Origin of the sequence: Kibdelosporangium persicum (assembly GCF_013280595.1) — a bacterium.
Lineage (GTDB): Bacteria > Actinomycetota > Actinomycetes > Mycobacteriales > Pseudonocardiaceae > Kibdelosporangium > Kibdelosporangium persicum.
Map to the genome: position 1 here is coordinate 228483 of NZ_JAAATY010000005.1, position 56786 is coordinate 285268.

The 56786-nt window shown below is 68.3% G+C and carries 53 protein-coding genes (2 of these 53 cut by a window edge); 22 read left to right on the plus strand and 31 right to left on the minus strand.

The window, feature by feature from the left end:
- Together GC106_RS11980 and GC106_RS11985 are read right to left on the minus strand one after the other, a co-directional pair.
- Nucleotides 1-210, minus strand: the 5' portion of a protein-coding gene (locus GC106_RS11980) for a hypothetical protein (protein ID WP_173128383.1). Its footprint begins 2031 nt before the window's first position; the window shows 210 of its 2241 coding nt (coding positions 1-210); the start codon lies at nucleotides 208-210; its stop codon lies off the left edge, out of view.
- A gap of 194 nt (nucleotides 211-404) precedes the next feature.
- Nucleotides 405-1199, minus strand: a complete 795-nt coding sequence (locus tag GC106_RS11985; RefSeq protein WP_173128387.1) for an inositol monophosphatase family protein — start codon at nucleotides 1197-1199, stop codon at nucleotides 405-407.
- Between the two features lie 538 nt (nucleotides 1200-1737).
- Between GC106_RS11985 and GC106_RS11990 the strand changes: the two genes are divergently transcribed.
- On the plus strand, nucleotides 1738-2151 hold the full coding sequence (locus GC106_RS11990; RefSeq protein WP_173128390.1) for a DUF6210 family protein: 414 nt from the start codon (nucleotides 1738-1740) through the stop codon (nucleotides 2149-2151).
- A gap of 160 nt (nucleotides 2152-2311) precedes the next feature.
- Here the strand turns inward: GC106_RS11990 and GC106_RS11995 are convergent, their stop codons facing one another.
- A complete protein-coding gene (locus GC106_RS11995) occupies nucleotides 2312-2806 on the minus strand; it encodes an NUDIX domain-containing protein (protein ID WP_312872602.1) in 495 nt (164 codons plus the stop codon).
- A gap of 118 nt (nucleotides 2807-2924) precedes the next feature.
- Nucleotides 2925-3626, minus strand: a complete 702-nt coding sequence (locus GC106_RS12000; protein WP_173128393.1) for a DedA family protein — start codon at nucleotides 3624-3626, stop codon at nucleotides 2925-2927.
- Nucleotides 3627-4036: 410 nt separating this feature from the next.
- Between GC106_RS12000 and GC106_RS12005 the strand changes: the two genes are divergently transcribed.
- Nucleotides 4037-4921, plus strand: a complete 885-nt coding sequence (locus GC106_RS12005; protein WP_312872603.1) for an aminoglycoside phosphotransferase family protein — start codon at nucleotides 4037-4039, stop codon at nucleotides 4919-4921.
- A gap of 65 nt (nucleotides 4922-4986) precedes the next feature.
- Nucleotides 4987-5832 carry an NAD-dependent epimerase/dehydratase family protein gene (locus GC106_RS12010; RefSeq protein ID WP_173128395.1) on the plus strand — a complete coding sequence of 282 codons (846 nt, stop codon included), beginning with the start codon at nucleotides 4987-4989 and terminating at the stop codon, nucleotides 5830-5832.
- Between the two features lie 183 nt (nucleotides 5833-6015).
- Here GC106_RS12010 and GC106_RS12015 read toward each other — a convergent pair whose 3' ends face one another.
- From GC106_RS12015 to GC106_RS12030, 4 genes are all read right to left on the minus strand, one after another.
- Nucleotides 6016-6468: an SRPBCC family protein gene (locus tag GC106_RS12015; RefSeq protein ID WP_173128398.1), complete on the minus strand. Its 453-nt coding sequence runs from the start codon at nucleotides 6466-6468 to the stop codon at nucleotides 6016-6018.
- Nucleotides 6469-6526: 58 nt separating this feature from the next.
- Nucleotides 6527-6865 (minus strand): ArsR/SmtB family transcription factor, encoded by a 339-nt coding sequence (locus GC106_RS12020; protein WP_173128401.1) that lies wholly within the window; start codon nucleotides 6863-6865, stop codon nucleotides 6527-6529.
- The gene (locus tag GC106_RS12025) at nucleotides 6862-7311 is read right to left on the minus strand and encodes an SRPBCC domain-containing protein (protein WP_173128404.1); all 450 of its coding nucleotides are present in this window, start codon (nucleotides 7309-7311) and stop codon (nucleotides 6862-6864) included. The genes GC106_RS12020 and GC106_RS12025 overlap by 4 nt, the downstream gene beginning before the upstream one ends.
- Before the next feature lie 251 nt (nucleotides 7312-7562).
- Entirely contained in the window at nucleotides 7563-8828 is a 1266-nt protein-coding gene (locus GC106_RS12030) for an alpha/beta hydrolase family protein (protein ID WP_173128406.1), read from the minus strand.
- Between the two features lie 136 nt (nucleotides 8829-8964).
- On the opposite strand from GC106_RS12030, the gene GC106_RS12035 reads away from it, so the two are divergent.
- Complete coding sequence (locus GC106_RS12035) at nucleotides 8965-9819, plus strand: extracellular catalytic domain type 1 short-chain-length polyhydroxyalkanoate depolymerase (protein WP_312872604.1); 855 nt, start codon at nucleotides 8965-8967, stop codon at nucleotides 9817-9819.
- Nucleotides 9820-9933: 114 nt separating this feature from the next.
- Here GC106_RS12035 and GC106_RS12040 read toward each other — a convergent pair whose 3' ends face one another.
- On the minus strand, nucleotides 9934-10227 hold the full coding sequence (locus GC106_RS12040) for a DUF1905 domain-containing protein (protein ID WP_173128409.1): 294 nt from the start codon (nucleotides 10225-10227) through the stop codon (nucleotides 9934-9936).
- Between the two features lie 454 nt (nucleotides 10228-10681).
- Here GC106_RS12040 and GC106_RS12045 point away from each other — a divergent pair, with 454 nt between their 5' ends.
- The 5 genes from GC106_RS12045 to GC106_RS12065 are packed head-to-tail and all read left to right on the plus strand — an operon-like array spanning nucleotide 10682 to nucleotide 17504.
- Nucleotides 10682-11728 carry an inosamine-phosphate amidinotransferase 1 gene (locus tag GC106_RS12045; RefSeq protein ID WP_173128412.1) on the plus strand — a complete coding sequence of 349 codons (1047 nt, stop codon included), beginning with the start codon at nucleotides 10682-10684 and terminating at the stop codon, nucleotides 11726-11728.
- Nucleotides 11728-13926 carry a class I tRNA ligase family protein gene (locus GC106_RS12050; RefSeq protein ID WP_173128415.1) on the plus strand — a complete coding sequence of 733 codons (2199 nt, stop codon included), beginning with the start codon at nucleotides 11728-11730 and terminating at the stop codon, nucleotides 13924-13926. Before GC106_RS12045 ends, GC106_RS12050 begins: the two co-directional genes overlap by 1 nt.
- A 17-nt stretch (nucleotides 13927-13943) precedes the next feature.
- Nucleotides 13944-15242 (plus strand): SidA/IucD/PvdA family monooxygenase, encoded by a 1299-nt coding sequence (locus GC106_RS12055; protein WP_312872605.1) that lies wholly within the window; start codon nucleotides 13944-13946, stop codon nucleotides 15240-15242.
- Nucleotides 15239-16651, plus strand: a complete 1413-nt coding sequence (locus tag GC106_RS12060) for a diaminobutyrate--2-oxoglutarate transaminase family protein (protein WP_312872606.1) — start codon at nucleotides 15239-15241, stop codon at nucleotides 16649-16651. The genes GC106_RS12055 and GC106_RS12060 overlap by 4 nt, the downstream gene beginning before the upstream one ends.
- A 10-nt stretch (nucleotides 16652-16661) precedes the next feature.
- The gene (locus GC106_RS12065; RefSeq protein ID WP_217280393.1) at nucleotides 16662-17504 is read left to right on the plus strand and encodes an EamA family transporter; all 843 of its coding nucleotides are present in this window, start codon (nucleotides 16662-16664) and stop codon (nucleotides 17502-17504) included.
- Here the strand turns inward: GC106_RS12065 and GC106_RS12070 are convergent.
- The 3 genes from GC106_RS12070 to GC106_RS12080 are packed head-to-tail and all read right to left on the minus strand — an operon-like array spanning nucleotide 17479 to nucleotide 20401.
- Nucleotides 17479-17868, minus strand: a complete 390-nt coding sequence (locus tag GC106_RS12070; protein WP_312872607.1) for a VOC family protein — start codon at nucleotides 17866-17868, stop codon at nucleotides 17479-17481. The genes GC106_RS12065 and GC106_RS12070 overlap by 26 nt on opposite strands.
- 46 nt (nucleotides 17869-17914) lie before the next feature.
- Nucleotides 17915-20071: an esterase-like activity of phytase family protein gene (locus GC106_RS12075; protein ID WP_173128423.1), complete on the minus strand. Its 2157-nt coding sequence runs from the start codon at nucleotides 20069-20071 to the stop codon at nucleotides 17915-17917.
- Between the two features lie 51 nt (nucleotides 20072-20122).
- A complete protein-coding gene (locus GC106_RS12080; protein ID WP_173128426.1) occupies nucleotides 20123-20401 on the minus strand; it encodes a hypothetical protein in 279 nt (92 codons plus the stop codon).
- A 29-nt stretch (nucleotides 20402-20430) separates the two neighbouring features.
- On the opposite strand from GC106_RS12080, the gene GC106_RS12085 reads away from it, so the two are divergent.
- Nucleotides 20431-22023, plus strand: coding sequence for an NAD(P)/FAD-dependent oxidoreductase (locus tag GC106_RS12085; RefSeq protein ID WP_173128429.1), 1593 nt, complete (start codon nucleotides 20431-20433; stop codon nucleotides 22021-22023).
- Here GC106_RS12085 and GC106_RS12090 read toward each other — a convergent pair.
- Nucleotides 21984-23051 carry a hypothetical protein gene (locus tag GC106_RS12090; RefSeq protein ID WP_173128431.1) on the minus strand — a complete coding sequence of 356 codons (1068 nt, stop codon included), beginning with the start codon at nucleotides 23049-23051 and terminating at the stop codon, nucleotides 21984-21986. The genes GC106_RS12085 and GC106_RS12090 overlap by 40 nt on opposite strands.
- 125 nt (nucleotides 23052-23176) lie before the next feature.
- On the opposite strand from GC106_RS12090, the gene GC106_RS12095 reads away from it, so the two are divergent.
- Nucleotides 23177-24439, plus strand: a complete 1263-nt coding sequence (locus GC106_RS12095; protein ID WP_173128435.1) for an aspartate aminotransferase type Ic — start codon at nucleotides 23177-23179, stop codon at nucleotides 24437-24439.
- Here GC106_RS12095 and dnaE read toward each other — a convergent pair whose 3' ends face one another.
- Nucleotides 24440-27913 carry a DNA polymerase III subunit alpha gene (gene dnaE, locus GC106_RS12100; protein ID WP_217280434.1) on the minus strand — a complete coding sequence of 1158 codons (3474 nt, stop codon included), beginning with the start codon at nucleotides 27911-27913 and terminating at the stop codon, nucleotides 24440-24442. It lies immediately after the preceding gene.
- A 130-nt stretch (nucleotides 27914-28043) separates the two neighbouring features.
- On the opposite strand from dnaE, the gene GC106_RS12105 reads away from it, so the two are divergent.
- Complete coding sequence (locus GC106_RS12105) at nucleotides 28044-29003, plus strand: LysR family transcriptional regulator (RefSeq protein ID WP_173128438.1); 960 nt, start codon at nucleotides 28044-28046, stop codon at nucleotides 29001-29003.
- On the opposite strand, the gene GC106_RS12110 is transcribed toward GC106_RS12105, so the two are convergent.
- A complete protein-coding gene (locus GC106_RS12110; RefSeq protein ID WP_173128441.1) occupies nucleotides 28990-30234 on the minus strand; it encodes an FAD-binding oxidoreductase in 1245 nt (414 codons plus the stop codon). The genes GC106_RS12105 and GC106_RS12110 overlap by 14 nt on opposite strands.
- A 123-nt stretch (nucleotides 30235-30357) precedes the next feature.
- On the opposite strand from GC106_RS12110, the gene GC106_RS12115 reads away from it, so the two are divergent.
- A complete protein-coding gene (locus tag GC106_RS12115) occupies nucleotides 30358-31524 on the plus strand; it encodes a GAF domain-containing sensor histidine kinase (protein WP_173128443.1) in 1167 nt (388 codons plus the stop codon).
- A gap of 48 nt (nucleotides 31525-31572) precedes the next feature.
- Here the strand turns inward: GC106_RS12115 and GC106_RS12120 are convergent, their stop codons facing one another.
- The 4 genes from GC106_RS12120 to GC106_RS12135 form a co-directional block, all read right to left on the minus strand.
- A complete protein-coding gene (locus tag GC106_RS12120; RefSeq protein WP_173128445.1) occupies nucleotides 31573-32736 on the minus strand; it encodes a serpin family protein in 1164 nt (387 codons plus the stop codon).
- 123 nt (nucleotides 32737-32859) lie between these two features.
- Entirely contained in the window at nucleotides 32860-33642 is a 783-nt protein-coding gene (locus GC106_RS49275) for a peptidylprolyl isomerase (RefSeq protein ID WP_173128448.1), read from the minus strand.
- A 122-nt stretch (nucleotides 33643-33764) separates the two neighbouring features.
- The gene (locus tag GC106_RS49280; RefSeq protein WP_217280394.1) at nucleotides 33765-35597 is read right to left on the minus strand and encodes a bifunctional metallophosphatase/5'-nucleotidase; all 1833 of its coding nucleotides are present in this window, start codon (nucleotides 35595-35597) and stop codon (nucleotides 33765-33767) included.
- A 228-nt stretch (nucleotides 35598-35825) separates the two neighbouring features.
- Complete coding sequence (locus GC106_RS12135) at nucleotides 35826-36689, minus strand: S1 family peptidase (RefSeq protein ID WP_246365500.1); 864 nt, start codon at nucleotides 36687-36689, stop codon at nucleotides 35826-35828.
- A 175-nt stretch (nucleotides 36690-36864) separates the two neighbouring features.
- Here GC106_RS12135 and GC106_RS12140 point away from each other — a divergent pair, with 175 nt between their 5' ends.
- Complete coding sequence (locus GC106_RS12140; protein ID WP_173128451.1) at nucleotides 36865-37311, plus strand: MarR family winged helix-turn-helix transcriptional regulator; 447 nt, start codon at nucleotides 36865-36867, stop codon at nucleotides 37309-37311.
- 3 nt (nucleotides 37312-37314) lie between these two features.
- Here the strand turns inward: GC106_RS12140 and GC106_RS12145 are convergent, their stop codons facing one another.
- Nucleotides 37315-38025 carry a class I SAM-dependent methyltransferase gene (locus GC106_RS12145; protein ID WP_312872608.1) on the minus strand — a complete coding sequence of 237 codons (711 nt, stop codon included), beginning with the start codon at nucleotides 38023-38025 and terminating at the stop codon, nucleotides 37315-37317.
- Between the two features lie 40 nt (nucleotides 38026-38065).
- On the opposite strand from GC106_RS12145, the gene GC106_RS12150 reads away from it, so the two are divergent.
- Nucleotides 38066-38959, plus strand: a complete 894-nt coding sequence (locus tag GC106_RS12150; protein ID WP_173128457.1) for an arginase family protein — start codon at nucleotides 38066-38068, stop codon at nucleotides 38957-38959.
- Here the strand turns inward: GC106_RS12150 and GC106_RS12155 are convergent.
- The 3 genes from GC106_RS12155 to GC106_RS12165 are packed head-to-tail and all read right to left on the minus strand — an operon-like array spanning nucleotide 38943 to nucleotide 40392.
- Nucleotides 38943-39686 (minus strand): alanyl-tRNA editing protein, encoded by a 744-nt coding sequence (locus GC106_RS12155; protein WP_173128460.1) that lies wholly within the window; start codon nucleotides 39684-39686, stop codon nucleotides 38943-38945. The genes GC106_RS12150 and GC106_RS12155 overlap by 17 nt on opposite strands.
- A 14-nt stretch (nucleotides 39687-39700) precedes the next feature.
- Nucleotides 39701-40156, minus strand: coding sequence for a DUF2017 family protein (locus tag GC106_RS12160; RefSeq protein ID WP_173128463.1), 456 nt, complete (start codon nucleotides 40154-40156; stop codon nucleotides 39701-39703).
- Entirely contained in the window at nucleotides 40153-40392 is a 240-nt protein-coding gene (locus tag GC106_RS12165; RefSeq protein ID WP_173128465.1) for an ATP-dependent Clp protease adaptor ClpS, read from the minus strand. The genes GC106_RS12160 and GC106_RS12165 overlap by 4 nt, the downstream gene beginning before the upstream one ends.
- Before the next feature lie 99 nt (nucleotides 40393-40491).
- On the opposite strand from GC106_RS12165, the gene GC106_RS12170 reads away from it, so the two are divergent.
- Nucleotides 40492-41343 carry an SGNH/GDSL hydrolase family protein gene (locus tag GC106_RS12170; protein WP_173128468.1) on the plus strand — a complete coding sequence of 284 codons (852 nt, stop codon included), beginning with the start codon at nucleotides 40492-40494 and terminating at the stop codon, nucleotides 41341-41343.
- A 53-nt stretch (nucleotides 41344-41396) separates the two neighbouring features.
- Here GC106_RS12170 and GC106_RS12175 read toward each other — a convergent pair whose 3' ends face one another.
- On the minus strand, nucleotides 41397-42146 hold the full coding sequence (locus tag GC106_RS12175) for an SDR family NAD(P)-dependent oxidoreductase (protein WP_173128471.1): 750 nt from the start codon (nucleotides 42144-42146) through the stop codon (nucleotides 41397-41399).
- Nucleotides 42147-42247: 101 nt separating this feature from the next.
- Nucleotides 42248-44983 carry a helix-turn-helix transcriptional regulator gene (locus tag GC106_RS12180; RefSeq protein ID WP_173128475.1) on the minus strand — a complete coding sequence of 912 codons (2736 nt, stop codon included), beginning with the start codon at nucleotides 44981-44983 and terminating at the stop codon, nucleotides 42248-42250.
- 129 nt (nucleotides 44984-45112) lie between these two features.
- On the opposite strand from GC106_RS12180, the gene GC106_RS12185 reads away from it, so the two are divergent.
- From GC106_RS12185 to GC106_RS12195, 3 genes are read left to right on the plus strand one after another with little or no spacing between them, the layout of a single operon-like run.
- Nucleotides 45113-45445, plus strand: coding sequence for an ArsR/SmtB family transcription factor (locus GC106_RS12185; protein ID WP_173128478.1), 333 nt, complete (start codon nucleotides 45113-45115; stop codon nucleotides 45443-45445).
- Nucleotides 45442-45912, plus strand: coding sequence for an SRPBCC family protein (locus tag GC106_RS12190; protein WP_173128481.1), 471 nt, complete (start codon nucleotides 45442-45444; stop codon nucleotides 45910-45912). The genes GC106_RS12185 and GC106_RS12190 overlap by 4 nt, the downstream gene beginning before the upstream one ends.
- Before the next feature lies 1 nt (nucleotide 45913).
- Nucleotides 45914-46387 carry an SRPBCC family protein gene (locus GC106_RS12195; protein ID WP_173128484.1) on the plus strand — a complete coding sequence of 158 codons (474 nt, stop codon included), beginning with the start codon at nucleotides 45914-45916 and terminating at the stop codon, nucleotides 46385-46387.
- Nucleotides 46388-46435: 48 nt separating this feature from the next.
- Here the strand turns inward: GC106_RS12195 and GC106_RS12200 are convergent, their stop codons facing one another.
- The 5 genes from GC106_RS12200 to GC106_RS12220 form a co-directional block, all read right to left on the minus strand.
- Complete coding sequence (locus GC106_RS12200) at nucleotides 46436-46843, minus strand: hypothetical protein (protein WP_173128487.1); 408 nt, start codon at nucleotides 46841-46843, stop codon at nucleotides 46436-46438.
- Nucleotides 46843-48333, minus strand: a complete 1491-nt coding sequence (locus GC106_RS12205) for an Nramp family divalent metal transporter (protein WP_173128490.1) — start codon at nucleotides 48331-48333, stop codon at nucleotides 46843-46845. Before GC106_RS12205 ends, GC106_RS12200 begins: the two co-directional genes overlap by 1 nt.
- A gap of 495 nt (nucleotides 48334-48828) precedes the next feature.
- Entirely contained in the window at nucleotides 48829-50514 is a 1686-nt protein-coding gene (gene glpD / locus GC106_RS12210; RefSeq protein ID WP_173128493.1) for a glycerol-3-phosphate dehydrogenase, read from the minus strand.
- 10 nt (nucleotides 50515-50524) lie between these two features.
- Nucleotides 50525-52036, minus strand: coding sequence for a glycerol kinase GlpK (gene glpK, locus GC106_RS12215; RefSeq protein WP_173128496.1), 1512 nt, complete (start codon nucleotides 52034-52036; stop codon nucleotides 50525-50527).
- Nucleotides 52037-52056: 20 nt separating this feature from the next.
- Nucleotides 52057-52884: an MIP/aquaporin family protein gene (locus GC106_RS12220; protein ID WP_173128499.1), complete on the minus strand. Its 828-nt coding sequence runs from the start codon at nucleotides 52882-52884 to the stop codon at nucleotides 52057-52059.
- Nucleotides 52885-53039: 155 nt separating this feature from the next.
- Here GC106_RS12220 and GC106_RS12225 point away from each other — a divergent pair, with 155 nt between their 5' ends.
- Complete coding sequence (locus GC106_RS12225; protein ID WP_173128502.1) at nucleotides 53040-53807, plus strand: IclR family transcriptional regulator; 768 nt, start codon at nucleotides 53040-53042, stop codon at nucleotides 53805-53807.
- Nucleotides 53808-53814: 7 nt separating this feature from the next.
- Nucleotides 53815-55650: a glycerol kinase GlpK gene (glpK, locus tag GC106_RS12230; RefSeq protein ID WP_173128504.1), complete on the plus strand. Its 1836-nt coding sequence runs from the start codon at nucleotides 53815-53817 to the stop codon at nucleotides 55648-55650.
- Here glpK (GC106_RS12230) and GC106_RS12235 read toward each other — a convergent pair.
- Nucleotides 55645-56556 carry a LysR family transcriptional regulator gene (locus GC106_RS12235; RefSeq protein WP_173128508.1) on the minus strand — a complete coding sequence of 304 codons (912 nt, stop codon included), beginning with the start codon at nucleotides 56554-56556 and terminating at the stop codon, nucleotides 55645-55647. The two genes, glpK (GC106_RS12230) and GC106_RS12235, sit on opposite strands and share 6 nt — an antisense overlap.
- A 70-nt stretch (nucleotides 56557-56626) precedes the next feature.
- On the opposite strand from GC106_RS12235, the gene GC106_RS12240 reads away from it, so the two are divergent.
- On the plus strand, nucleotides 56627-56786 hold the beginning of the coding sequence (locus GC106_RS12240; protein ID WP_312872609.1) for a nitroreductase family protein. It continues 551 nt past the right edge of the window; the window shows 160 of its 711 coding nt (coding positions 1-160); its start codon is at nucleotides 56627-56629; the stop codon falls past the right edge of the window.

The following is a 56786-nucleotide window of genomic DNA, read 5'->3' on the forward strand; positions in this document are numbered from 1 at the left end:
GTCGAACCGCAGGCCGAGCCACCGCACCTCGTCCTGCTCCATCCGGATGCGCGCCAGGACCGTGTGGTCGTCCAGGATGGCCTGGCCGGCTTCCCTGTCGGTGATGTCCGAGCCTGCCAGCGCCGTGCGGATCTCCGGTTCCGACAGGGCTTCGTAGAGCAGCGCGGACAAGGCCTCCCGTGCCGTGTCCCACTCGCTCTCGTGTTCCATCAGCGGCCCCCTCGTCGACACCCAGGCCGATTTTAGAGGGCACTTTCCTGCTCGTGAGTGGTTATCAGGGTTAGAACCCGGACAAACACTCACGAGGGTCTTTCAGGGCCGCCAGTCCGCTGAGGATGTCCACAAGGGACACAGGGACGTCATCGCGATGGTGCCGCCGAGGCCGAGGACGACCACTCGGCCTGTCATAGCCGGGCTTCGGCCAACCTCTTCATGAGCACATCGTAGAGTCCGGGCGCGACGGCGATCGTGTTGGTCGATTCGGACGTGTGCGGCGTGCCGTCGTAGTCGACGACCATGCCGCCCGCCTCCCGCACCAGGAGCGCGCCCGCCATCGTGTCCCAAGGCATGTTGGACAGGTTGATGGTGGCGTCCAGCTTGCCTTGGGCGACCCAGGCCAGGTCGATCGCCGCGGTGCCGATCATCCTGATCCGCTGGACACGCGCGCCCAGGTCGGTGAGCAACGCGAGCCGGATACGGTTCTTCTCGGTCGAGCCTTCGCCCACCGAGAAGTCCCCGATCGAGATCATGGCGGCGGACTCCTGCACGACCGCGGAGCACCGCATCGGCTCGCCGTTGACGTACGCGCCGTTCTCCGCCCGTGCGGTGTACCAGGTGTCCAGGAACGGCAGGTCGACGGCGGCCAGCCTGGCCTCCGTGCCGTCGACCAGCGCGAGGGACACCGCGCACAACGGGATGCCACGGGCGAAGTTGGCGGTTCCGTCGATCGGGTCGAGGACCCAGTTCAGCAGGCCGCCGCCCGCCCCGGTCTGCCCGTGTTCCTCTCCGAGCATCCCGATCTCGGGCGTCTCCCTGGCGAGGAACTCCCGGACGGCGTCCTCCACCGCGAGGTCGACGTCGGTCACCATGTCCCGGTCGCCCTTCGGGGACACAGTGGACGGTGTCCGCTCCTGGACGATCCGTCGGGCCAACGCGACGGCTCTGGTGGCGACGGGCATGAGTTCGGCGTGATCGGCCATGGATGTTCACCTTCGTCTGGTCGGGTCACGTGGACGACTACTGGCGTGGGTACTGACAGTTCCGTCGAGCACCACGTCGAACGCCCACCGGGCGCGTGCGGTGCCGGGTCCGCGTCTACGCGAGTTCGCGCCGCTGCCGCGAGCACCGTGCCGGCCATGGCGTCGTGTTCCTCTGCCGCACAGGCATCCCCTTCCTCGTCCCGACCTCGACCGTGGTCGCCCGTGGTCACCAACAATAGGGCGTCCACGGCCCACGTGGCCCTGCCGCGAGGCACGCCTTGGTCGCCCGGCGGCGCCGGAATCGTCCCGGCACAGGCGTTTGCGCCGGTCAGCCGGGCCGGAAGCCGTTGTGCAACTCAGATCCACTTCGTCAAGTAACACGTCCGGGATCTCGTGTGGCCCGTCGCTCATCGTAACCGGTCAAGCACAGACGAAGCACTCGCCGTCCGCACCGGATCACGACAACGTCTACAGTGGACTCCGCAGTGGTTCACGGGAGATCGTCGCGGCACCGGGCGAACCCATTACGCTCTGGTCCATGCAGGTACGCGTTGATTTCAACCCGCATGACGCCGTCCCGGAAGTGCTGTGCCTGATCGTGCCGGCACCGACCGGGGTGGTGTACGAGAACCAGTGCGGTGGTCACGCGTGCCTGCGGAAGTCACTGGAGGGCTTCCTCGTCGTGGTCGGCCGGGCGACACCGTTCACCGAATTCTTCGCCAGGTTCGACGGGCGTCCACCGGTCTCCTGGACCGTCGAGGACCTCGACCGGCTCCAGCGCCTGGTCCGGGAGAAGGTCGCCTACTTCGTGCCCGACGGCGACTCCGGCGACTCCGACGTACGCGTCCTGCTGAGTCTCGATTTCGACCGGCTCGACGACCTCACCGAGGCCTGGCTCCCGGTTCGCGCGGGCGACGAGGCCGCTGTGCTCGTGTTCGCCAACTCCGACTAGGCCGTGTTTCAAATGCCCGATCGCGATAGCCGGGCCGGATGCGGCCCCTGACGCCACCGCGGGACCGCCCAAAGACAACCAGTATTCGCGGCGATCCCGCGGCGACGCCAGGAACCGCCCCGATCCCGACTCTCATCGACCGGGACATTCGAAACACGACCTAGGTGATCGGCCGCCCGTGTTCGCAGAGGACCGTCGTACCGAGCTTGACGGCCTCCAGCGCGGCTTCGACCCGGCCCGCGAGCCGCGGGATGAGGCGTTCCCGGGCCGCCGGCAGATCGTAGAAACCCGCTGAGAGGATCTCCCCGTCGGCGAACACCATCGCGTCCACATCGGACTGTGTGAGGACGCCGCCGTCGAACACGAACATGACAGCCTCCGGCCAGTCCCCGTCGGCGTGGATGTAGTCGACGACCAGCAACCTGCCCACCGGCCGCCGCATGCCGAGTTCCTCGGTCAGCTCACGGGACACCGTCGCCCACGGAGACTCGTTCTCGTCGACCGCGCCACCCGGGATCTCCCACTGCTGCTTGTACGACGGCTCCACCAGGAGCACGCGGCCGGTGTCGTCCCGGAACAGCACCCCCGACGCCATCCGCTTCCGGCTCAACCCGGCGACGAACTTCTCCACCGAGAAGGGCTCAGTCTCCGCCACATCGCCAACCCTATACGGCAGGGCGTTTCGTGCGCGGGACGCCGGTGACGGCCAGGCTGTCCGTCCCCGCACGAGAAAGGACGGCGGTCGCCGGCGACCGCCGTCCCTGCCCGGCAGGTCACCTGTCGTGCGGGATCCGCGGCAGCACCTGGGTGGCGTCCGCGTCCTCAGCTTTTCCCTTGTTGCGGTTGCGCAGCCGCATCACGACGAACAGCACGACGGCCAGGACCACCGCGCCGATCACGATCTTCTGGAACACCCCGGCGTACTCGTCGACCAGGTACCAGTTCTCCCCCAGCTGGTAGCCCGCGACGACGAAGATGGTGTTCCAGATCAGGCTGCCCGCCGTGGTCAGCAGCAGGAACTTCACGAAGTTCATCTTCTCGACGCCCGCGGGCAGCGAGATGAAACTGCGGAACAGCGGGATCATCCGGCCGAAGAACACCGCCTTCGTGCCGTGCTTGGCGAACCACTGCTCGGTCTTGTCGAAGTCGGTCACCTTGACCAGCGGGATCTTGCCGACCAGGGCCCTCGTGCGGTCCCGGCCGAGCAACGCGCCCACCAGGTACACGATGATCGCGCCGACGACGGACCCCAACGTGGTCCAGAACAGGGCGCCCGCCAGCGTGAACACGCCCTTGCTCGCGGAGAACCCGGCCAGCGGCAACACCAGTTCGCTGGGGATGGGCGGGAAAAGGTTGTCCAAGCCGACGACGAGTGCCGCACCCACACCGCCGAGGGTGTCCATCAGGTTGACGGCCCAGCCGGCCAATCCGCCGACAGGCTCGTGTGCGCTCTCGGCTAGCAGGTAAACAGACATCAACGCTCTCTTCCGGGAACCTTCTTACACCCACAAGCTTAGGAATGCGCAGACGGCGGCAGAAGGAGGTGTGCCTCCCACTTCACGGCGTCAAACCTCACCGCACCTACTGTGGAAAACCACAATGCAGCCCGTCGACGTCGGCGTACCCGATGCAAGATCCCATGCCAGGGTACCGTGCGCCCGCCCGGGGCCGGTACCGCGGCCCAGAGTGGCCCGGAAGGTAAAATCCGCAGGTCAAGGGCTTGCAAACCGCGTGTCGCGATCAAGGGACACCGCTGGCCACGGATGCGGGTGGCGGTCGGCGGACCGGACGTCGCGGTGCGGTACCGGTGGATCTGTCACACCGTTTCGTGTGGTCCGTTTAATCGTGTGCGACCGAACGGGCGCCCTGGTTATCGTCCGTCGCGATGACGATGCACGCCGATGAAATCCCCACGTCCGTCGCCCTTGTCCGGCGACTGCTGGCCGCACAATTCCCGCAGTGGGCCGATCTGCCGATCTCCCGGGTGACGTCCTCGGGAACGGTGAACGCCCTGTACCGGCTCGGTGAGGACCTGGTGGTGCGCCTGCCGTTGGTCGAACGGGCGGCCGCGGACATCCGGCGCGAGCAGACCTGGTTGCCGCGGTTGGCTCCGTTGCCGGTGGCGACTCCCGTTCCGGTCGGTCAAGGCGTGCCCGGTGCGGGTTATCCGTGTGACTGGTCGGTGCTTCGCTGGATCGAGGGCGAGAACCCGGTCGTCGGTGACATTCCGGGCGTGGCCGAGGACCTCGCGGAGTTCGTCGTGGCCTTGCGGCGGATCGACCCGGGTCCGGGTCCGGCATCCGACCGGGGCGGTCCGCTGTCCCACCGGGATCACGCGACTCGTCAGGCGATCAGCGAGCTGCACGGGATCATCGACACCGATGCGGCCACCGCCGCTTGGGAAGAGGCGTCACGGGCACCGGAATGGTCGTCGCGGCCGGTGTGGACGCACGGCGATCTGGGGCCGGGCAACGTGCTCACCGCGGACGGCGGGCTCCGCGCCGTGATCGACTTCGGCGTGGTCGGCGTCGGCGATCCCGCGGTCGACCTCATTCCGGCATGGAACCTGTTCACCGGCCAGGCCAGGGAGACCTTCCGGTCTGGTGTGGACGTCGACGACGCGACCTGGGCGCGTGGCCGCGGCTGGGCGTTGTCGATCTCACTGATCCAGCTGCCGTACTACCGGGAGACCAATCCGGTGATCGCGGCCAATTCCGTGCACGTGATCGACGAGATCCTCGCGGAGCACCGGTCGCGGTCGACGCCGTAGCGGCCCACGAAATCGAGCCGCGACTGGACCACGGACCGCGCCCGCACGGACCTATGGTCAAGGACATGCGGATCTTCTTGGCCGGTGCATCAGGGGTAATCGGACGGCGGGTGACGGAGTCGCTGGTCGCCCATGGCCATCAGGTCGTCGGGCTCACCCGGCGCCCGTCCCCCGTCCTGGAGAAGCTCGGCGCCCAGGTGGCGATCGCCGACGTCTACGACCGCGCCGCGCTGGCCGACGCGGTCCGCGCGGCCGAGCCGGACGTGGTCATGCACCAGCTGACCGACCTCAGCGCCGGCGACCGGACCGCCAACGCCAAAATCCGGGAGCAGGGCACCCGCAATCTGGCCGACGCGGCTCTCGACGCGGGCGTCCAGCGGATCATCGCCCAGAGCATCTGCTGGGTCTACGAACCAGGGGACAAACCGGCCGCCGAGGACGTGCCCCTCGACCTCGATTCGGACGCTGACCGGCAGAACACCGTGCGCGCCGTGGCCACGCTGGAAACGACCGTACGAGAAGCACCGGAATGGGTCGTCCTGCGCTACGGAATGTTCTACGGTCCCGACACCTGGTACACACCTGGCGGATTCATGGCGCGACTCGCCCACGACGGGCGTTTGCAGGCGACAGCGGACGTGACCAGCTTCGTGCACGTCGACGACGCGGCTTCAGCGGCCGTATCGGCGCTGCACTGGCCGACGGGTGTCGTCAACGTCTGTGACGACGAGCCCGCGACCGGCTACGACTGGACGCCCGTGTTCTGTCAGGCGGTCGGCGCACCTGAACCAGCCCGATCGGACGCTCCGCGGACGGGATGGGCACGTGGCGCCGACAACCGGCGAGCACGTGACTTGGGCTGGACGCCGCAGTGGCCTTCGTGGCGGGACGGTCTTAGCGCTACAAAGTAACCATACGTATTACGGCGGTAATTGGAACGGGTGTGGCCCACCCGCCACAAGGGACTTTCCTGGCGGAAAGAACCCCTTGTGGCGGGAAGGTCCGACCTGGCACCGAAACCCGTGGCGGGCAACGTGATCGCCGTTCACTCGGACGGCCGGTTCCGGCGACGCTTTGCCACCAGGCCATGTCCCTCAGTGCCAGTTGCTGATCCTGACGTCGTCCGGCGCGGGTTCGCCCGCGCCGGTCTCGACCAGCTTCTTCAGGCTCATCAGGAACGTCGCCCACTTGGTGCCGCAGTGGTGCATGAACTCGTTCGGCGCGGCCCAGCCCTCGTGCGCGAACAGCACGATCGTGTACTCGTCCTCCTGCTTCAGGTCGAAGCGGATCCGCGTACCGACCCATTCCCCGGGACCTTCCACGACCTCCCACAGCACGCGCTCGGCCGGTTCAGCCGCCAGGACCTTCATGTCGAAGCCGCTGGGCGGGGGCGCGGCCTCGAAGCGGAACCGGATCACTCCGCCGACTTCGCCGTCGCCCGTCGTGTCACGCGTCCACCAGCCCGCCAGGCCGTCAATCGTGGTCAGTGCGTCGTAGACCTCCTTGGGAGACGCCGTGATCCCGACCCTGTGCAAGATGTCCACCATTTCGATACCCCTCTGTTCATCGCGCCGCCGCGGATACGGCTGCGTCCATCGCGACGGTTCAGCTTTTCCGGGTGCGCTGGATCGTCTCGGCGATGCGCTGGATGCGCCGCAGCCGGGCGTCCCAGGCCGTTCCGACCGACGACAGTTGCGCGACCGCGCGGGCGAGTTGGGCCTCGTCCACCTCGTAGCGGCGTTCACGGCCCGAAGGCGTGGAACGAACCAGACCGGCCCGGTCGAGCACGCCGAGATGTTTGGCGACTGCCTGACGAGTGACCGGCAGTTGCTCACTCAGCCTCGTCGCCGTGCTGCCACCGTCAACCAGCAGCAGGTCGAGCATCCGACGGCGGATGGGGTCACCCACCGCCGACCAGAGCTCGTCGTCGACGGCGGCGTTCATCGCGCCGACGCCAGCCGGCCCACATACGTGACGAGCCTGGGCAGGAAGTGGTCCCAGCCGGCGGTGTGGTCACGGTACGCCTCCTCGAGCACCGCCACCTCCCAGCCCTTCTCCCGGAACCCCTCTTCGGTGAAGCGCAGCAGCGTGCCCGCACCCGACGGGACCAGGTCGAACGTCACCAGCAGCGAGTTACCCGGCGCCGCGGCCGCGCCCTCGTCGGCCACCCACCGGAAGGAGAACCGGCGGGGCGGGACGGCCTCAACCACCGTGAGCGGTTCGACCTTGTCGGCGCCGAACGAGACGGTCCCGGTGGCACCGGGCACCGGCTCGATGTCCGCCTCGTCGGGCCACCATTCCCGCAGGTGTTCCGGCGTGCTGATGACCTGGTAGACCACTTCGGGCGTGGCGTCGACGTGGATCTCCCGCTCGATGCTGCCGTACTCCATCACGTTCTCCTCATCTCGCAACCTTTGGTTGCACATGACTGTAGGGCAGTCGCCCGCCACGCGCAACCATCGGTTGCGATTGAGGTGGTGGCGCGCCTTCACCCGCCGAAGGCGCGGGACGCGGGCCCGTCGATCCGCAGACGAGGCAATCCGCGCCGATTCGGGTAGTTCCGCGCGTTACGTCAGCACTGCGCACAATCGGCATGGCCGAGCGGACCGCTGCTGACAGTTCCGGTGCGGCACCACAGGTCCTAGCCGAGCGAACACTCCGTGGCGAGGTTCGCACCGGCCCGCTTGACAGTCGCCGACGGTGGCGGCTGAACGCCGTTCAACCACCCGTCCAAAGCCGTGAACGCCGTGCGGAAGCATGGACCGATGGGCCGCAACAGGTCCGGGTATGTGTCGTACAGCCCGTCGACGTGGTTGCCGCCCTCGATCCGGTAGTACCGCTGAAGATGCGCACGTCCCTGCCGGGTGATCATCCCTTGGTAGACATCGGAATCACGGCTGATCGGCAACAACGCGTCCACAGTCCCGTGCAGGGTCAGCAAGGGTTTGCCGATACGGCCGGTCAACGAGATGCGGGCGACCGCCCTGTGCACCGCCGCGGGACGCGTCGCGTAATCGTACGAAGCGTCGTCGCCGGTGAACTCCGGGTCCAGTTCGGTACGGTAGATCCGTTGTGTCAGGTCCCAATACACCTGCTTGTGGTACGGCCACAGGAATTCCGATTCGGGCGCGAATCCCGCCGCGCCGATCGTCTCCCGGGAACCGCTTTGGTAGCCGCGGATCGCCGGAGGCAGGAACGTCAGCAGGTTGTCACCTTCGGCGCGCCACAGCGTCCCTTCCCAGTCGACGCCGCCGGCGTACAGCCACGGCACGTTCTCCAACTGCCAGCGTACGAGGTAGCCACCGTTCGACAGGCCGGCGGCGACCGTCCGGGACGGGAGTCGTCCATAGTGGAGTTTGGCGGTCAGCTTCGCCGCGACCGTGAGCTGGGTGACGCGGGTGTTCCACTCCACCAGCGCGTCGCCAGGGCGATGGCCGTCGGTGAAGAAGTCCGCCCCGGTGTTTCCCTTGTCCGTCGCCGCGAAGGCGTAACCGGCGGCCAGCACCTGGTCGGCTATCGCGCGGTCGTTGGCGTACTGGCGTCGCACGCCCGGTGAACCGGACACGACGAGGCCGCCGTTCCACCTCTTCGGCAGGCGGATCACGAACTGGGAGTCGTGGTTCCAGCCGTGGGTCGTGTTGGTCTTCGAGGTGTCCGGGAAGTAGCCGTCGACCTGGACACCGGGCACGGCACCCACGGTGGGCAACCCGGCCGACGTCAGGCCTGCCCAGTCGGCCTGCACGGTGTGGCCGGTGCGCAGGGTGCCGGTCGTGGTCAGATCGTCCAAACAGGACCGCACGACGTGGGCGGCGCCGGGAACGACGACCGGCGCGCAGGTACTCGCGTGCGCGGACGGTGTGGCGAGGGTGGCGAGCAGGACTCCGGTGAGGACCAAGGCTGACCGCATGGCCGGACGGTAGGTCACCTGGTGACGCGGGGGTATCCCGTGCGGCCACACAAATCCCGCCCTGATTGTGGTGGTCCGCACCGTGGGCACGGTCAGTCAGGGGACATACCGTCAGAGTGATGACGGTCACAAGGAGGTGGTCGTGAAAATCCTCATCAGTGCCCTGCTGGCCATGACGTTCCTGGCCACACCGGCGTCGGCGGCGACCGTCCGCCAGATCACCGGATTCGGCAGCAACCCCGGCGCGTTGCGGATGTACGAGTACATCCCCGACGGCCTGGCGCCCGGCCGGCCGGTCGTGGTCGCCCTGCACGGCTGCACCCAGGACGCGACGTACGGCCAGAACGCGGGATGGATCGACCTGGCGGACCGCCTGCGGTTCACCGTGGTCCTGCCCCAGCAAGTCACCGCCAACAACTTCTCCCAGTGCTTCAACTGGTTCCAGTCCCTCGACATCAGACGCGGTTCCGGCGAGGCCGAGTCCATCGCCCAGATGGCACGCCGAGGTGTCGCGGACGCCGGCGCCGACCCACGCCGCGTGTACGTGACCGGCCTGTCCGCAGGCGGCGCGATGACGTCGGTCATACTGGCTGCTTATCCGGACCTGTTCGCGGGCGGCGGCGTTGTCGCCGGGTTGCCTTACGGTTGCGCCGCAACGGTTATCGAGGCGTATACGTGCATGAACCCCGGTAAGGATCTCACCCCGCGTCAATGGGGCGACAAAGTTCGCGCCGCGAGCACGTTCAGCGGGGCACGACCTGGCGTCAACGTCTGGCACGGTGGCGCGGACTACACCGTCGCCTCAGCGAACATGCGTGAACTGTCGGAGCAGTGGACCGACGTCGGAGCGCCGGTGCAGACCCGGTTGATCACGGGCATGGGACACGGTCAGCCCGTCGCCCCGGGCCAAGGTTGTGGCCGCGCCGGCGCGTACATGCTGGATGTCGGCGTGTGCGCCGCAGCCGAGCTGAGCCGGGCCTGGGGGCTTTGACCTCGTGACCCGGCCATGGCCGCCGTCGTGATGTCCGATCGGTGCCGCTGTCCGAGACAGCGGCACCGATCAGCGTGTGCGGGCAGAACCGCGGGCGCGTTGTGATCTCCGCGGTCACAGGACGTCGAGATCCACCGTGGCCTTGTCCCCCACGTCGAGCCCTTCGGACTTGCGGACGGCCCGCTTGACCGGCAGCACGTAGTGCCCCTCCTTGCTCGGGAAGATCGACGTCTGCCACGTGCTGCCGCCGACCGTGACCCGCACTCTGACCGACCCGAACCCCCGCCTCGGCCCGGTGGACATGTCCCGGATCTCCTCGGAGACGTCGACCGGCAGGCTGACGAACGTCCAGCTGTCGCCCCGCCTGGCGTCCCACATCCACAGCTCGGCATCGAACAGGAAACCCATGCCCGGCAGCATCGCACAGGGGTCCGACAATCCCGCCTCCCCGTGACCGGCGCACGCCTTGGACCTCCGTGGCCTTCGAGGCCGTGCACCGCGCTCCGGCGTGCCGCTCGCGCGCTCACCCGGCCAATTGTCACATTACTTGTTTGCCGATCTGCGAATTGATCAGCGTCGGCGTTATCGCTCCATTTTGGATGATCCACAGAATTGACAGGACATTGCCGAGCTCGCAACACGGGTGTAATGTTGCCTTAGTCACAGCATCTGTTGGACTGGGGGGAAGCCGAGCGAAACTTTCGACGTTGAACCGCCGGCGACATCCGGGTGCGGGATTCCCACATTTCCCGACAGCCATCTGAACATGCCCACGAGCAGCCCAGTCGGGCTGTCGCTCAGCGCTGTTCTTCTCGCGTGCGCCGCCGTCATCACTCCGATTGCAGGAAAGCGTGCCGTGCAAATGTCACTTGTGAATGTCCACACCGAGTGGGATCCGCTCGAGGAGATGATCGTCGGGATCGCCGACGGGGCCAGGGTGCCCTCGCCGGACCCCGGACTGTTCGCGATCGGCTACGCCGACAACGTCGCCGAAATGGCCGACATCCCGACCGGACCGTACGACGCCAGGATCATCGAGGAGGCCAACGAGGACCTCGAAGGCCTGGTCGAACTGCTGCGCGGGGAAGGCGTCACGGTCAGGCGGCCGGATGTCACCGATCACGCGCGCGGGTTCGGCACCCCGGACTGGGAGTCCGACGGCGAGTACAACTACTGCCCGCGCGACGTCCTGCTCGCGGTCGGGCAGACGATCATCGAGACGCCGATGGTGCTGCGGTCACGGTACTTCGAGCCGCACGCCTACAAGTCCATTCTGGTCGAATACCTGCGCAGCGGTGCCAACTGGATTTCCGCGCCGAAACCGCGGCTGCTCGACGACACGTACAACATCAGGCCGCGGAGCGGGTCGATCCTCAACGATCACGAGCCGCTCTTCGACGCGGCGAACATCCTGCGCGTCGGCCGCGATCTGCTCTACCTGGTTTCGTGCAGCGGAAACGAACTCGGGCTGCAATGGCTGCAACGCGTGCTCGGCGACACCTATCGGGTGCATCCGGTCCGAGGCGTCTACGACGGCACGCACATCGACACGACAATCACCCTCGTGCGCCCCGGCCTTGTCGTGCTCAATCCGGAGCGGATCAGGGAGGACCAGGTCCCGTCGATTTTCAAGAATTGGGAAATCATCTGGTGCCCCGACAACGTGGACACCGGATACGCGTGGTCGTACCCGCGCGCGTCGCTCTGGCAGGGCGGCCTGAACTTCATCATGGTCAACCCGGACCTCGCGGTCGTCAACGACCTGCAGATCCCGCTGATCAAGGAACTGGAGAGCAAAGGCGTGACCGTCGCCCCGCTGCCGATGCGGCACGCGCGCACGCTCAGCGGCGGCTTCCACTGCGCCACGCTCGACGTCCGCCGGACCGGCACGCTTGAGGACTACACCTGATGCTGGTGAGAACACTGACCGAAGACGGTGTGAGCGCCGCGGACATCCCGGGCTTCCCCGTCGTTCTGCGCAGGCACCACCTGAAAGCCGGGGCGCACCAGGACATCGGCGGTACCGGGCCGGTGATCCTGTTCGTGCTCACCGGTTCGGCCACGTTGTCCGGGGACAGGACGGCCGGTGACGCGGTTCTCGTGCCCGGCGGCGGCACCCGGCCGCTCGTGGCGACCAGCGATCTCGACTACGTGACGCTTTCGTGGAAAGGCAAGGCGGACAAGGAACTGAGCCGTTCCTTCGACCGTGACCAGATGGTGTGGTCCTACGAGATGCACCTGCAGGACCTGTTCGACGCCACGGCCGTGCCGGGTCTGCCGTTCGGTTCGGTGTACGGATCGGTGCCGCCGGGCGTCACGTCGAAACTGCACTGCCACCAGGACGGGGAGCTCTTCCTCGTGCTGGGTGGCACGGCCGAGGTCCTGGTGGAGGACAAGACGGCCGAGGTGCGCACCGGCGACGTGATCCACCTGCCCGCCTTCCACACCCACGGAATCCGCAACACGTCGGCCGAGCCGTTCGACATCGTCTCGGTCTACTGGGAGGACATCGACCTCGCCGTCCGGAACCTGGCGGAGCTCGGCCAGCCCGGCCGGACGCTGTTGTTCTGCCCGCCGGTCACCCCGAACGGCGGGTTGCACCTCGGCCACCTGAGCGGCCCGTACCTGCGTGCTGACCTGTTCGCCCGCGCCCTGCGCGGCACCGGTCGCGACGCCTTGGTGATCACGGGAACCGACGACCACCAGAGTTTCGTGGCCACCGCGGCGCATCGGCTCGGCAGGACGCCGGAGGCCGTCGCCGCGGAGGCCGGCGAGTCGATCAAGGCGACGCTCGGCGCGGCCGGTGTCGATCTGGCGCACTTCTACCGGCCGACACCGGACCAGGAGCTCGTCGCCCACGTCCACAAGCTGTTCGAGGCACTGCTGGAGTCGCCGGCCGTGTCCCACCACGTCGCCGAGACGCCGTGGTGCGAGGCGTGCGAACAGTCGCTGTACCAGGCGTTCGCCAAAGGTGTCTGCCCGAACTGCCGGATGTCGTGCGAAGGCGAGATCTGTGAGGCCTGCGGTGTGCCCACGCCGGCCCGTGACATCCACGAGCTGAAGTGCGCGCAATGCGGGGCCACGCCGGTCATGCGCCCGGAACCGGGGTACGAGCTGGACCTGGACGCGTTTCAGGACACTCTTGCCGCGTACTACGCACAGGCCCAGGGCGGCGGTCAGCCCCGGCGACTGGCCGACTCGCTGCTGGGCCGCGGGCTCGGCCGTTTCCGGATCACCCGCCGTTCCCGCTGGGGCCTGCCGGTGGGTGACGAGCTGGTGATCGATCCGTGGGTGGAACTGGTGCTCACGCAGCTGATCAACACCGAGCGGTTCACCGCCGGGCGGACGTCGAACGTGACCGTGCTCGGGTTCGACAACACGTTCTTCTACCTCGTCCTGCTCCCGGCGATCTACCTGGCACTGGGCAAGGACGGCCTGTTGCCCAAGGGTTTCGTGGCCAACCGGTTCCTGATGCTCGACGGCAGCAAGTTCTCCACGAGCAGGCGCCACGTGGTCTGGGCGGACGACGTGCTCGCGACCGTGCCCGCGGACATCGTGCGGGTGGCGTTGCTCCGCCGCTCCCCCGAGGAGGACGAGCGATCGCTCGGTTCGGACGAGATCGCCGACCTCGCCGCGGACCCGGTGGTGACACGGCTCGATTCCTGGCTGGCGTCGGTGCCCGAAGTGGTGCCCGGGACGGGTGCCTGGACCACGCACCACCGCGCGTTCTACCGCACCCTGCTCTCCTTCGGCGACCAGTTCGACCAGGTGCTGACGGTCGACTCGTACAGCAGCGCCGGATACGTCGAGAAGCTCGACGCCTTGCTGGCCGAGATCGCGCGGTTCCGGTCCTTCGAACAGGCCCGGCGCACGATCAGCAAGGCGCAGGAGGAATCGCGCACCAGCGTCGCGCTGGAATTCCTGGCGCTGAAGGTGTTCGCGGCGTTCGTCCACCCCGTGATGCCCGACCTCGGCGCGGCCCTGTGGCACGGCCTCGGGCTGACCGGCGCCCCGCTGCGGGAACGGAACTGGTCGTTCGTCCCCGGCGGCACCCGCGGCGGCCTCGCCGGCCGGACCGTGCTCGACCTGCTCGCGAAAGGCCGGTAATGCAAGAGTGTCACGACGTGCTGGGTGTCGGCTTCGGCCCGGCCAACATCGCGTTGGCCATCGCGATCGAGGAAGCACGGCAGGACGGCATGATGCCGCCGTGCGACGTGCGTTTCCTCGAAGGACAGACGGATCCCGAATGGCAGGGCGGGATGCTGCTGACCGGATCGGACATCCAGCACAACCCCGCTCGCGACCTGGCGACCCTGCGCAATCCACGCAGCCACTACACGTTCATCAACTACCTGCACCTGTCCGGCAGGTTGCTCGACCACCTGAACGTGCCCGGCGAATTCCCGTTGCGCCGTGACTACGCGGGGTACATCCGTTGGGCGCGTGGGCATTTCGACCACCTCGTGGACTACGGGCAGAAGGTCGCCACGGTCGCGGTCACCGAGCACGAAGGGGAACGCGTCTACGAGGTCAACACGGTCTCCGGTGCGCGGTACCTGACTCGGTGCCTGGTCGCCGGTCCCGGCCGCACCCCGTACGTGCCCGAACCGTTCGCCTCGGTGGACGACGACCGGATCTTCCACTTCACCGAGTACCTCTACCGCGTCGAGGCGCTGCCCGAGCCGCCCGGCACGGTCGTGGTGATCGGCGGCAGCCAGAGCTCGGTGGAGATCCTGCTCGACCTGTCCCGGCGGTTCCCGGACAGCCGCGTGCTCAACTACGTGCGGTCGTTCGGCCTGCGGCTCAAGGACACCAGCCCGTTCAGCGAGGAGGGGTTCTTCCCCGCCTTCACCGAGTACTACTTCGCGGCGTCCCGGCCGAGCAAGGCCGTGCTCGACGCGTACATGCGGCCGACGAACTACTCGTCAGCCGACGGTGACGTGCTGCGTGAGCTGTACCTGGACATCTACGAGCAGAAACTCAAGGGCCGCCAGCACGTCTTCGTGTCCGGCAACCGGCTGGTCCGGTCGGTCGACGTGCGGCCGGACGCCGTCACGCTGACCGTCGCCGAGGTCAACACGGGGCTGGTGGACCAGGTGGACGCGGACCTCGTGGTCCTCGCGACCGGGTTCCGCGATCTCGGTCCCGGCGTGCGTCAGGAGCCGCTGCCCGGCTTTCTCACCGGGATCGCCGAGCACGTCGTGTTCGACGGCGGCTATCCGAGCATCACCGCGGACTACCAGGTCGAGACGCCGTCCGCGCCGCCGCTGTTCCTCAATGGACTGTGCGAGACCACGCACGGCATCGGCGACTCGGGCTCGTTCAGCCTGCTTTCCCTCCGCACCGCCGCCATCCAGCGCAGGCTCGCCACGTTCGCGAGGGCGGCACCCCGACAACTCGATCGACTGGGGGAACGACCGTGACCGCTCAGCAGACCTTGGCACCGCCTTTGGTCTGGCGTGAACCACCGGTCCGCACGACCGTGCCGGGACCGAACAGTCAGGCCTTCCTGGACCGCCAGGAGGTCCGCGAGTCCAACGCCCGCACCTATCCCCGCAGGCTGCCGATCGCCGTCCGGCGGGCCGCGGGCACCTTGATCGAGGACGTCGACGGCAACGTCTATCTCGACTTCCTCAGCGGCGCGGGCGTGCTGTCGCTGGGCCACAACCACCCGGACGTCGTCGCCGCGGTGACCGACCAGCTTTCGGTGTTCACGCACGGCCTCGACCTGCCGACGCCGATCAAGGACCGGTTCACCGAGCTGCAACTGGGCATGCTGCCCGCCGCGATGCGGGACCGGATGAAGGTCCACTTCTGCGGGCCGACCGGCGCGAACGGGATCGAGGCCGCGATCAAGCTGTGCAAGATCGCGACCGGCGGCGGCGACATCATCGCCTTCCAGGGCGGTTTCCACGGCAGCACCACCGGGGCGATGAGCGTGACCGCCAACCAGGAACCCCGGGCGCGCATCCGCAACGGCATGCCGGGCGTGCACTTCTTCCCGTACTCGTACTGCCGCCGCTGCCCGGTCGGCCTGAGCCCGGACACCTGCACCACGAACTGCGTGACCTTCCTGGAGCGGACCCTGTCCGATCCGTACGGCGGCCTCGGTACTCCCGCCGCGGTGATCCTCGAACTGGTCCAGGGCGAAGGCGGTGGCGTCGCCGCGACCGTCGACTTCGTCCGGCGGGTCCGGGAAGCCACGCGACAAGCGGGTATCCCGCTCGTGGTCGACGAGGTGCAGACCGGCTGCGGCCGGACGGGCACGTGGTTCGCGTTCGAGCGGTACGGCATCGAGCCGGACGTGATCGTCGCGTCGAAAGCGTTGTCCGGCATCGGTTTGCCGGTGTCGATCCTGCTGTACGACCGCGCGCTGGACAGTTGGTCTCCCGGCGCGCACATCGGGACGTTCCGGGGCAACCAGCTGGCGTTCGCCGCCGGTGTCGCCGCGCTGGAGGTGATCCGCCGCGATGACGTGCTGGGCAACGTCCGCGCGCGCAGCGCCCAGCTCACCGAAGGGCTCACCCGGATCGCGAGCGGTAACCGCTGGATCGCCGACGTCCGGGCGACCGGCCTGCTGCTCGCGGTGGAGATCGTCGATCCGGATTCCGGACAGGACGTGCCCGACTTCGCCCGTGCGGTCCAACTGGCCGCGCTGCGCCGTGGCCTGATCCTCGAAGCGGGCGGCCGCAACGACAGCACGCTGCGGCTGCTGCCGCCGTTGACGCTGACGGCGCAGGAGGCGGACAAGGCACTCGAAGTGCTCGAACTGGCGTTCGCCGACGCCAACTCACCGGTCCGGCGGATCATCCGGGGCTTGGGGCAGGATTGACCCTGTGCTGATGATCCTGTTGTCGGTGGCGGGCGCGTGCGCCTACGGAGTCGCCGACTTCCTCGGTGGTCTGGCCAGCCGCAAGGCGCACGTGCTGCGGGTCGTGGTGATCAGCGCGCCGGCCAGCCTGGCGATCGAGCTGGTCCTGCTGCCGATCCTCGGTGCCTCCTGGACCGCGGGATCCATCGGCTGGGGCGCGTTGTCCGGTGTGGCGTCGGCGTTCGCGTTCTCGTTGCTGTACCTGGCGTTGTCCATCGGCCCGATGAGCGTGATGGCGCCGATCACCGCGATCGTCTCGGCCTTGCTGCCCGCGGTCGTCGGGCTGCTCGACGGTGAACGGCTCCCGGTTGCCGGGGTGGCCGGGATTCCGGTCGCCCTGTGCGCCATCGTCCTGGTCACCATGAACCGCCAGACGGCGGCCGAGAAGATCCCGATGCGGGCGATCGCCGTCGCCGTGCTCGCCGGTGCGGCGATCGCCACGCAGCTCATCACGTTGGACGCCGCGCCGCACGACAGCGGCGTCGCGCCGCTGATCGTCGGCCGGACGGTGAGCAGCCTGCTGGTGCTGTCGGTCGTGCTGTTCGTCCGGACCAGCCACAAGGGCAAGGTCCCTGTGGTGATCGCCGCGGCCGCGGGCTGCCTCGACTCGTTGGCGAACCTGTTCTTCCTGCTCGCGGCGCGAGAAGGAATGCTCAGCGTGAGCGCGGTGATCGTCGCGCTCTACCCGGCCGCGACCGTGCTGCTGGCCGCGGTGGTGCTGAAGGAACGGATCCGGCGCAACCAGTGGCTGGGCCTCGCGGCCGCGGCCGCAGGCGTCGTGCTGCTGTCTACGGCAAGTTCAGCTGCCAGCTGACCCCGAAGCGGTCGTTGACCCAGCCGAATTTGGTGCTGAAGCCGTAGTTGCCCAACGGCATCAGCTCCACGTCCACCAGTGCCTTGTACAACCGGTCGAGCTCGGCCTCGTCGGCGCAGGTGACGTACAGCGAGATCGACGGCGTGAACTTGAAGGCGTGCTTCTCGTACGAGTCGATGGCCATGTACTCCTGCCCGGCGAGCCGGAAGGTCGCGTGCACCACCGACCCTTCCGGCCCGGGCCCGTCCGGACCGTAGCGGGTGATCGACAGGATCTCGCCGTCCTCGAACAGCGAGGTGTAGAACGTGATCGCCTCCTCGGCCTGTCCCTCGAACATCAGAAAGGTGTGGATCTGCTGAGCCACGCCGCCTCCTAAACCTGAGCTTATATAAGCCAGGACTGTACCATGGTCAGATCCGGCCGAGCCGGAGGAACACGGTCTCGCCTGGTGCTTCGTCGACGCCGTCGTTGTCGACGACCCCCACCAGCCGCCGGAACGGGCCGAACCCGACCACGGCCAGGCCTTCCGGCTTGTCGTGGGTCGCGGCGCCGCCGGCGGTGAGCGCCGGGATCAGGTCCCGGGCCGGTGCCTTCGACACGACCGGCTTCTCGCTGCCCGCGGGCACCGGCGTGACCTTGCTGATGTCGACGCGGTGGACCTTCTTGACCTTGGCCGCGTCACCGCGTTGGTTGTCGCGCTCCAGGACCAGCAACGTGTGGTCGTTCAACGCGGTCACCTCGGACAGCCCGATCCAGGCACCGGCAGGGGCCGCGTCCAGCGGATACGCGACGAACGCCCACTCCCCGGTCGCCGGGGTGAAACGGGCCAGCGTCGCCTGGCCGGGCTTGTCGGCCTTCCACTCCCGTTGCACGGCGAGCCACACCTGTTCACGCCGGCCGCCGCCGATCACGGTCACGCCTTCAAAACCGTTGCTGGTAGCCGTTTGCGCCACGGCCGCGGGCAACGGGATCTCCCGCTGGACCGCGCCCGTGGACGACACCTCCACCAGCAGGTTCGGCGACTGCTTGCCGTCGCCTTCCACCGCGATCCAGTAGCCGCCGCCCTGGCGCGCGGCGATGCCCTCGCCGTCGTAACCGACAGGCTGACCGTTCTTGGTCAACGTCAGCTCTTTGCGGACACGCGCCGGCACGGAGGCCGTGTCGATGGTCAGGACACGAGTGGGGCTGTAGGCCGCGTCCGTCACCGAGACGACGTCACGGAAGTTACCCGGGATGTGGGAAAGGCCGGACAGCGCACCGAATCCGATGCCGTCGGACACTATGGACGGTGTCGTGACTTGCTTGTGCGTCAGCCGGTAGGCGCTGAGCGACGACCGCACGTTGTCCGAGGCGGAGTCCTCCTCCGCGGAGACGACAAGCTTGCCGGTCGCGGGAATGGGCAACAAGCCCTCCGGGCCGACACCGGTCGGCACTGCTTGCAGGAACCGTGGCCGGCGCGGGTCGTTCACGTCGTACACCGCGACGAGGTTCGCCCGTTCCATGCCGACGAACGCGTATCGGTCACGTCCGAACGTGGCCACGGCCAAGCCTTCGGGCTCGACGCCCTTGTTGTCCGACCTGCCGTCGGGGTACTGGCCCTGCCGGATCGCGATCTGGTCGAGCTCGTTGCCCGAGGAGCGGACGACCTCGCCGGACTCCGCGTCGAAGATCGTCCAGGTCCGCGTGCCGCCCACGTAGTCGCCTTCGTCGGCCGTGGCGAGCGTGTGATCGTCAAGCCACGCCACGGCATCCGGCTCACGCGCGGCGGTGATGGTTCCGGTGGCCGCGATCTTCCCGTCGTCCTCGGTGTCCACGCCGCCGACCGTGGCCGTGCCCGCCGGGAAGTGCTTCACGAGCTTGCCGGAAGACAGGTCCACGACCGCGATGTGGTTGTTCTCCTGCAACGTCACGGCGACCTGGTCACGGCCGTTGATGCTGACGTACTCGGGCTCGGGGTCCGTCGGCGCGACCTGGGCGATGCCGGTGAGGTCCACTTTGCGCAGTGGCCACCCGGCCGGCGCGCCGGCAAGGTCGACAACGGCCAGGAAACCCGCAGGCGGCTGCGGGATCTCGCCGTCGTTGACGTCCTCGTCCCGTTCGTTCTCGATCGCGATCGCGGCGTACCGGCCGTCCCGGGAGATGTCGATCGAGTCCGGCTGGCCGCCCAGCTCGCGCGTGGCCACGACCGAGCGCTTGGCCAGGTCGACGACCACGAGCACGCCCGACGGGTCAGCGTGCGACTCCGACGTGTTCACCGCGACCAGGGCCAGGCCGCCGAGGATGTCGACCGACGTCGGCTCGCCCGGCATGGCCAGCACACCGTCGGGCGTGAGCCGCTGGCCCGCCTTGACGAACCCGATCCTGCGCGCGGGCGAGTCGGTGTAGACGATCAGCTTGCCGTCCGCCGTGGCGGCGGCGATCTCCGCCGCGGTGTGCTCGGCGGCAGAACTGTTGCGGTACACCGACATCGTGTCGAACCGCTGGAACCGCTCGGGGGCGGCCGCCGTCGCCGGGACCGCCGGAAGGATCAATCCGCAGGTCACCAGACCCGCACATAACCGGAACATCGGCGCAGTGTGGCCGACCGAAGCGACCTGCGGATGAACGGCAGGAGGCGATCAGCCGAGACCGATCTGCTGGAAGAACGCCTGGTTGTCCCAGAACAGGAACTCCTCGTCCATCGAGCCGTGCCGGTTCCACAGGCCGATGGTGGCCATGTTGATGGCGTACCTCTTGCCGGTCGGCTGGATGAAGCCGCCCCTGCCGTCCGGCATCGGCCGGGTGAACGTGCCCTTCATGACACCCGCGACGGCGGTCAGCCCGCCGTTGGCCACGCGGAGGTAGTGCGACTCGATGCCCCACCAGGGCAGCCGGAATGGCGACCTGCCACGTAGCATTCCCAGGAGAGCGAGCGAAGGCAGAACCGGTGCGCATCCTGCTTATTCACCCGTCCGCGGGGACGTCGGACCCGGCGACAGTGATCCACCGGCCGGATCTGGTCACGGCCAGTGACGAGGTGGTTGCCGAAGCGATCGAGGAACTCAGGCCCGACGCGGTCGTACGGCCTGAAGGCGACGTGGACGCCGCCCTGGCCGCGGCGGAACGGGACTTCGCGGACCGGATGCCGATTCCGGCAGGCACCCAGGGAAACAGCGTCGCGATGGTCGGCGCGGGAATCGTGAACCTGGTGTCCGCCTTGACCTTGGTCCGCGCGGGTTACCAGGTCGACGTGTACGAGCGGTCGCCGGACCCGAGGGCGGATGCCGACTGGACCGTCTACGGCTGCACGCGAGGCGGCGGCGACGGCCGGATGTTCACCCTCACCGAGGCCGACAGCTACAACAGCCGATCGTGGCCCGGCAACGACCTGCTCACGCGACCGGTCACCGACCATGGCTGGCTGGTGGCGAAACCGGGTGCGCTGTCCGCCAGGGAACTGGCCTGGGCCAACGACTTCCACCGCATCCCGGCATGGCTGGCCGACAGTTACACCCAGGACATCTTCGACACCAACCGCGCGGCGGGCCAAGGCTGGGAACGGCTCATGGCCTCCGATCCCGGTCTGTTCGACGGATACCGGGACGGCATTCTGCGGCTGTACACCGACGACGACTACTTCCAGTGGCACGTCGACCGCAACAACAGGCTCGGCGCGACGCGTAATGTCCTGACACCCCACCAAGTTCGAGCCGCTTACCCCGCGTTGGCCGACGCCCCGGTCGCCGGCGGCCTCGAAGTCGTCGGGTTCACCGTGAACATCCACAGGTTCATGGCCCGGCTGGTCGATCTGCTGGTCGCCGAAGGTGTCCGGTTCCAGTGGGACACAGCGGTCACCGGCATCCGCTGGGCCGGCACGACGCCGGACGGATTACTGACGGACGGCGGCACGATCAAGGCCGATCACTATGTCCTCTCCCCCGGCGCGTACGGCGAGGAGTTGTTGCGTGGCACGGCTTCGCACGGCCAGATCATGGGCATGCTCGGTGTCTGGCTGACCGTGCCGAACGTCGAGCCGCGGCTGGACCACTCCGTCAAGATCGCACGCAAGGGCCACCGGGCCGAGGAGACCAACGTGACGCTCGGGACCGGCCCCGACGGTGCGCCGATCCTGATCTGCGGCGCGGGTTACGGCTGGACCGGCACCGATCCCGCCGCCATCGACCAGGCCGAGCTGGAGACGCTGTTCGAGGCGCTGGCCGACACGATCCGCCGGTTCTTCCCGAAAGCCTATGCGGCGGCACGGGAAGCGGGCACGCTCGCGGCGAGCCGCCGGATCTGCGTGCGGCCGTGGACGGCGTCCTGTCTCGGCGTCTTCGAGACCATGGTGACGGCGAGCGGCGGCACGCTCGTGGTCACCGGGGGCCACAACACCGGCGGATTCACGCAGTCACCTGACGTCGCCGACGCCGTGCTCGCGGCCCTGCGAGGCCGGAGGCACCGGATGCACACCCGGTTCCACCCGGCCCGGCTGGACCGGTTCTACTCGGCCGACACCGTCAGTTTGAGGATCACGTCCTGATGCGTCTGGCCGTACTTGCGGTTGAAGACGTCCAGGGCCATCGCCAGATCAGGGGACGTGTGGTCCAGCGGTGTCAGCAGATACGGTTTGGACCGGTGTACCTCACCCTTGGCGTTGTCGTTGACGATCCGCACCGGTAGCCCGTCGATGCCGCCGCGCAGGTTGCGCTCCACGATTTTCCGGCCGCTGACGTAGATCTGCTCGTCCACGTGCACGAACCGCGCCTCGTAGCGCTCGTTCCGGTCCTCCAGCGTGAGCGTCCAGAACTGGTCGAGCCAACGGGTGCTGCGCGCCTCCCACAGCTCGTCGAACTTCGTCCCGACAAACTGCCCCAGCTGGGCCTGCGGGCTGGTCTGGTACTGCGCGGCGTTCCACGACGTCATGTTCACCGGGTAGAACGAGACGATCACGTGATCGTCCACCCGGTACATCTGCACCGGCGGCAACGCCGAGTAGATCCGCACTTCCAGATAACGGCGGAAGTGCTCGGGCAAGTCGCGTTTGAACTCGTGCAGCACCCGCAGGTTGTCCAGGATGTTGTTGACGACGTCGGTCTGCTGCAACAGGTCGTCCGCGCGCTGCTCGGCCGCGCGGGCGTCCGGGTCGAGCAACAGGATCCGCACTTCGACCTTGCGGCTGAGCACTTCCCTGACGGCGGTCAGGAACTCGTCCTGGTAGCCGCCCTGCAACAGGTCCGTCCACAGTTCCATGACCATGACGCGGTGCCGCGCGCTCGCGGCCTGCCGGATGAAGGCGCGGTGGTTGAACCGGTCGAGCACCGCCTCGTTGAGCCGGTCCGCCTTGGTGAGGAAGGGCGCGATCAGAAACAGCACCACGATCGTGCCGATCAGGTCGGCGCCGAGGTTGAGGCTCAGGTTCATGCCGTAGTGTTCGAGCGGCCGCGAGTACAGCAGCAGAACCACCACGACAACGACCAAGGCCGCCGCGACGATCGCGTAGTAGCGTCTTCTTTGAACCCACGCCAGGAAGAAGTTCGCAGTCCTCGTCCGCAGACGGCCCTCGCCCACAAGGCCTCCCCTTCTTGTTCGGCCAGGTGCTCCGTTGGCCGATTCTACTGAACCGGTGGCCCGGCGAACGGGCGTCCCGGCAGTCTTATAGCGTCCAGGACGACGCCAACGCCGAAGGACGACCCGTGAACACAGATCAGAACACCGACCTGTCAGCGAGCCTCGACGCCGCCAGGCGGGACTACGCCGCGTTGCTGGAGCGGAAGCTGAAGCTGGACCTGACCCGGGGCAAGCCGTCGGCGCGGCAGCTCGACCTGTCGAACGAGATCCTGGCCCTGCCCGGCGACCGGTACAAGTCGGCCGACGGCACGGACTGCCGCAACTACGGTGGGCCGCAAGGACTACCGGAGCTGCGGGAGATCTTCGGCGAACTGCTGGACGTCCCCGCCGGCCAGTTGCTGGCGCTGGGCAACTCCAGCCTCACCCTGATGCACGACACCGTGGTGCACGCGCTGCTGGGCGTGCTGCCCGGGGCGCGGCGCCGGTGGGCCGACGAGGAGCGGATCGCGTTCCTGTGCCCAGTGCCCGGCTACGACCGGCACTTCGACATCTGCGAGCGGTTCGGCATCGAGATGATCCCGGTGCCGATGACGCCGGACGGGCCCGACATGGCCGAGGTCGAGCGCCTGGTCAGCGCCGACGCCGGGATCAAGGGCATCTGGTGCGTGCCGAAGTACAGCAACCCGGACGGCACCACGTACAGCGACGAGACCACGCGCCGGCTCGCCGCGATGCCGGCCGCGGCCCCGGACTTCCGGATCTTCTGGGACAACGCGTACGCCGTGCACCACCTGACCGACGAAGAGGTCCAGGTCGCCGACATCCTCGCCGCGTGCGCACAAGCCGGGAACCCGGACCGCGTGTTCGTCTACGGGTCCACCTCGAAGATCACGCTGGGCGGCGCGGGCGTGGCGTTCTTCGGCTCGTCCGAGGCCAACGTGAAATGGCTGCTCGGCCACCGCGGCAAGCAGACCATCGGACCGGACAAGATCAACCAGTTGGCGCACGTGATGTTCCTGCGCGACGCCGACGGCGTGCGGGCGCAGATGCGCGGGCACCGCGAGCTGATCCAGCCGAAGTTCGACGCCGTGCGGCGGATCTTCGCCGAGCGGCTGGACGGCCTGGCGACCTGGTCGGAGCCGAAGGGCGGCTACTTCATCACGCTCACCGTGCCGGACGGCTGCGCCAAGGAGGTCGTCCGCAAGGCGGCCGAGGCCGGGATCGCCCTGACACCGGCCGGTTCGACCCACCCGTACAAGGATGACCCGCGGGACAACGTCATCCGGATCGCGCCGACGTTCCCCGACGTCGCCGAGCTGGAGCAGGCCATCGAAGGTGTCGCGACGTGCGTCCGCCTGGTCGGTTACGAGAAGCTCGCGTCGGCGTAGTCATCGTTCCACCCGGACACCACGTACTGATCGCAGTTCGGCCAGCAAAGCCGGGCTGACGGTGACCGGATAGTCGTCGACCGCGAGGGTCGTGCGTCGTTGCTTGTGGTCGACGACTATCCGCACGGGTGTGGAGCCTCGATGCGCCCGTAAGGTGGAACGCAACTCCGCCACCATGTCGTGGTCCACAAGGGACGCCGGCATTTCCAGGATCAGCGGCGGCTCTTGCACTTGGGTCACGTCCAAGGGTGTCAGGTCCGAGCCGACCACGGCCATCTTGTCCTCGCGCCAGTTGACCCGGCCTTTCACGAGGACCACGGTGTCCTCGGTCAACTCGGTGGCCAAGGTGCTGTAGGTCTTCGGGAAGAACAGCACCTCGACCGAGGCGTCGAGGTCCTCGATCACGGCGATCGCCCAGCTCTCGCCCTTCTTGGTGACCCGGCGTTCGAGCGAGGAGACCATGCCCGCCACGACGACTTCGCCTTCCCGGGGCGGGTTGGCCAGCAGGGCCGCGATCGGCTTCGGCGAATGCCTGCGCAGCACGTGATCGGCGCCGTCGAGCGGGTGGGCGGAGACGTACAGGCCCAGCATTTCCCGTTCCAGGCCCAGCAATTGCTTACGCGGCCATTCGTCCCCGTCGAGCCGCAGATGCGACAGCGGCGACGCCGAGGGCGCGGATTCCGTGGCACCGAAGAGGTCGAACTGGCCCATGGCCTGCCGGCGTTTGAGTCCGGCGACGGCGTCGACGGCTTCCTCGTGGATGTCCATGAGGGCCTTGCGGTGGTGACCGAACGAATCGAACGCGCCTGCCTTGATCAGCGATTCCAGGACACGTTTGGTGCAGCACACCAGTGAGGACTTCTCGACGAAGTCCGCGAAGGACGTGTACTTTCCTTTCGTGGCACGGGTTTCGACGATCGACTCGACCACGTTCGCGCCGACGTTGCGCACCGCGCCCAGTCCGAAGCGGATGTCGTCGCCGACCGCGGCGAACCGCGGCACGGACTCGTTGACGTCCGGCGGCATGACCTTGATGCCCAGCTGGCGGCACTCGGACAGGTAGACCGCTGACTTGTCCTTGTTGTCCGACACCGACGTCAGCAGTGCCGCCATGTATTCGGCCGGGTAGTTGGCCTTGAGGTAAGCGGTCCAGTAGCCGACCAGCGCGTAGCCCGCCGCGTGCGACTTGTTGAAGGCGTATCCGGCGAACGGCAGGATGGTGTCCCACAGCGCCTGTACCGCCTCGTCGGAGAAACCCTTGGCCCGCATTCCGTCGCGGAACCCGGAGAACTCCTTCTCCAGCACCTCTTTCTTCTTCTTGCCCATCGCACGGCGCAGCACGTCGGCGCGGCCCATCGAGAACCCGGCCACCCGTTGCGCGATCTGCATGATCTGCTCCTGGTAGACCACCAGGCCGTGGGTTTCGGCGAGGATGTCCCGCAACGGCTCGGCCAGTTCCGGATGGATCGGCTCGATCGGCTGCCTGCCGTTCTTGCGGTCCGCGTAGTTATTGTGCGTGTTCATCGCCATCGGGCCCGGCCGGTACAGCGCGTTCACCGCGACGATGTCCTCGAAACCCGTGGGCCGCATCCGCCTGAGCAGATCGCGCATCGCACCGCCGTCGAGCTGGAACACGCCAAGGCTGTCACCCCGGGAGAGCAGTTCGTACGTCCTGGCATCGTCGGTCGTCAGCACGTCGAGGTCGATCTTCTCGCCGCGGTTGGTCTCGATGTTGTCGATCGCGTCCCCGATGACCGTCAGGTTGCGCAGACCGAGGAAGTCCATTTTGAGCAGTCCGATGGCCTCGCACGACGGGTAGTCCCATGCGGTGATCACCGCCCCGTCGTCCCTGCGCCACAGGGGAATCACATCCAGCAACGGCTCGGACGACATGATCACCGCGCAGGCGTGCACGCCCGCGTTGCGGATCAGCCCTTCGAGGCCCCGTGCGGTCTGGAAGATCGTCGACACGTCGGTGTCGGACTCGACCAGGGCGCGGACTTCGGCGGCTTCCGGATACCGCTCGTGCCGCGGGTCCGTGATGCCGGACAGCGGGATGTCCTTGGCCGCCACGGGCGGCGGGAGCGCCTTGGAGATCCGGTCGGCGAGGGCGTATCCGGCCTGCCCGAAGTGGACACGGGCGGCGTCCTTGATCGCCGCCTTGGTCTTGATCCTGCCGAACGTGATCACCTGGGCGACCCGGTCGGCACCGTACTTCTCGGTGGCGTAGCGGACCATCTCGCCGCGGCGGCGGTCGTCGAAGTCCATGTCGATGTCGGGCATGGAGACGCGTTCCGGATTGAGGAACCGCTCGAACAGCAGGCCGTGCTCGATCGGGTCCAGGTTGGTGATGCCCATCGCGTACGCCACCAGCGACCCGGCCGCCGACCCACGGCCAGGGCCGACGCGGATGCCGACCTCGCGCGCGTGGTTCATCAGGTCCGCGGTGATCAGGAAGTACGCCGGGAATCCCTTCTGCACGATGACGTCGATCTCGAACTCGGCTCGTTCGACGTAGCCTGCCGGTACTCCGCCCGGCAGTCTTCGGGCGAGGCCGCGCATGACTTCCTCGCGGAACCACGACTGCACGTCATGGCCCTCCGGCGGTTCGTGGATCGGCATCCGGTCACGGTGCTCCCACACCTCGGCATAGGACTCGATCCGTTCGGCGACAAGCAAAGTGTTGTCCGTGGCACCTGGGACCTCGGTGTCCCAGTACGCCCGCATCTCCTCGGCGGAGCGCAGGTAGTAGCTGTCGCCGTCGAACTTGAACCGTGTCGGGTCGTTCAAGGTCTTGCCCGCCTGCACGCACAGCAGTGCGGCGTGCGCCTCGGCCTGCTCTTGACGGACGTAGTGCGAGTCGTTGGTGGCCAACGGCTTCAGGCCGAGCCGTGCGCTGATGTCGAGCAGCCCGTCGCGGACCACCTTCTCGATGCTCAGGCCGTGGTCCATCACCTCGACGAAGAAGTTCTCCTGGCCGAAGATGTCCCGGTAGTCGGCGGCGGCCCGCAGCGCTTCGTCCTGCTGGCCCAGTCTCAGGCGGGTCTGCACCTCGCCGGACGGGCAGCCGGTGGTGGCGATGATCCCCTCGGCGTGCCCGGCGATCAGCTCACGGTCCATCCGAGGCTTGCGGTAGTAGCCCTCCATGCTGGCCAATGAGGACAGCCTGAACAGGTTCCGCAGGCCGGTGGCGTTGCGCGCCAGCATGGTCATGTGGGTGTAGGCGCCACTTCCGGAGACGTCGCCGTCACCCTGACCGCCTTGGCCCCAGAAAACGGGTTTCCTGTGCAGCCTGCTGCCGGGCGCGACGTAGGCCTCGATGCCGATGATCGGCTTGATCCCGGTCCGCGTGGCGACCTGGTAGAACTCGTCGGCGCCGGACATGGTGCCGTGGTCGGTCATGCCCACCGCGGTCATGCCGAGCCGCGCGGCCTCCTCGAAAAGCGGATTTATCTTCGCCGCGCCGTCGAGCATCGAATATTCGGTGTGCACATGCAGATGAACGAACGAGGACACGCGCACATTCGAGCCGGAAACACAGACGCCGGTCAAACAAACGACACGCTCACCACCACAACGAACAATTGTCGGCTACGCTGGGCCCGTGGGTGACCTGGACCTGGCCGCGTTGCGGGCGTTCGTCGCCGTCGCGGACTTCGGGCACTTCGGCGAGGCCGCGGCCGAACTGGGCATCACCCAGCAGGCGGTGTCGCGGCGGATCGCCAAACTCGAGGCGGGTTTCGGCACCGTCCTGCTCACCCGGCTGCGTTCCGGGACGACGCTGTCCAAGGAGGGCGCGGCGTTCCTGCCGTACGCCCGCAACCTGCTGACAGTGGCCGACCAGACCGCGGAGATGTTGCGCGGCAAGCGATTGCCCCTGCGAGTGGACGTGCTCGACACGCGGGTGGCGTCCACCGACCTGGTACGCGGATTCCACCGCACGGCGCCGGACCTGGCGCTGGAGATCACCACCTCCACCGGGCTCAGGGCCGCCCGCGAAACCCTCAAGGCCGGCACGGTCGACGCCGCCCTCGCCCGCGTGGTCGGCTCGCTCGACCAGGACGGAATCACCTCGATCCCGGCCTGTCTGGAAGCCGCCGAGGTCATGGTGAACACCCGGCACCCACTGGCGAAAATGCCCAGTATCCCCATGCGTGAACTGTCCGGCCGGCAGATCTGGATGCCGGGAAACATCCCCGGCAGCGAATGGGCGGATTTCCACGACCGCCTCGGCGACGAATTCGGCCTGCACATAGACACCAGTGGCCCGAATTTCGGCTGGGAGGATTTTGTGCACCGGTTCGGCGAATCGGGCGACATCGTCGGAATCGTCGGCGAGCAGTGCAGGCTTCCGGCGCACCCGCACGTGGTCCGGATTCCGATCACCCGTCCACGCCCCTGCTACCTGTGGTCGCTGCTGTGGCACCGCCGCAGGCCGCATTCCGCCCTCCCGCAACTGATCTCCTACGTCCGCCGCACGTACCAGCCGCCCCGCCGCGAGGACGTCTGGCTACCCGCGGCGGACTGGGCGCAGGTCGAGCGAAACGTGATCACGACGGCTTGATGTTCAGGTTGCGGTGGAAGACATTGGCCGGGTCCCACCCGGCCTTGACCTCACGGAGGCGCTGGTAGTCGGCGGCGGTGTACGCGGTCTCCACGGCGTCGGCGTCGTGCAGGAAGTTCAGGAACGAACCGCCGGTGGCGTACGGCCAAAGGTGCTCTGCCGGGCCGTCCACGGCGATGGAGAACGGTACGTCACGGTATCCGGCCGGGCTGGTGCCTTCGGTGATCGCGCCGCCCCAGTAACGGAATTCGACGGAGTTGGCCTGTGTGGCGAGGATCGATTCGAGCAGCGAGTCGGGCACCTCGGTGAACAGTTCGAAGTTTCGTGGCGCGGTGCCGGGAACACTTGCCTGGGCAACGGACACCTCGGCGAACGTGCTCTGCACCGGCGTGCCCGCGACATTCCACAGTGGTCGCAACGCGTGCTGTGCCGACGACGCGTCACCGGCGTACGTGGCCCGGATCGCGACGTGCTCGCCGACCAGGGCGATCGTGCAGCTCAGTTCCCGGGGCATAACGGGTGCGTAGTCGCGGTAACGGGCCAGCAGGTCGGCCGCCCGTGCGATGGAGAACAGCGCCTGACCGGCGTAGACCTCGTCAACCGGGTGCAGCCGGATCTCCAGGGACGTCACCACACCGAAATTGCCGCCGCCACCGCGGACCGCCCAGAACAGGTCCGCGTTCCGGTCGGGGGTGGCTGTGACCAGCTCACCGTCCGCGGTGACCAGGTCGACGCGCAGCACGTTGTCCGCGCCGAGGCCGTACTTGCGTGACAGCGGGCCAAGGCCGCCGCCCATGCTGAAACCGGCGACGCCGACCGTCGGCGACGAACCGGAAACCGGAGCGAGCCCGAACGGGGCGGCCGCGGCGAGGACGTCGCCCCACACGGCACCGGCACCCACCCGTGCGATCCGCCGGTCCGGGTCGACGAACACGCCGTCCAGCCGCGCGGTTCTGATCAACAGGCCGCCGTCGGAGGGCACGTACGTGCCGTGCCCGGTCGCCTGCACCGCGAGCGGCAGGTCGTGCTCCCGTGCCCAGACCACCGCGGCCTGGACGTCGGCCGCGCTGGTCACTTCGGCGACTACCACGGGGTGGGCGTCGAAGGCCGGGTTGAGTGACGCGCGCAGGGTGTCGTAGGCGTCGTCACCGGGGCGGTGCACCTGGCCGCGGATGAGTCGGCCCAGGTCAGCGGTGGTCTGCGGGTGGCGGGCGAACAGCTGCTGGGTCATCGGGGTGCCTTCCTCGTCGTGGGCGTGCACCCCTGCGTCGAACGGGCCACCGCGAGATCGACACACTCACAAAAATTTCGAGCCGATGGACAGTCCGCCGTGGATCGCGGGCATGATGGGCGCATGGAAGCGGATCTGCCCGGGGGTCTGCGCCATCACCGGCAACTCGAGGAGTCGCGCCGCCGGGAGGCGTGGCTGCGCGCGTCCAACGAGATCACCGCGACGCTGCTGGGCGGAACGTCCACCGACGAGCTCGACCTGATCGCGCGGCACGCCCGGGAGGTCGCCGGCGCACCGATCGCGGCGATCGCGTTGCCCGATGCCGACGACCGGCTCGTGGTCGAGGTCCTCCAAGGCGTCGACGACCTCGCCGGTGCGCCGATCGACATCGACGGGACCGCGTCGGGGCGTGTCTTCCGGACCGGTCAGCCGGTGCTGATCGACCATTACGGTGACGCGGCGGCGAGCTGGCAGGGCGACGCCGTTCCGCACTGGCTGAAGGACCTGGGTTCGGCGGCGATCGTCCCGCTTCCGGCCGGTGACGAACTCCTCGGCGTGCTGCTGTTGGTCCGGCTGCGGCACGAGCCGTTGTTCGAACAGGCCGATTTGGAGCTGCTGCGCAACTTCGCCGCCCACGTGGCCATGGCGCTGCAGTACTCCCGCGCACGCGCCGACCAGCAGCGGCTCGTGGTGTTCGAGGACCGCGAACGGATCGCGCGCGACCTGCATGACCTGGTCATTCAGCGGGTGTTCGCCACCGGTATGGCACTGGAAGCCGCGGCCGCCGTCATCCCGGTGAACCCCGGCGACGCGGCCACGCGGGTCCGGCATGCCGTCGACGACCTCGACAGGACCATCCAGGAGATCCGGACCACGGTGTTCGCCCTGCAACAGGACTCGACCGGCAGCCTGCGCTCGCTCGTGCTGGCCACCGTGCAAGACGCGAAGGCCACGCTCGGCTTCACCCCGTCCGTCCGGTTCCGCGGCCCGGTGGACACGTCGGTTCCCGGGCCGGTCAGCGACCAGTTGCTCCCGGTTCTCCGGGAGGCACTGTCCACTATGGCGCGACACGCTTCGGCGACTGAGGCGTCGGTGGAGGTGGCGCTCGGCGAGGACCTGCTGCTGCGGGTCACGGACAACGCCCTCGGCATCCCCGGCTCAGGACGTAGCAGTGGCATCGCCACCATGACCGCCCGTGCCGAACACCTCGGCGGCACGTGCACGGTCACGTCGGCCAACCCCGGCACGGACCTGCAATGGCGCGTCCCGCTGCTCAAAGCTCGTGAGTGATTATCCGGGTTAGAGCACGGATAATCACTCACGAGGAGGAGGGGTCGTCTACTGAGTCGGATCGTTGATCCGGCCGAGGAACAGCGGCGCTCCGGTCGCGGTGTCCGTGATGACGAAGAGGAACGGCCGGTCGACGGTCACGGTCCGGTAAGCGGGCGCTGACACGGGCTGCATCTCGACGCCGGTCGCGGCGGCGGCTTCGGTGCCTTCCTCGTCGACCTGAACGAAAGTCTTGTGCCGCACCGACGCTATCAGCAGGGCCTCGTCATCGGTGATGCCGCTGAAGTCGGCGGACGGCGTGAACGCGAGCGGCATTCCGGCCTGCACCAAGGTCTCCTTCAGGTCCAGCTCGGACCGGGTGGTGAAGCGGGGCATGGCCAGCTGCACGGCCGTCGGCCGGACCTGGCTGAGGATCTCGGCGATTCCCTGGCCCCGCAACACTTCGATGGACGCGGGCGCGATCACGGTGAAAGCCAGCCTGCCACCGCGGTACGGCAGCGTGACCACCTGGTAGCCGGGGCCCTGCGCGTATCCCAGCTGAGCCTTCGGGTCGTTGTGCATCATCGGCACGGTCACCGTCGACCCGTCCGCGCGGGTGAAGGGCATGTCCCTGGTCCGCTCGCGGGGAAACTCCCGTGCCCACGCGGCTTTCAGGTACAGCGCGTTGGTCAGGACGAGGCGGGTGTCACGCGTGATCGCGTCAGGCGGGAACAAGTCCGTGATCTTGCCCGCGGTCTGGTCGGCGACGGTCTTGTTGATCCGGCCTCGGGCAGCATCGCTGTCCCGGACGAAGTCCGCTTCGTTCATGGTCGTGCCGAACTGGTCGCCCAGCGCCTCGGTGTAGCGGGGTTTGAGAGTCAGGCCCTGCTGGACCCAGGCCGTGTTCGACAGCTTCAGATCCGTCTGGTCGAACGCGGGCAGCGCGGGCCGTACGCCCTGCGGCAGGTGCAGCACCTTGGTCATCTGTGCCGCGGTCTCCCCTGCCGCACCGGCGGCGGCCATCTGCAACGCCAACGAGGCGCTGACCGGCGACACGACCAGATTGGTCTTGTCCGCCAAGGCGGGCGCGGTCACCAGATCGAGCCCGAACGCGTCCGTCGCCGAGACCAACGCCGCCATGTCCGCGGGAACCTGCCGTGCGACGGGCACCGGCGGTGGCAGCGGCTCGTTGTCCGCGGATTGCGCGCCGCATGCCGTGACCAACAGAACCACACAAAGTGCCGCTAACCGGGTCGTGACCGCCATATCTCATGGACGGTTCCCACTCGGCCCTGGTTGCACGGGATTCCGCGGACAGCCTTCGATGATCCGCGGGCGTCGAACCTGTCCGAACGGTCAACCGACGATCGCCTGCTGGATGGTGACCGGGATCTTCGGCTTGCCGTCGCCTTCCCGGTACTCCCCGGCAGTCACGCCACCCGCCACCACCTTGTCGATGACGGTCAGCGCGGCGGTGGTGTAGCTGCCCAGCACCGGATAACTCGGCGGCAGCTGGGAGTCGCCGTAGACGAGGAAGAACTGACTGCCGTTGGTGCCCGGGCCGGCGTTGGCCATCGCCACCGTGCCCGTCGGGTAGATCACCGTGCCCTGACCCGCGGGCTTGAGGTCGGACGGCAGTTCGTCGTCGAACTGGTACCCGGGTCCGCCATATCCGGAGCCGCTCGGGTCACCGCACTGCAGGACCTTCAACCCGGCCACGATCGTCAGCCGGTGGCAGGGCGTGCCGTCGAAGTACTTCTTGCCCGCCAGGAAAAGCAGGCTGTGCACGGCACAGGGTGCCTTCGCCCGGTCGAGGGTGATCGGGATGTCGCCCTGGTCGGTCCTCAGTGTGAACTGGACGGTGCCCGTGTCGGGCGCCTGTCCCGCATTGTCAGGCAGGCCCACGTCCTTGCCGACCGGGCCATCCGACGCCCGGTTGTACACACACGAAGTGGTGGAACCGGCGCCGCTGGCCGATGTCGTGGGTCCTGCCGTGGGTTCTGCCGCGGGTCCCGCCACCGCGATTCCGGCGACGCTGCCCCGATCCGGCACCAGGACCGCGACCGTGACGCTGACCGCGACGATCAGCACAGCCGCGGCGATGGCGACGATCAGACCGGTTCGTGGTGTGGAGGTCACGGCTCGATCATCGTGCGGCTGACAGAAACTGTTTCAGCGGCTCGGCCAATCCCAAACCGTTCTGACGTCTCAACGCGGAACGGCCCGCCGATCAGCATCAGCGGGCCGCCCCGTCTTGTCACTTACGCGAGCTTCGTGATCCTGTTGCGCGGACCGGGCGCGACCGGGGCGGTGCCGAGGTGGGCGATCAGTGCGTCCACGTCGAAGCCGGGTGCGGTGACGCGGCCGGTTCCGGCGGACAGCTTCGTGAAGCCGTCGCCGCCGTTGGCCAGGAAGTCGTTGCTGGTCACCTTGTAGGCGGCGGCCGGGTCGATCGGCGTGCCGTTGAGCGCCAACGCGGACACCCGCTCACCTGCCGGCCTGGTGCTGTCGTACGAGTACGAGAACCCGGCCGAGATCTGCAGGATGCGTTGGGTCGTCTGCCCGGCGAAGCCGACGAACTGCTGCTCCAGCACTTCCTTCAGCTGCGCACCGGTCAGGGTCTGCGTGACCACCAGGTTGTTGAACGGCTGCACGGTGAACGCCTCGCCGTACGTCACGTCACCGACCGGCTCACCGCCGGGTGAAGTCGCGTAGCTCAGGTCCGCGCGGATGCCGCCCGGGTTCATCAACGCGATCTGGGCGCCTGCCGACGCGGTGTAGGCGAGCTGGGCGTCGGCGATGACGTCACCGAGCGCGCTCTCGCCCGCCGGTGTCGTCGCGCGGGTGATGTCCGCGGTGATCTTGCCGACCACGCGGTTCGCGATCGGGGCGACGGCCGCGCGGTACTTGTCGACGAGGGCCTTGGCGTTCGCGTCCACCAGGTCGGGGTTACGCAGGAACGCGCCGGACGGGTCCGTGGCCCACGTGCCGTCCGCGCGCTTCACGCCGTTCTCCGCGATCACGTTGCGCGCCGACACGCTGGCGAAGCGCTTGGTCGCCTTGTTGACGGTGAACTGGATGTCGGTGATCAGCGTGCCGTTCGAGCCCGCGCTCGTGACGACCGTGTTCGCGCCGGAGGAGTTGGGCAGCGCGCAGCTGTAGAACCGGTGCGTGTGCCCGGAGACGACCACGCCGAACTCGGGACGCAGACCCTTGACGATGCCGGTGATCGGACCGGCGAAGTTCGCGCAGCTCGACGGATCCTGCACGGCGGGCGGCGCGGACTGCGCCCCACCCTCGTGCACCAGCAGCACCAGGGATTTGATGCCGATCATGCGCAGCAGGTCGGCGTAGGAGTTGGCCGTTTCGACCTCGTCGAGGAACTCGACGTCCTTGATCCCCGACGGGTTGACGATGCTCGGCGTGCCCTTCAGCGTCATCCCGACGAACCCGACCGGCACGCCCTTGACGAACCTGATGTCCACCGGCGCGAGGATCGGCAGCCGGGTCTTCTTGTCCACGACGTTCGCGGCCAGGTAGCGGTAGGCCGCACCGGCGAACCCGTCACCGTCCTGGCAACCGTCGACCGGGTGGCAGCCGCCCCGCTGCAACCGCTTGAGTTCGGTGACGCCTTCGTCGAACTCGTGGTTGCCGACCGAGCTGATGTCCAGGCCGAGCCCGGACAGCGCTTCCACGCTCGGCTCGTCGTGGAACGCCGCGCTGATCAACGGAGTCGCGCCGACCAGGTCACCGGCACCGACCGTCAGCACCTTCTCGCCGTTGGCCTCACCGGCCGAACGCAGCCGCTTGACGTGCGTCGCGAGGTACTCGACACCACCCGCGGGCGTGCCGTTGACCAGGCCACCGCTGCTGGTCGGCGGTTCGAGAGCACCGTGGAAGTCGTTGAAGGCCAACAGCCTGCCCTTGGCGGCCGCACCGCGTTCGGTGTCGTAGCTGACCGCGACGGGAGACATCGGCGTCCACTCCGGTGCCTGCTGGGCCGTCGGCGCCGACACCAACGGGATCGCCACGACGACACCGGCGGCCACGGCAAGCCCGACGGCGGCCCGCAACGCCGATCCGACACCTGACACAAGGGCCTCCATTGTCGTTTGCGCACGAACGCATGCATCCTGCCCCGTGCCGTCCGCCTTTGGGTGAACGATCGATAACGGATTCCTCATCGGACTTGCAGGCACCAGCAGGGGCACCGAGCGGTGCGGAACAAGGCATGCGTTGCCGTGCAAGACAAACCACGACCAAGGCAACGCGGCGACCGTGGTCCGCGAACGCGCCGGAAGGCCCGGTCGCGGCGCACGGGCTCAGCTGATGCCGGTCTGCTGGCGGATCCAGTCGGCCACCGTGTCGATCCGGGCGACGATCTCACGCCCGGGCTGCGGGCAGGCCGGCCCGGTGTTCACGATCGCCACCAGCGTGCCGGTGCGTTCGTCGTCCGTGACGAAGAACGGCGCGCCCGAGTCCTGCGGGCAGGGGCTGTTCTCCACCGTGCGCGGCACCACCGGTGACGTTTCCAGGACGTACTGGCTGATCTTGGCGACCGTGAACTCGCCGCGTTTGAGGTGGTCGGACGGGGCGAGCTTGGTCGCCGAGAGCGACCCCCACCCGGCGAACTGGAGTTTCTGCCCGATGGTGGGTTTGGCGTCGGCCAACGTCAGCGGCGTGATGCCGGTGACCGGGTCGGCGAGCTTGGCCACCGCCAGGTCGCTGAAGGGGGACTGCTTGACGTCGACGACCATGGTGGTGTGCCCGCCGGGATCGCTGTCCTTGAGCTTGCCGATCACCACCTTCATGGTGTAGCGCGGCTTGCCGCTGACCCGCACGTCCCTGCCGTTGTGGAAACAGTGCCCGGCGGTCACGATCCAGGACGGCGCGATCAGCGAGCCGCTGCACGCGCCGCTGCGCACCCCGCCGCCCTGGGCCGGGATGTCGTCCGAGGTCAGCTTCGCGTTGAAAGGCAGGATCGGGTCCGGCGGCGGAGGAGGTGTGGTGGTGCTCGGTGTCGTGGTGGGTTGCGGCTCGGGAGTGTCGCTGGGGATCAGCACGCTGTGCCCGGCGGCTTGCGCGTCGGCGGGCGGCGCGTGCGTGCGTAAGTCGCCGGCCACGGCATAGGCGAAGGCAACGCCCGCGCCCACGACCATAGCGGCCGCGACCACTGACAGCCTCATCAGCGGGCGAGCCCTTCCCTCACGAGATCCCACGTCTGGAATACGAGCGGAAGCCCGGAAAAGTTGTGCCCGATCATGATCCATGCCCGCCCGTACACCGAACGGTTCCCCCTTTTCCGCCGGTCAGCCCCTTGCGGGAGCTGTCGGTAGTGATCCTGTTCACTAGACTGCGGCCATGGCGTCGGACCACGAGGTGGACGAGTTCGCCCGGGCGTGCAACCGGGTGTACTCGCTCATGCGCCGCAACCGCAGCAGCCTCGCCGCCACGGCCGGAGCGGGCCAGCTCTCGGAATCCCAGCTCACTCTACTGACCCCGTTGGCGGAGCACGGACCGCTGCCGGTCGGCCGGCTCGCCCGGCTGGCCAGGGTGTCCCAGCCGACGGTGACGCGAGCACTGAAGCAGCTGGAAAGCAACGGGGTCGTCCGGCGGGAACGCGCCGAACCGGCCGACCGCACGGTCCTCGTCTCGCTCACCGCCGACGGCAGTGCCGCCATGCGGGCCGCCACGGACCGCGTCCGCGCCTTGCAACGTGCCGCGTTGGAAGCCCTGCCGCCGGAGCGTCGCCGACCGGTGATCATGGCGCTGACCGAACTGGCCACGGCCATCGACCGGATCAGCTGACGGTCACCGGCGCGGGTCAGGTACCGCCCGGATGGCGAGGAATCCGCTCGGTTCGCTGGTCAGCCGCTCGTAGGTGGCCTGGCTGATCTCGGCCGCCTGGGGCTTCGGCCGCGGTTCGAGCAGCCGTTCGATGAGGAACCCCGCCTCGTGCAGCTCCTCGCACGTCCGCTCCAGCGGAGCGAGCCAGTAGCGGACCCGCCAGCCCTTGTTCCAGACCTCTTCGATCACGCGGACGTCGAAGTAGTTGCCGCCCTGCCGCAGCCAGTCACCCGTGGGATGCATCCGGGACAGCACGAGCGCGCCGTCCGGCCGCAGTACCCGCCGCAGCTCCCGGAGCGCCGCGGTCCGGTCGTCGACGTACTCCAGCGCCAGCGCGAACAACACGAGGTCGACTGAGCCGTCCGGCAGCCAGTCGAGCCGGTCGGCGAGGTCATGGACGCGAAACCGCCCCATCGGCTCCCGCTGCCGTGCCAGCTCGATCATGCGCGGGCTCTGGTCCAGCCCGATCACCGTGGCGCCGCGCGTCACCAGCTCCTTGGCGTACAGTCCCGGTCCGCATGCCGCGTCGAGGACAACGCGGCCGGACACGTCGCCCAGCAGCTCCAGACACGCGGGCCGGTCGTAGTGCGCGTTGTACAAGCCGTCCCGCGCGTGCTCAAGGAACTCGTCGGCGAACACGTCGTACTGCGGCTGCGAACCCACGGCGTCAGGCACACCATTAGAGTGCACCATTGATCCACTCTCGGGGGCTGGTATGAGCACGATCGTCGTCCTGGACGCACCGTCCAACCTGGGTTTGCGGATGCCCGCGCCGGGTGTCGTGCCCGGCTGCTACAAGATGGCGGGTGCCTTGCGGGATCAGGGATTGCTCAGCCGGATCGGTGCTCGCGACGCCGGCTACGTCGTACCGCCGCGGTACGACATCTCGGGCTGGTCGCCGGGCGACGGGATCTTCAACGCCTCCGGGATCGCGCGGTACGCCAAGCGTCTCGCCGAGCGCATCGCCGGGCATCTGGACCGCGGCGAGTTCCCGGTCGTACTGGGCGGCGACTGCAGCATCCTGCTCGGGCCGATGCTGACGCTGCGCCGCCGGGGCCGTTACGGATTGGCCTACTTCGACGGCAGCGCCGACTTCCTCCGCCTGGCGCAGGCCGGGCGGATCGGTGCGGCGGCGGGTGAGACGCTCGCGCTCGTCACCGGCAGGGGCCAGAAGGACGTCACCGACATCGACGGCCTGGGCCCGTACGTCCAGGACAGCGACATCGTGGTGCTGGGCAACCGTGACGAGGACGAGGACGTGCCCAACCTCGCCGAGGCGGGCATTCTGGGCCTGACGGCACCGCGGATCCAGGCCGAGGGCACCGCGACGGTGGCCGGACGGACCCTGGAGCGGTTCGACGGCCTGGACGGGTTCTGGGTCCACGTGGACGTCGACGTGCTCGACATCGACGTGCTGCCCGCCGTGGACGCCCCGGACCCCGGCGGGCTGCGGTACCCGGACCTGATCGGCCTGCTGCGGCCGATGCTCGCGGACGAACGGTGCGTCGGCGTCAACGTGACGATCTACGATCCGGACCTCGACCCGGACGGCCGGTACGCCACGGAACTCACCGACGCGATCGTCGCGGCGTTCAGTCCACGAGGCTGATCCGCACGCGGCGGTTCTGCCTGCCCTTGTTCTCCACTTTGGTCACGCGAATCCGCCCGATCTGCGCGGTCGACGCGACGTGCGTGCCGCCGTCCGCCTGCACGTCCAGCCCGACGATGTCGACGATGCGCAGTTCCGGCTCGTCCGGCGGGCTGACGCCCATGGTCTTGACCAGTTCGGGGTTGGCCAACGCCTCGGCGCGCGGCAGGAACCGGACGTCGATGCGCCGGTCGGCCTCGATCTCGCGGTTGACCGCGTCCTCGATGGTGGCCTTGAAGTTCGGCGGCAGCTCGGGCAGGTTGAAGTCCATCCTGGCCTCGCCCGGCTCCATGTTGCCGCCGGTGACCAGTGCGCCGAAGTCACGGAACACCGTGCCGCACAGGACATGCAGGCCGGAGTGTGTCCTCATCAGACTCGTGCGGCGGTCGTCGTCCAGCGCGCCCTGCACGACGGTGCCCACCGGCGGGACCGGCTCGCCCGGCTCGGGCAGCAGGAACAGGTCCTCGCCCTTGCGTGTGCCGGCGATCCGCGTGCGAACTCCTTGCCACAGCAGCACACCATGGTCCGGCGGCTGCCCTCCCCCACCCGGGTAGAACGCCGAGCGGTCCAGCACGATCCCGGCTTCCGGGTCGTCCGGATCCGACCACAGGACCGTGCACTCCCACTCGCGGACCGTCGGGTCCTCCCAGTCCAGCCGGTACGTCCGGCCGTGATGACCAATACCCATGCCGACAACCTACTTCAGCCGTTGAGCTTGTCCCTGATCAACGGCTGGAACCAGCGGCCGGCCAGTTCGTCGTGCAATGTCAGGGCCCGGACGAAGATGTCCTCGGCGATCGGCGCCGCCGGGACGTCACCGCGACGGGACCGCAACATCAGCCGCAGGTGCGCCAGGGTGACGACGAGGTCGTCGAAGTGGGACTGGTCGCAGCCTTCCTGACACACGTGTCCCCACCGCTCAAGCGCACGGCACACCGCGGCGAAGACCTCGGCGCGCATGTGGCTCTCATGCCGTTCCCGGAACGCCCCCGCGATGGCCGGGTCCGGCGAGACGGGTGCGAACAGGGCGGCGAGCGCCTGCGGGCCGCCGAGTTTGGGCGAGAACACCCCGGCGGACGGGAGTCTGCGCGCGGGACCGCCTTGCAGGGTCTCGGCGAGCAACTGCACGGCCTCGTAGATCACGCGATCCGACGTCACTCCGGGACCACCCCGCTGTGCAGGCCGAACACCTGCATCCGGGCGGCGGTCAACTCGGCGTCCTCCAGGTCGTCGTAGCGGCCGACTTCCGCGACGCCGCGCGCGTCCACTTCGTGCGGCAGGTCGAGCGCGGTGCCGAGCGGCAGACCGACCACCCGGTGCAACACGAACGCTACGGTGGCCGGGGTGTTGGTGTCGTCGTCCCACAACACCACGCGCCATCTTCCACTGCTCATGAATGCATTATCGGGGCATTGACGACGGCGCGGGCATGCCTCACGATTGACTAGCTACTCACGAGTAGGTACACCCGTCGTCGATGCCGGAGCGTGCCCATGCCCCGCCGTGCCCTGCTGTCCCTTGCCGCGGCCACCCTGACTCTCGTCGCCGCGTCCCCTGCCGCCCAGGCCGAACCCCTGACCTACGTCGCACTCGGCGACTCCTACAGCGCGGCGTCCGGTGTCCTGCCGGTCGACCCCACCGCGCCGCTGCTCTGCCTGCGCTCAACCCGCAACTACCCGCACGTCATCGCTGCCCGGACCGGCGCACAGCTGACCGACGTCACGTGCGGCGCCGCCGACACCAACGACTTCACCGCCGCCCAGTACCCGGGCGTCCCGCCACAGCTCGACGCCGTCAGCGCGGACACCGACCTGATCACGATGACCATCGGCGGCAACGACAGCAACGTGTTCATCGGTGCCCTGCTGGCCTGTGGCGCGGCCGGCATCCTGAGCCTCGGCCAAGGCAGCCCGTGCAAGGACCAGCACGGCTCCAGCTTCGAGGACACCATCCGCACCAAGACGTACCCGTCGCTGGTCAGCGCGTTGCGGGCGGTACGCGCCAAGGCACCCGGCGCCGAAGTGGGTATCCTCGGCTACCCGTGGATCCTGCCGCCGACCGGCGGATGCTTCACCAGGATGCCGGTCGCCCACGGCGACGTACCGTACCTGCGTTCCCTTCAGGCGACCCTGAACGACGCAGTCCGCCGCGCGGCCGCCGAAACCGGCGCGACCTATGTGGACATGAACACCGTGTCGGAAGGGCATGACGCCTGCCAGCCGTTGGGCGTCCGCTGGATCGAACCCGTACTGCACACGACGAACCCCGTTGTCGTGCACCCGAACGCGCTCGGCGAGGCGAAGATGGCCGCGCAGGCCGTCAAGGTCCTCGGTCTGTCTTCATAGGACACCAGCACGGGTGCCCCCGCTGACGTCCGGGGGCACCCGACGGCGTCCGATCAGCCGTAGCAGGCGCCGAACGAGATGTTCACCTGCGTCGACGTGATGCTGCGGCCCTTCTCCGAAGCGACAAAAGCGGCCACGCTGCCCACGTCCGACATGGTCGCCGCCCGCTTGAACGGCGAGTTGTCGATGATGCTCTGCCTGGGCCCTTCCATCTCGGGGATGTCCGGGAACGTGTCGATGATGCCGCCGGTCAGCAGCGTCACGGTGCGGACGCCGTGCGGCGCCAGCTCCACGGCCCACTGCCTGCGCAGTGACTCGACGGCGTCGAAGCCGACCTGCACGTTGCCCAGGCCGGGGCTGGTGTTCGCGTTGTCCGACCCACCGAAGAACAGCAGCACCCCGGACTCCTGCTTGACCATGTGCCGGGCCGCGGCCTTCGTGGTGATCAGCTGCGAGGTCAGCGCCTTGCCGATGGCGGCGACGAAGTCGGGCGTCGAGATGTCGGCCAGCGGCTGGAAGATCCCCTCCTGGGTGATGACGTTGACCGAGATGTCCACACTGCCGGTCTTCTCCACCACGGTGTCGATGTGGTCGTTCACGGCGGCCGCGTCCAGCGCGTCGACCACGGCCGTCTCGGCCTGCCCGCCCGCGCCCCGGATCCTGTCCGCGACCGCCTCGAGCTTCGCCGGCGTCCGGCCGGCCAGGAAGACCCGGGCGCCCTCGGCGGCGAAGGCACCGGCCATCGCACCGCCGATCGAGCCGCCGCCACCGTAGATCACCGCGGTCTTGTTCTCCAGCAACATCAGCTTCTCCTTTCGTTGCCAGAGAAGCTATGGCCCGGGCACACCGGTGCACATCGGTCACGCGACTGGCGTTGGGGCTCCTCGCCCGGCCGGCGGTTAAGTCATCCGAGCCCGAGCTGCGCCAACTCGATCCGTCGGGTGACCCCCAGTTTCGGGTACGCGCGGTACAGGTGGTGGCCGATCGTGCGCGGGCTGAGGAACAGTTGCGCGCCGATCTCCTTGTTGCTCAGCCCGGCCGCCGCCAGTCGAACGACTTGCACCTCCTGCGGTGTCAGGTTCTTCAGTGGATCGTCGGCGACCGGTTCGAGCGTCGGCCGCTCACCCAGTGCGGCGAGTTCGCTCGTCGCACGCGCTTCCCACGTGCACGCGCCCAGCCGCTTGAACCCGGCCAACGCGTCGTCCAGCTCAGCTCGCGCCTCGCCACGGCGGCGTCTGCGACGTAGCCACTCCCCGTACAGCAACTGGGTCCTGGCCTGGTCGAACCGGCCGCCGTGCTTGTCGTGCAGGTCCAGTGCGGCCCGGTAGTGCTCCTCGGAGTCCTCGATCATCGCCTGGCAGCGCCGCAGCAGTGCGGTCGCGAGCGGCGTGTCCACGTGCTCCGCCCACCGCTTGAACGTCGCGAACTGGTCCGCGACGCGTCCCGGGTCACCGTCCCGCACCGCCGCCTCCACCAGGTCGGCGACCGCGCGGATAAGGAAGTCGTACTTCGCGGGACCGACGCACACGGCGTGCAGCGCGTCGAATGCCTCCCGGTACCGTCCCGCGGCGAGATCGAGCAGGCCAAGACCCCAGGAGATCAACGCGGCGCCGACCGCGTGCCGTCCGTCGAGCACCGGCAGCACCTCGGCGGCCAGTTCGCGGCATCGCGGTTCGTCGCCCGTCACCGCGGCAAGCCAGACGGAGGTCGCCCGTAACACCGCGATTTCCATGTCCATCCCGAACTCGGTGCTGAGCGACACCGCCTCGGCCAGGCAGGTCTGCGCCGCGAGGAAGTCGCCGCGCAGCGCCTGGGCCACCGCGGCGATCTCCTGCGCGTACGGGATCCACGTCAACGCCCCGCTGGCACGCACCTCGGCCAGCAACACGTCGATGACCGCGACCGCCGCGTCGTCCTCGGCCAGCATCAGCGCGCTGAACCCGGCCACGACCCGGTGGACGTAGTCCGCGTCGCGGCCACGCGCGACGTTGATCATCACCCGGAGCGGGCCGACGGCGTTCTCCGGCCGGCCGGCCAGCAGATCGGCCCAGGCGACCTGGGCCTCGGCGGCCGCGCGCGCCCCGGACTCCGGCGGCAGCCGCAGCCCGGCCATCAACCGCCCGCCCTCGGCGATCAGCGGCAGCGCACCGGCGTCCCGCCCGGCGCAGATCATCTCCGTCAGCATGACGACCGCGCGTTCGGGGTCGCTGTCCATGACCAGCCGAGCCGCCTCCGAGGCGAGTGCGGCGTCCGCGACGGGAGAGGTCCGCTCGTATTCGATCTGGCCACGCAGCAGCGTCGCTTCCGCGACAAGAGCTGGGTCCTTGGTGAGCGATCCGACTTCCGTGGCCAGGCGCGCGGCACGGTCGGGTTTGCCCGCGTCGTAGGCCGCGAGCGCGGCCTTGGCGATGCGGCGGGCCTTGCGCTCCGGGTCCACGCTCAACCGGCCGGCCCGGTCGTACGCGGCGGACACCGCCATGGCGCCGCCTCGGCGTTCCGCCCGTAACGCGGTTCGCTCCAGTTCGGCGGCCACTGTCTCGTCCGGTTCGGTGGTGGCCGCCGCGAGGTGCCAGGCGCGACGGTCGAGGACGTCCGGGGCGGTGAGTGCCTCGGCGAACGCCCGATGCACCGCGATCCGCTGGTGGTGGGTGGCGCACTGGTAGGCCGCGGCCCGGACCAACGGGTGCCGGAACGCCAGCTCCCCGTCCGTCACGCTGATCAGACCGGCGCGCTCGGCCGCGTCCAGGTCGGACGTGTCCGCACCGACCGCACGGGCGACGCTCAGCACCGTGTCCATGCCGGCGAAGCGGTCGGCCGCGGCGACCAGCAGGATCGACTGGCACCTACCGGGCAGGCTGACGATCTGCTCGCGGAACGTCTCCTGCACCCGTCGCGTGACCGGCAGCGGGCCGACCTGGTGCGCGGGCTCGGCACGCCCCGCACGCTGCGCGGCCAGCCGCGCCGCCCCCAGTTCGAGCAACGCGAGCGGATTCCCGTTGGCCTCCTCGAGAACCCATGCCCGCACCGGCGCGGTCAGCCCAGGACTGTTGCGGTCCAGCAGCCTGGCCGCCGCGTCCGGCGGCAGGCCGGGCAGCCGCAACTCCTCAAGGCCCGGTGTCGGAAACGGCACGGCCGTGTCGCGGACGGCGAACAGCAACGCGACCGGGTCCGCCTGGAACCGTCGAGCGGCGAACAGCAACGCGTCCGACGACCCACGGTCCAGCCATTGCGCGTCGTCGACCACGCACAACAACGGCTTCTCCGCGGCCAGCTCGGCGAGCAACGTCAACGTCGCCGCACCGATCAGGAACGGGTTGGTCGCCGCGGCGTCGCTCAGCCCGAACGCGCCGCGCAACGCGGCCGCCTGCGGAGCGGGCAGCAGATCAAGGCGATCCAGGTACGGGTAGAGCAGCAGGTGCAGAGCGCCGAACGCCAGCTCGGCCTCGGACTCGATACCCACGCCCCGCAGCACACGCATGCCTCCTGCGTGTGTCGCGGCCGTGGCCACCGCATGATCGAGCAGCGCCGACTTGCCTATCCCCGCCTCGCCTCGGATGACCACCGCCGCGCTGCGACCGGAACACGCCTGCCCCAGTAACCGTTCGACGTGGTCCCGTTCGTCATCCCGGCCGACCAACATGGCACCGAAGCCTAGCTGCTGGAATCGCGCGGCAATGGCGGCCGTGTGTCGTCGGCGGAGCCTTGACAGAAGACATCCGTCGCCCGATACTCAACCAAACGGTTTATAAACCTGATAGTTGGGTGTTGAATGGACGACGAGCTCAGCCGGACGTTCGCGGCACTGGCCGACCCGACCCGGCGGGCGATCCTCGCCCGGCTCGCGGACGGCCCGGCGCCGGTGAACGAACTGGCACAGCCGTTCGACATGACGCCGCAGGCGATCTCGAAGCACCTCAAGGTGCTGGAGTCCGCCGGGCTGATCAGCCGGAGCAGGCAGGGCCAGTGGCGGCCGTGCCGGCTCGAGGTCGCGCCGTTGGACGCGGTCACCGCGTGGATCGCGCGCTACCGCGCGGCCTGGGCGGACTCGTTCGACCGGCTCGAAGCGGAAATCAAGAAGATGCGGCACAAGGAGGACGGATGACCGAGGTGATTTTCGAGCCGGGCAGGCAGGACATCATCATCAGGCGCGAGTTCGACGCACCGCGCGAGAAGGTGTTCAAGGCCTTCACCGACCCGGAGCTGATTCCCCGCTGGTGGGGCGCGCGGCGCTTCACCACCACCGTCGACCGGATGGACGTCCGCCAGGGCGGCCAATGGCGATTCGTCACCCGCAACAACGACGACGGCAGCGAGTACGCGTTCCGCGGCGTCTACCACGACGTCGCCGCCCCGTCGGGCACGGTGTTCACGTTCGAGTTCGAACCCGGCGGGCCTGGCTACCTCCAGTTCGTCACCGAAACCTTCGAGGAGGCCGACGGCCGCACGGTGTACACGCAGGTCTGTCTCTTCCAGTCCGTCGAGGACCGTGACGGCTGGATTCCGACCGACATGGACAAGGGAATCCGGGAATCCCTGGACCTGCTGGCCGATCTCATCGCGAGGAGCTGACATGGACGTCGTGGCGACCCGCGTGTTCGACGCGCCCGCCGACCAGGTCTGGCAGGCCTGGAGCAAGGCTGAGTACGTGCACCGGTGGTGGGGCCCGGACGGCTTCACCGCACCGATCGCCGAGATGGACGTCCGCGAAGGCGGGACTTCCCGCGTGAGCATGCGTTCCCCGGAGGGGCACGAGTTCTACAACACGTGGACGTACTCGCGCGTGATCCCCCGCGAACGCCTGGAGTTCACCATGGACTTCGCCGATTCGTCCTGGCAGCCCCGAAGCCCGGCCGAACTCGGCCTGCCCGCCGACATCCCGGTTCCGGTACCGCACGTCGTCACGTTCGCCCGCGCCGGCGCGAAGACCGAGCTGACCGTCACGGAGTCCGGTTACACCTCACCACAGACAGCCGAAATGTCCAGGCTGGGGCTGGAACAGTGCCTCGACAAAATGGCGATCGCCTTGTCGGCGAAGGAACACTGAGGCCGGCACCGCTCGGCCACTGTGGACCGAGCGGTGAGACGACCCCTCCTACGCGTGCACCACACGCACAAGGCGTTCGTGCACCCAGAGGAACCCGATCGCGAAGCCCACGCTGATGATCGCCTGGTACGCCAGGAAACCCCAAGCGTTGGGCGGCAGGCCGGGCTCGCCGACGAACACCAGCCGGGTCAGGACTTCCTGGAGCAGTCGTGCGACGGGAAACGCGACCATCCAGAACAGACACGCCGGAGCGAACCTGCCGCGTGGCACCTTTCCGGACGCCAGCAGCAAACTGTAAGCCGCGCCGAACAATCCCAGCGGCACGCCGAGCGTGACCACAGCGACGAGGGCCCAGCTCCACGGCTGACCGACCACCACGGCCATCAGACCGGCGAGCGAGCCCGCGAGGAAACCTACGGCGAAGCCGGGCAGGCTCGCGTCGACCAGGCGTTTCATCAGCCCACCACCACGCCGAACCGGATCAGCGAGTACAGCAGCATGCCGAGGTAGAACACCGCGCCGAACCCGATGACCAGGTTGGTGTACCACTTCGGACGGATCGGCCGCGGCAGCATCCTGTTGTTGACCAGCAACAACACCACGCAGTACGAGCCCATGGCGAACGTGGACAGGAACGCCAGGACGTCCAGCACCGAGCCCGGCCCGTCGACCGGGCCGAACAGCAGGATCAGGATGCCGAACGTGATCAGGCCCCAGAGGAACCCGGCGTACAGGTGGGACATCTTCACCCGCTTGGCGCCCTTGACGAAGAAGTACGTCATGTCCGCCTGACCGCGGGAGAACGAGTCGAACAGCCCCAGCGTCGCGTTCAGGCCGATCAGCGCGATGAAGCCGAGGAAAACCGCACCGAGCACGGAACCGCCCGCTTCGGCGAACGCGTCCGACATCGCCGACAACGCGGCTTCGCGTTCGCCGTTCTCGATCAGTCCGCGGATGTCCGGGTTGGCCCGGACCGCGGACTGCGCGAGCACCGTGAAGGAGACGGTGACGAGCATCGTGATGCCCCAGAACAACAACAGGGCGTCGAACGTGACCCAGCGCCGCCATCCCTTCCACTTGCGCATCTCGTCCGGGTTGCCGGTGTCGAACATGAAGCCACGGCTCGGCATCTGTTCTTCCTCGCCCGCGTGCCGCAGGCCGCGCAGCTTCGGGATGTACGCACCCATCCCGGCGCCGCTGTCGCGCAGGTGCAGCGTGTACCACATCTGCTGCATACCGGACGGGCCCGCGAAAGCGACCGCACCCACGACGATCGGGAACCACGCCTCCGTCAACGCGCCGGAGGGAACGTACCCGAACGCGAACATACCGCCGACTGTAGAGGCCAGGTCCTCCCAGTTGCCGACGAACGACGCGATCACCGCGGTGCCCACCACGAGCAGTCCGATGAGGATCGCCAGCACGTTCTCGAGCAGGTTGTAGATGACCCTGGCGAGGCTGAACAGGATGCCGACGACCACAAGGGCGACACACGCGGTCACGACCCACGGTATGCCGGTGATCTCCTCGAGCGCCGCCGCACCCGCCGAAAGGTGGCCCGGCCAGATGTAGACGAGGATGGCCACGACGAAGAAAAACCACATGATCGGCTTGAACACCCGGGCGGCGCCGGCGAAGATGCTCTCGCCGGTGGCCATGGTGTAGCGGGCCATCTCGAGCATCACGACGGCCTGCAGGGTGACGCCGATCAGGAACAGCCACCTGATCTCGGGGCCGAAGACCAGCACCAGCCTCGGCCACATGTAGGACTCGCCCATCCCGACGCCGAGCGCGACCAGGAAGACCGTCGGTCCCAGCAGGTGCATGGCCGGGGGCGGCTCCGGCAGGGTGCGGATCGGCATCGGTTCGAGCCGACCGGCCCGCCACACCCTGTTCCCGGCGGCCAGTGAGCGATGTCTGGCCGCCGGGGTATGCGAGGTTTCCATCTGTCCCTCTCCCTTGAGGAATACCGATGTGACGCAACCCCGATCGCCCTGTTGTAACCCGGCGAACACCATAGGCGGGCACGACCACGCCATGCCAGTGCCCAATGATCACAGACTGGCCACAGTCCAGAAGTCACACCATTGACCAGCCGTCCACTTAGGAATGCTCAGCGCCACCACTCGAAACACCGTTACCCCGCGAGCCGTCCCCGCGTGTCCACCGTTCCAGCACCCCGTGTCCACCATTACGACACCCCGAGACGCCCGTTCCGGCACGCCGTGTCCACCGTTCCGGCACCATGAAATTCCCCTGCCAGCCGCAGCGGGGGATTTCGTGGTCATGGGTTGACCGGGTCGTTACGGGACAGGCGGTCAGGCTGCTTCGGACTGGCGCCTCGCCGGTGCCGCAACGCGCATTTCGAGGTGCCGGAACGGGAACTTCGAGGTGCCGGAAAGGTGGACACGGGGTGCCGGAGTGGTGGACACGCGGGGACGTCAGACGGTGACGAAGCTGAGGCGGGTCGCGTTGGCGGTGACGTCGTCCGGCTGCTCCTGGGCGGAGCGTTCGGCGTGCACGCGGGACAGGTAACTGTCCAGTTCGTGCTGTTTTTTCGCCTCGTCCCAGTCCAGCAGCGGTGCGATCAAATCGGCCACCTCCGCGGCCGCTGTCACGCCACGGTCCCGTTGCTCGATGGAGATTCGGGTCCGCCGGGTAAGGACGTCCTCCAGGTGCAACGCGCCCTCATGCGTCACCGCGTACACGGCTTCTGCCTTGAGGTACTCCTCCGCGCCGGTGATCGGCTTGCCGAGGTCCGGCTGGTCGTCGATCAGCCACAGCAGGTCGTGGATCGCCGTGCCGTACCGTTGCAGCAGGTGTTCGACGTAATCCAACGACAACCCGGAGCGCCGGGCCACGTCGTGCCGGGAGCGCCACAGCGAGTGGTAGCCGTCCGCGCCCAGAATCGGCAGCTGCGCGGTGGGCGAAGGCTTCACGTCACCAGAAAGGTTGGTAGCAGCGACATCCACCGCGTCCGAAGCCATCACGCGGTAGGTCGTGTACTTGCCGCCCGCGATCATCACCAGGCCGGGCACGGGATTGGCGACGGCGTGTTCACGGGACAACTTGGTCGTCGAAGCGGCCTTGGCGGCGAGCAACGGACGCAGGCCCGCGTACACGCCCTCGATGTCGGCATGCGTCAAAGGCTTGCGCAGCACGGAGTTCACGTGATCGAGCACGTAGTCGACGTCCGCGCGACTCGCCGCCGGGTGGTCACGGGACAAATCCCACGGCGTGTCAGTGGTGCCGACGATCCAGTGCCTGTCCCACGGGATCACGAACAGCACGCTCTTCTCGGTCCGCAGGATCAACCCGGTGTCCAGGTCGATTTTCTCGCGCGGCACAACGAGATGGATGCCTTTGGACGCCCGGACCGTGAAAGGCGCGGGAATCCCGGCCGCGGCACACACGTCATCGCTCCACACCCCGGTGGCGGCGACCACGACCCGAGCCCGCACCTCGAAGTCCACATCGGACTCCAGGTCACGGACCACGGCGCCCGTGACCCGGGAACCCGACCGCAGCAGGGCAGTCATCCGCGTGCGAGTCAGCACGGACGCGCCCAGCTCCGCGGCGGTACGGGCGATCATCATGGTGTGCCGGGCATCGTCGACCTGCGCGTCGTAGTACTGGATCGCACCGATCAACGCGTCCGGCGAGAGTCCTGGAGCGACGGAGAAAGCGCGACGCCGGCTGAGGTGCCGGTGCCGGGGCAGGGCGCGTGCGCCGCCAAGGGTGTCGTAGAGCATCACACCCGCGCCGATGTAACCACGCTCCCACACCCGGTGCTTCAGCGGCACCAGGAACTTCACCGGGCGCACCAGGTGCGGAGCCAGCTTCGTGAGCAGCAGCCCACGTTCCCGAAGTGCCTCCCGCACCAGCTTGAAGTCGAGCTGTTCCAGGTACCGCAGGCCACCGTGGATCAGCTTGCTCGACCGGCTCGACGTCCCCGCGGCGAAGTCACGGGCCTCGACCAGCCCGACGGACAGCCCCCGGGCCGCCGCGTCGAGCGCGATCCCGGCTCCGGTGACGCCGCCGCCGATCACCAGGACGTCGACTTCCCGGGTGCGCAGCCTGGTCAGGGCTTCGGCACGGTACCGCGGGGAAAGAGGTACGGAAGGCACTTCATCTCTCCTAGTTGACTTCGACCCAGTCGAGGGTCCGGCCGACGGCCTTCTTCCAGCCCGCGTACCCGGAGGCCCGTTGCTCCTCGGTCCACGTCGGCTGCCAGCGGTGGTCCTCGTTCCAGTTCTGCTCGAGTTCGTCAGTGGACTTCCAGAACCCGACCGCCAGCCCGGCCGCGTAGGCCGCGCCCAAGGCGGTGGTCTCCGCGACCACCGGCTTGGACACCGGTACGCCGAGGATGTCGGCCTGCATCTGCATGCATAGCTGGTTCGCCGTCACGCCTCCGTCGACACGCAGCACGTCCAGCGGCACGCCGGAGTCGTTCTGCATGGCCTCGACGACATCCCGGCTCTGGTAGCAGATCGCCTCGAGCGTCGCCCTGGCCACGTGCGCGTTTGTCGTCGCACGGGTGAGCCCGACGATCGCCCCGCGGGCGTCCGACCGCCAGTAAGGCGCGAACAAGCCGGAAAACGCCGGTACGAAGTAGACTCCGCCGTTGTCGGCGACCTGGGACGCGAGCGTCTCGCTCTGCGAAGCGCCGCTGATGATGCCGAGCTGGTCACGCAGCCACTGCACCGCCGAACCGGTGACCGCGATCGAGCCTTCCAAGGCGTAGACCGGCTTGTCGTCGCCGAACTGGTAGCACAACGTGGTCAGCAGGCCGTGCTTCGAGCGCACCAGCTCGTGCCCGGTGTTGAGCAGCAGGAAGTTGCCGGTTCCGTACGTGTTCTTGGCTTCACCCGGCCGGAAGCAGACCTGCCCGACGGTCGCGGCCTGCTGGTCACCGAGGTCACCGGTGAGCGCGACCTCGCCGTGCAGCGGGCCGTTCGCCCTGGTGGTGCCGAAGTGGCCGGACGACGGCTTGATCTCCGGCAGCATCGCTCGCGGAATGCCGAAGAACGACAGCAGTTCGTCGTCCCACGCCAGGGTTTCCAGGTCCATCAGCATGGTCCGGCTGGCGTTGGTCGGATCGGTGACGTGCAGGCCGCCGTCCGGGCCACCGGTCAGGTTCCACAGCAGCCACGTGTCGGTCGTGCCGAACAGCGCTTCGCCGTTCTGCGCGTCCGCCCGCACGCCGTCGATGTTCTCCAGGATCCACTGCAGTTTCCCGCCGGAGAAGTAGGTCGCGGGCGGCAGACCGGCCTTGCGGCGGATCACGTCACCCTTGCCGCTGCGGTCCAGTTCCGCCGCGATGCGGTCGGTCCTGGTGTCCTGCCAGACGATCGCGTTGCAGTACGGCCGACCGGTGCGGCGGTTCCACACGACGGTGGTCTCGCGCTGGTTGGTGATGCCCAGTGCGGCAAGGTCCCGGTAGGTCAGGTTGGTCTTGGTGAAAGTGGACTCGATCACCGAGCGGGTGCGTTCCCAGATCTCGGTGGGGTCGTGCTCGACCCAGCCCGGCCTGGGCAGGATCTGCTCGTGTTCGAGCTGGTGGCGGGCGATCTCGTTACCGCCGTGGTCGAAGATCATGAACCGGGTGCTCGTGGTGCCCTGGTCCACCGCTGCGACGAAGTCCGGCATTGCTCAACACTCCCGATGGATCAGGCGGACGGTTCGAGGTCCTTGGCGGCTGACGGCGCGGGGCCGACGACGTCGTCGGCGGGCAGGAACTTCTCGATGAGGTACTTGTAGATCGCGGCGCCGATCAGGCCGCCGATGATCGGCGCGACGATCGGTATCCACCAGTACGGGTAGTCGTACTGGTCCTTGAACGCCGTTTCGTAGCCGGTGAGCCAGGACGCCAGCCGCGGCCCGAAGTCGCGGGCGGGGTTGATCGCGTACCCGGCGTTGGTCCCCCACGCCATCCCGATCGCGACGACGGAGAACCCGACCAGCAGCGGGGTCATGTTCGCCAGGGGCGCGGAGTTGCGCAGGTCGGTGATCGCGAAGATGACCAGGACGAGGATCGCGGTGCCGATGATCTGGTCGCGGAACGCGCCCCAGTCACCCACCGGAAGCGTGCCGTTACCCGGAAGAGTGGAGAACACGCCCTGGGTCTTGATCGTCAGGCCGGGATCGGCGGCGTTGAGCACCTCGGTGTAGTTCCACCGCACCAGCATGGCGGCCACGAACGCGCCTGCCGTCTGGGCGAGCGCGTAGGGCGCGACCTTCCGCCACGAGAAGCCTTTGAACACCGCGAGCGCGATCGTCACCGCGGGGTTGAGGTGTGCGCCGGAGATCTTGGCGGCGACGTAGACGCCCAGCGTGACGCCCAGCCCCCACGCCCAGGCGATGCTGTCGTGATCACCGATCCCGGCGGCCACGACCTGGGCCACCACCCCGCACCCGAACAGGATGAGGATCAACGTCCCGACGAACTCGGCGGCCATTTCGCCGCCCAATCCGCGGGCCCTGAGGTTTCGCACCATTGCTCTCCTCCACAAAGGACACCCGGCTCCCCTGGCCCGGCGAACGTTAAGATCGTGGAAAGAGCAGGTCAACGCGGCCGGGTCGGCATTGTCGAACGCCGCACGCGGGGTGTTCGACATTGTCGAATCGCAGCCGGTCCGGTTAGGGTCAGGCCGTGCCAGGTCCCATCCAGTCGATCGAACGAGCCGCCGCGATCCTGCGGCTGCTGGCCCGCGGCTCCGGCAGGCTCGGGGTCGGCGAGATCGCCGAATCGCTGGAGCTGGCCAAGGGCACCGCGCACGGCATCCTGCGCACGTTGCAGGGCGTCGGGTTCGTCGAGCAGGACAAGGACTCCGGCAAGTACCAGCTCGGCGCCGCCCTGCTGCACCTGGGCACGAGCTATCTCGACGTCAACGAGCTGCGGTCGCGGGCCATCAACTGGGCTGACGCGCTGGCCGCGCGCAGCGGCGAGGCGGTCAGGATCGGAGCGCCGCTCGAAGGCCGGGTGCTCGTCGTGCACCACGTGTTCCGGCCGGACGACTCGCTGCAGACCCTCGACGTCGGCACGTTGCTGCCGTTGCACGCGACCGCGCTCGGCAAGGTCCTGCTGGCTTTCGACGCGGCTCTCGTGGCATCGTTGCGCGGCGGTGAACTGGAGGCCTACACCCGGCGGACCCTGGCGTCACCGACCGCCGTCAAGCGCGCCCTGGCCAAGGTGCGGGAAGCGGGCTGGGCGGGCGAGCTCGGTGAGATGACGCCCGGCGAAGCCGGGATCGCGGCGCCGATCAGGGGGCATGGCGGCATAGTCGTCGGCGCGCTGGGGATCTCCGGGGCGGTGGAACGCCTCTGCGACCCAGATGGCAGTCCCAAAGCGACCTTGCTCGGCTACGTGCGGGACGCCGCCCGAGCGGTGTCCCGTGATCTCGGCGCGTCCCGGTGGTGAATGAGACATGGTCCAGCGTTACGTGATGTCGATCGACCAGGGCACCACGTCGACCCGGTGCATCCTGTTCGACGCGCGGGGCAGGCTGGTGTCGGTGGTGCAGCGTGAGCACCACCAGCACTTCCCCCGGCCGGGCTGGGTGGAGCACGACGCGACCGAGATCTGGCGCAACGTCACCAGGATCGTTCCCGACGCGCTGGCCCAGGCCGGGGTCGGCGCCGGCCAGGTGGTCGGCCTGGGCATCGCCAACCAGCGGGAGACGACCGTGCTGTGGGACCGGCGGACGGGTGCGCCGGTCAGCCGGGCGATCGTCTGGCAGGACACCCGCACCGACCAGATGATCGAGTACCTGTCGCGTGAACCGGCCGCCAAGCGGGTCCGTGAGCTGTGCGGGCTGCCGCTGACCACGTACTTCTCGGCCCCCAAGATCCGCTGGCTGCTGCAGAGCACGCCGGGCCTTCAAGAGCGCGCCGAGCGGGGCGAGGTGCTGTTCGGCACCATCGAGAGCTGGCTGATCTGGAACCTCACCGGCGGGTTGCACGTGACCGACGTGACGAACGCCAGCCGGACGATGCTGATGAACCTGCGCACCCTGTCGTGGGACAACGAACTGCTGGAGTTCTTCGACATCCCGCGCGCGATGCTGCCAGAGATCCGATCGTCCACAGAGGTCTACGGCACCACGACGACGGTCGTGCCGGGCATCCGGATCGCGGCGGCGCTGGGCGATCAGCAGGCGGCGTTGTTCGGCCAGACCTGCTTCGCCCCCGGCGAGGCGAAGTGCACGTACGGAACGGGCAGTTTCCTGCTGCTCAACACCGGGCAGAACCTGGTGCTGAGCAAGCACGGGATGCTGACGACGGTCGGGTTCAAGATCGGCGACGAGCCCGCGGTGTACGCGCTGGAAGGCTCGATCGCGGTGACGGGCTCACTCGTGCAGTGGTTCCGCGACGGCCTGGAGCTGATCAGCAGCGCGCCGGAGATCGAAACGCTCGCGCGCACGGTCGAGGACAACGGCGGCTGCTACATCGTGCCCGCCTTCTCCGGGCTTTTCGCGCCGCACTGGCACAGCGAGGCACGCGGTGTGATCGCCGGGCTGACGTCGTACATCACCAAGGGACATCTGGCTCGCGCGGTGCTGGAGGCGACCGGCTGGCAGACCCGTGAGGTGGTCGACGCGATGAACGCCGATTCGGGCCTGGCTCTGTCCACTTTGAAGGTCGACGGCGGGATGACCGCGGACAACCTGCTCATGCAGTTCATCGCGGACGTCCTGGACGTGCCCGTGGTCCGGCCGATGGTCGCCGAGACGGTGTCGCTGGGCGCGGCGTACGCGGCGGGCCTGTCCGTCGGCTACTGGCCTGACCTCGAAGGGCTGCGCCGCAACTGGCACCGCGCGGGCCAGTGGCTGCCCGCGATGGCACCGTCCCGGAGGGACACCGAGTACGCGCAGTGGCGTCAGGCGGTGGAGCTGACGTTCGGCTGGATGCGTCCGAGCACGAACACCGCGCGTCCACCGAGGACTGACCTGATCGAGGTCATCCTCGACGACCACCGGCAGATCGAGCACCTGCTGCGTGAACTGCGCAACGAGGATGCCGACCGGACTTCACTGCTGGCCGAGCTCTCGGCGGTGCTCACCGCACACTTCACCGCCACCGAACGAATCCTGCACAAGCGAGTCGGCATCGACGTGACCGCATTGTCCGAAGAGGACCTGGAAGACGCCGTCAACGCCCACATCCGTGACGAGGAACGGCTCCTTCTCAACGAGCTCCGCCGCTCACTGTCCCCATCGGACCGCACCGCGCTGGGGCGAGCGTTCCGGCACCTGTCCTCATGAGGGCAACGGGAGACCGTCGGCGAAAAGCGTCCGGCAGTACCGCAGGAACACCTCAGCCCGTCGCGTCAACCGACCGCCGCCCGCCCAGCCGAGCACTACGGGCGTAGTGGGCACGGTGTCCCGCACCGGACGTACCACGATCGGCAGTCCTTCCAGCGAAACCTCGACTGGAGGTCGTTGTACGGCAAGCGAATAACCCAGTCCACGCGCGACGAGCGCACGAGCGAGGTCGAAACTGCCCACTCGGTGGGCGACGTGCATCTCCAGCCCCACGGCGTCGAACACCGCCTGGAAGTACCGTGCGCTCGGGGCGACGTCCAAGAGGATCAACGGTTCGTCAGCGACTTCCTTCAGTGCGACCGTTTTCCGTTTGCTCAACCGATGCCCGGCGCTGAGCAGCACGCTCGGTCGCTGGTCGTAGAGAACCTCGGTCCCGATCCCGGGCCGTAGCTCCTGCTGGTAGAGAAACGCCAGTTCACAAGTGCCGTCGAGGAGGAGGGCCTGGAGGTCCGGCAGGGTGCCTTCGACGAACTCGACGTCGACTTCCGGGTGCTCGGCACGAAAACCCGCGATCGCGGCCGGCAGGTGCAATGGCGCGATGGGGGCGTAACACCCGATGCGCAGCCGCCCGGCCAGCTCACGTCCCAGCCTCCGCGCACCGGCGCCAAGCTCCGACACGGCGCCCAGGACACGACGCGCCTCGGCCACGACGTGGCGTCCGGCCTCGGTCAAGGCGGTGCCACGCTTGGGGCCCCGGATGACCAACCGGACATCGAGTACGCGCTCCAGCTCCGAGACCGCAAGCGAAACAGCCGACTGGGAGACGTGACAGCGCGCCGCGGCGGCCGTCATCCCGCCCGTGTCAGCGATGGCGACCAGGTATTCGAGCTGGCGCAACGAAGGCATGAGCGGAGCTTATGGGATTCTTCGGTTTTCCGAGCTGGACTGATGGATTGCCGCGTGTCATGGTCGGATCGTGCCGTCGCGAACCCATGCCTATCCGTTCATCCCGTACACGCCGGACCGCGTCCCGGCGGCCGAAGGACTGCGCAGAGGCGCGGATTTCCACCGGCTGATGGACCAACGCCGGTCAGTACGCTGGTTCTCGCCAGACCCGGTGCCATTCGAGGCGATCG

What these genes read in the sequence shown, in the direction of transcription:
- GC106_RS12175 (WP_173128471.1), bottom strand. Translation starts at nt 42,146, where the DNA reads ATGTTGCTGGAGAACAAGACCGCGGTGATCTACGGTGGCGGCGGCTCG.
- GC106_RS12185 (WP_173128478.1), top strand. Translation starts at nt 45,113, where the DNA reads ATGGACGACGAGCTCAGCCGGACGTTCGCGGCACTGGCCGACCCGACC.
- GC106_RS12005 (WP_312872603.1), top strand. Translation starts at nt 4,037, where the DNA reads ATGACGATGCACGCCGATGAAATCCCCACGTCCGTCGCCCTTGTCCGG.
- GC106_RS12050 (WP_173128415.1), top strand. Translation starts at nt 11,728, where the DNA reads ATGCTGGTGAGAACACTGACCGAAGACGGTGTGAGCGCCGCGGACATC.
- GC106_RS12140 (WP_173128451.1), top strand. Translation starts at nt 36,865, where the DNA reads ATGGCGTCGGACCACGAGGTGGACGAGTTCGCCCGGGCGTGCAACCGG.
- GC106_RS12190 (WP_173128481.1), top strand. Translation starts at nt 45,442, where the DNA reads ATGACCGAGGTGATTTTCGAGCCGGGCAGGCAGGACATCATCATCAGG.
- GC106_RS12195 (WP_173128484.1), top strand. Translation starts at nt 45,914, where the DNA reads ATGGACGTCGTGGCGACCCGCGTGTTCGACGCGCCCGCCGACCAGGTC.
- GC106_RS12020 (WP_173128401.1), bottom strand. Translation starts at nt 6,865, where the DNA reads ATGAACGCCGCCGTCGACGACGAGCTCTGGTCGGCGGTGGGTGACCCC.
- GC106_RS12080 (WP_173128426.1), bottom strand. Translation starts at nt 20,401, where the DNA reads ATGCTACGTGGCAGGTCGCCATTCCGGCTGCCCTGGTGGGGCATCGAG.
- GC106_RS12010 (WP_173128395.1), top strand. Translation starts at nt 4,987, where the DNA reads ATGCGGATCTTCTTGGCCGGTGCATCAGGGGTAATCGGACGGCGGGTG.
- GC106_RS11985 (WP_173128387.1), bottom strand. Translation starts at nt 1,199, where the DNA reads ATGGCCGATCACGCCGAACTCATGCCCGTCGCCACCAGAGCCGTCGCG.
- GC106_RS12235 (WP_173128508.1), bottom strand. Translation starts at nt 56,556, where the DNA reads ATGCCTTCGTTGCGCCAGCTCGAATACCTGGTCGCCATCGCTGACACG.
- GC106_RS11990 (WP_173128390.1), top strand. Translation starts at nt 1,738, where the DNA reads ATGCAGGTACGCGTTGATTTCAACCCGCATGACGCCGTCCCGGAAGTG.
- GC106_RS12220 (WP_173128499.1), bottom strand. Translation starts at nt 52,884, where the DNA reads ATGGTGCGAAACCTCAGGGCCCGCGGATTGGGCGGCGAAATGGCCGCC.
- GC106_RS12165 (WP_173128465.1), bottom strand. Translation starts at nt 40,392, where the DNA reads ATGAGCAGTGGAAGATGGCGCGTGGTGTTGTGGGACGACGACACCAAC.
- GC106_RS12135 (WP_246365500.1), bottom strand. Translation starts at nt 36,689, where the DNA reads ATGAGGCTGTCAGTGGTCGCGGCCGCTATGGTCGTGGGCGCGGGCGTT.
- GC106_RS12045 (WP_173128412.1), top strand. Translation starts at nt 10,682, where the DNA reads ATGTCACTTGTGAATGTCCACACCGAGTGGGATCCGCTCGAGGAGATG.
- GC106_RS12025 (WP_173128404.1), bottom strand. Translation starts at nt 7,311, where the DNA reads ATGGAGTACGGCAGCATCGAGCGGGAGATCCACGTCGACGCCACGCCC.
- GC106_RS12110 (WP_173128441.1), bottom strand. Translation starts at nt 30,234, where the DNA reads ATGACCCAGCAGCTGTTCGCCCGCCACCCGCAGACCACCGCTGACCTG.
- GC106_RS12065 (WP_217280393.1), top strand. Translation starts at nt 16,662, where the DNA reads ATGATCCTGTTGTCGGTGGCGGGCGCGTGCGCCTACGGAGTCGCCGAC.
- glpK (WP_173128504.1), top strand. Translation starts at nt 53,815, where the DNA reads ATGGTCCAGCGTTACGTGATGTCGATCGACCAGGGCACCACGTCGACC.
- GC106_RS12205 (WP_173128490.1), bottom strand. Translation starts at nt 48,333, where the DNA reads ATGGAAACCTCGCATACCCCGGCGGCCAGACATCGCTCACTGGCCGCC.
- GC106_RS12015 (WP_173128398.1), bottom strand. Translation starts at nt 6,468, where the DNA reads ATGGTGGACATCTTGCACAGGGTCGGGATCACGGCGTCTCCCAAGGAG.
- GC106_RS12170 (WP_173128468.1), top strand. Translation starts at nt 40,492, where the DNA reads ATGCCCCGCCGTGCCCTGCTGTCCCTTGCCGCGGCCACCCTGACTCTC.
- GC106_RS12115 (WP_173128443.1), top strand. Translation starts at nt 30,358, where the DNA reads ATGGAAGCGGATCTGCCCGGGGGTCTGCGCCATCACCGGCAACTCGAG.
- GC106_RS12155 (WP_173128460.1), bottom strand. Translation starts at nt 39,686, where the DNA reads ATGGGTATTGGTCATCACGGCCGGACGTACCGGCTGGACTGGGAGGAC.
- GC106_RS12075 (WP_173128423.1), bottom strand. Translation starts at nt 20,071, where the DNA reads ATGTTCCGGTTATGTGCGGGTCTGGTGACCTGCGGATTGATCCTTCCG.
- GC106_RS12150 (WP_173128457.1), top strand. Translation starts at nt 38,066, where the DNA reads ATGAGCACGATCGTCGTCCTGGACGCACCGTCCAACCTGGGTTTGCGG.
- dnaE (WP_217280434.1), bottom strand. Translation starts at nt 27,913, where the DNA reads ATGCTCGACGGCGCGGCGAAGATAAATCCGCTTTTCGAGGAGGCCGCG.
- GC106_RS12040 (WP_173128409.1), bottom strand. Translation starts at nt 10,227, where the DNA reads ATGGGTTTCCTGTTCGATGCCGAGCTGTGGATGTGGGACGCCAGGCGG.
- GC106_RS12000 (WP_173128393.1), bottom strand. Translation starts at nt 3,626, where the DNA reads ATGTCTGTTTACCTGCTAGCCGAGAGCGCACACGAGCCTGTCGGCGGA.
- GC106_RS12030 (WP_173128406.1), bottom strand. Translation starts at nt 8,828, where the DNA reads ATGCGGTCAGCCTTGGTCCTCACCGGAGTCCTGCTCGCCACCCTCGCC.
- GC106_RS12180 (WP_173128475.1), bottom strand. Translation starts at nt 44,983, where the DNA reads ATGTTGGTCGGCCGGGATGACGAACGGGACCACGTCGAACGGTTACTG.
- GC106_RS12200 (WP_173128487.1), bottom strand. Translation starts at nt 46,843, where the DNA reads ATGAAACGCCTGGTCGACGCGAGCCTGCCCGGCTTCGCCGTAGGTTTC.
- glpK (WP_173128496.1), bottom strand. Translation starts at nt 52,036, where the DNA reads ATGCCGGACTTCGTCGCAGCGGTGGACCAGGGCACCACGAGCACCCGG.